We start from the raw sequence: 57,671 nt of genomic DNA on the forward strand, positions 1-57,671 counted from the left end.
AGCGGTAAGTCGGTGATCATGTTGGCTATGATGGAAATGTTTTCCGGTTTTGCCCAAAAGATCGGTTTTTTTCGCCCTATTATTCATGCCGGAGAGGAAAAAGACGACTTGATTGAGCTAGTAACCTATCGTTATCAACTCGAATGGCCGTACGAAGCGATGTACGGATGCACCGATGAGGATGCACGGCGCCTGTTGGCTCATGATCGTTATGACGATTTAATCAAACTGATTCTCGCGAAATACCGAAGCTTAAAAATTCAATCGGATTATGTCATTTGTGTCGGTTCCGACTATAAAAGCGGCGAGTCGATTTTTGAGTTCGATTTTAATGCCGATGTTGCAAATAATCTGGATTGCCTTTTGATGCCGATCGTTCAAGGCGGTAACCGATCCAATGATCAAATAATCGATACTTTGGCCGGGCTTAGACATGATGTTCAGGGAAAAAATGCAGCCCTGTTGGCAACGGTGATCAACAGTGTTCCGGCGGCTCAGGTTGGCGAACTTAGAGACCAATTCGGACACGATCCGCAATCCAACTTTCCTGTTTATGTCGTGCCCTCCGAACCGTCGCTGGAAAAGCCCAGTATGGGCGATATCGCCAGATCATTGAATGCAAAGTTTTTATCGCATGATTTCGAAACACTCAATCTTGAAGTTTATAACTACAAAGTAGCGGCGATGTTGGTTTCGGATTTTCTCGACTACATTGAAAAAGGCGATTTGATTATTACTCCCGGGGATCGTTCGGATATCATTCTGGCCTGTTTGATGGCTTATCATTCGAAAAGTTATCCGCAAATTGCCGGTTTACTGTTGACTGGGGAGCAAGAGCCCGCGCCGCAGGTGCAATATTTAATCGAAGGATTGGGTGCTTTGCCGTTTGCCGTTTTAGGTGTTGCCACCGACACCTTCACGACGGCAATGAATGTTACTCGAGTACATGCGCGTTTAAATTCCAATAACGAACGCAAGATAGCCACGGCCTTGAGTTTGGTCGAAGATAATATCAACATGCAGGAGCTGCAGCAGCGCCTGTTTACGAGTAAAACGCCGCGCGTGACGCCGATCATGTTCGAATATGAAATCTTACAGCGCGCCAAAGCCAATCCGCAGCACATTGTATTGCCGGAAGGCGGGGAGGAACGCATTTTAAGAGCGGCCGAAATTCTTTTCCTCAGGGGCGCCGTCAAGTTGACGCTGCTAGGTAATGAAGAAACGATCAGGCAAAAAATCGCTGCGATGGCTTTGCAATTGGACGACATCGATATTATCGACCCGATGACTTCCGAACTGCGTCAGAAATTTGCCGAAACTTATTTCGAGTTACGCAAGCACAAGGGCGTTCATTACGAATTGGCGTTTGATCTCATGACCGATGTCAGTTTTTTCGGGACGATGATGGTACATCATAATCTTGCCGACGGCATGGTTTCCGGATCGATACATACGACCCAGCATACGATCAGGCCGGCCTTTGAAATCATCAAAACCAAACCGGGAACATCGATCGTCTCTAGCGTTTTTTTCATGTGTTTGGAAGACCGGGTGCTGGTTTATGGGGATTGCGCGGTCAATCCGAATCCTAATTCCAGGCAATTGGCCGATATTGCGATCAGTTCCGCGCAAACCGCCGCTATGTTCAATATCTCGCCGCGTGTCGCGATGCTGTCTTATTCAACCGGCGCGTCCGGAAAAGGGGAGGCGGTCGACAAGGTTAGGTCGGCAGTGGAACTGGCTAAACGATTGAAGCCGAAGCTGAAACTGGAAGGACCGATTCAATACGATGCGGCGATCGATAGCAGTGTGGCCAAAACTAAAATGCCGGATAGCGAGGTTGCGGGGCGAGCAAATGTATTTATTTTTCCCGATCTGAATACCGGCAACAATACTTATAAAGCAGTTCAGCGTTCGTCCGGTGCGATTGCCATCGGGCCTATTTTGCAAGGCTTGAATAAACCGGTCAACGACTTAAGTCGAGGCTGTACCGTAAACGATATCGTCAATACTGTTGTGATCACGGCGATACAGGCCCAAGAAACCGGTCGAAAACCGGTGGCTTAGGATTACTGCCATTAAACTAGGCTATGCTCGCGTTAGCAGTTGAAACGGTTCTCTTCCCTATTAAATAAACCATTTAGGAAATAGTCAATGATTGCTTTCCAATACACTGAGCGTGGAAGAGGGTACGATTACTCGCTTGACAGGACGCCGTAAATACGTCCGTGTAGGCTTGACGGCGGCTTTCCCTGCCGCCGACACCTGTCAATCGAGCAACCGTACCCTCCTTTCAACCATTAGCGCGATTTTGAAAAAATGAAAGTTATTCAGAGTTGTTTTCTTGGGTTTCAAGTTGGCTTTAAGTTCAAATGTATCAACTATTAACGCAAACATAGCCTTAAATAAAGGGCTTTTCCATAGCAGAGCAGGCGCGTAGGGTACGCTACGATTTGTTTATAACGATGGGTGCTTTGTGGGAGCGATTGAAAACCGAACTGAAGGACCTATTCAATAGTTTGTGGATATCGATAGCAGTGCGGCTAAGCCTAAAATGCCGTAGCCGCTTTTTTCAATCGGTCGTTGATTGCATGCCATTCATTGGATTCTGGCGGTTGTTCGACCAGGATGATGTCCAATCTTTGGCGATCCAGTTCGCGCAGCGCTGCGTACAAACCTTGTGCATAAGCGTCGGCAGTTTCAGGTAAATGAACGATAGTCACCGATGAATTCGGTTTCGATTCGAAGCGATAAGCCAGTAAGCCTATTTTTTTTCCTTGTTCGGCCAATTGCTTTATCGTGTCGTTAAGTTGTTCGGATGGGCACAAACGGGTCAGAGTCGATGGCGCGTAATGCACGGCCATTTGTCCGGGCGCACGGGGCGTATCGTTGTTCGCAGTGCTTATTTCGATCAATTCGCATTGCAGAACCTGTTCGATTTCGGCCTTAGTGATGCTGCCTGGCCTTAACAGCAAGGGGCTTGCACCGCTTAAATCGATGATGGTCGATTCGACTCCGACTCGGCAAGGTCCGCCGTCCAAAATCAAATCGATCAACCCGTCAAGTTCTTCGGCCACATGCGAGGCTTGAGTCGGGCTGACACGCTTGAATCGATTGGCTGAAGGTGCGGCAATGCCGCCGCCGAATGCTCGCAAGAGTCGCAAGGCAACCGGGTTATCGGGAATTCTCAGGCCGACCGTATCTTGTCCGCCGGTGACTTCATTCGGTACTTCGGGACGTTTCTTTAAAATTAAGGTTAGCGGTCCCGGCCAGAAGCGTTTTGCCAAGCGTTGAGCAGTATCCGTGACCTGGATCGCCCAATCCGATAACTGGGCGGGGCTTGCGATATGGACGATCAGAGGGTGATCGACCGGACGGCCTTTGGCCTTGAATATCCGGGTTACGGCCTCGGCATCGCCGGCGTCGGCGCCAAGACCGTAAACTGTTTCGGTCGGGAAGGCAACTAAACGGCCTTGATTCAACAATTCAACCGCTTTAGCGACTGCGGCATCGTCGGCAAAAACCGTTTCGGTCATGTTCTTATGCGGCCTCGATTTCCACCAACACTTCATCCGGATTGGCCGGTTCGCCTTTGACGACATGCACGGCTTTTACGGTACCCGAAATCGGTGCAGTGATTTCCGTTTCCATCTTCATTGCCTCAGTGATCAAAACAGCTTGGCCGGCTGTAACTGATTGGCCGACTTTAACCAAGACTTCGAGAATGTTGCACGGCATACTGACTGTGACATCTCCTTCCGAAGATGGGCGGCGACGTTTACTCGAAATTGTGCTTTTTACCGCACCATGAGTGCCGCCGTCCAGGACGATTTCGTCGAGTGTTTCCACGACGATTTCTTCCGGTACGCCGTCGACCATGAAATAGAAGTGGCGAAGACTTTGATTTTTAGGTCCGGCACCGGTCACTTTGACATGATATGACTCGCCGTGCAGCGCGACATTGAATTCGGTCGCCGCTTTTTGTACGGCGTCGGTTGCTTGAGTTTCAATTTCCAACGGTTCGGGAACCAAGTTATCGTTCGAGCGCTGCTCGAGAAATTGTTTGCCGACTTCCGGGAACATCGCATAGCTGAGTACGTCTTCGTCACTCAACGCCAAATGGCCGATTTCCGAGCGTAAATGTTCGAACTCGGGCTTGAGTAGATCGGCCGGGCGGCAGTCGATCGGCTCTTCCTTGCCGATGGCTCTATTTTGTAGACTCTCGTTGACCGGAGCCGGGGCCTTGCCGTAGCCGCCTTGCAGGTAACGCTTGACCTCGTTGGTGATCGTTTCATAACGTTTGCCGGTCAATACATTCAATACGGCTTGCGTGCCGACAATTTGCGATGTCGGCGTGACCAGCGGCGGATAGCCCAAATCTTTGCGAACTTCGGGAATTTCTTTGTAAACTTCCTCGATGCGATCCAATGCATTGCGTTCGCGCAATTGGTTCGCGAGATTCGAAATCATGCCGCCCGGCACCTGAAAGACATGCACGCGCGTGTCGATGCCGGTGAATTCGCTCTCAAAGCGGCGGTATTTCTTGCGCACTTCGGCGAAGTAGTTGTTGACGGTTTGCAGTTTATCGAGGTCGAGACCGGTGTCGTAATCAGTGCCTTTCAAAGCCGTGACGAGGCTTTCGGTCGGCGGATGGCTCGTTCCGCCGGACCAGGACGACAATGCTGTATCAATGTGCTCACAGCCGGCTTCGACTGCTTTGATTTGACACATTTCGGCGAGTCCGGAAGTGGCGTGTGTGTGTAGATGCAACGGCAAATCAATCGTATCTTTCAGTGCCTTGACCAGTTCCGAAGCCGCGTAGGGCGTTAGCAAGCCGGCCATATCCTTGATCGCGATCGAGTCGCAGCCCATCGAGGACAGATCTTTGGCTAATGTCACGAAACTGTTCACATCATGCGCGGGACTAGTCGTGTAGCATAGCGTCCCCTGTGCATGTTTACCGGTCGCCTTGGTGGCTTCTATAGCGGTTTGCAGATTGCGTACGTCGTTTAACGCATCGAAAATGCGAAAGACGTCCATTCCGTTCGCGGCGGCTCTTTCGATGAAGGTCTTGACGACATCGTCCGAATAATGGCGGTAACCGAGCAGGTTTTGCCCCCTTAGCAGCATTTGCAGGCGCGTGTTCGGTAATGCGGCTTTCAGTTTGCTAAGACGTTCCCACGGATCTTCTTTAAGGAATCTCAGGCATGCGTCGAAAGTCGCACCGCCCCAACATTCAAGAGACCAGTAGCCGATATTGTCGAGCATTTCACATGCTGGGAGCATGTCTTCGGTACGCAGTCGCGTTGCGATCAGCGATTGGTGGGCGTCACGCAATATCACATCGGTAATTTGAACTTTTGGCATTTTGTATCCTATTGAATCTTGTCGGCAGTCAGTTTATTGAATCAGGAAATCACAAGCCGGTATGTGAAGCCATCGCAGCGGCGATGACACTTGCGAGCACTTCCGGGCGAGGCTTATTCGAATAATTAATTAATTCACTATGTTTTTCGACAAAGCCGGTATTGAAACAGGCCGTGCGGAATTCGGGATGTTTCAGGATTTGTAGATAATACGGAATCGTCGTTTTGATGCCGAACAAGCCCATGTCTTTGAGCGCACGTTCGCCGCGTTGAATGGCATCTTCCCAGGTTAATGCATTGACGATGACCTTCGCGACCATCGAATCATAAAACGGCGGAATTTCGTAGCCGGTGTAAATTGCGGTGTCGGTGCGTACGCCCGGTCCGCCCGGCGCGTAATAACGCGTAATTTTGCCGAAGCTCGGTAGAAAACTGTTCTTCGGGTCTTCGGCATTGACACGAAATTGGATGGCATAACCGCGACGAACGATTTCATGTTGTTTAAAACGCAAAGGCAAACCGGCGGCGATACGGATTTGCTCCTCGACGATATCGACGCCGGTCACGGTTTCGGTGATCGTGTGTTCGACCTGAACGCGAGTATTCATTTCCATAAAATAGAATCGGTCGTTATCGTCGAGTAGAAATTCGACGGTGCCGGCATTGGAATAGCCGACCGATTTTGCCGCGATCACGGCTAAGCCGCCGATGTATTGGCGCTGCGCTTCATCGAGTTGAGGGGAAGGCGCAATTTCGATCAGTTTTTGATTGCGGCGCTGAATCGAGCAGTCGCGTTCGTAGAGGTGAATCGCATTGCCGTGGTGATCGGCAAGAACTTGTACTTCGATATGTTTCGGGTTAACGATGCATTTTTCAAGAAACACATCCGCGCTGCCGAAGGCTTTGGTCGCTTCCGAGATTACGCGGCTGTAATTGCGTTGTAATTCGTCGGCATTGTCGCAGCGGCGAATGCCGCGGCCCCCGCCCCCGGAAGTCGCTTTTAGCATGACCGGGTAACCGATTGCCTCGGCCACATCCAAGGCTTCTTCAACCGATTCGAGATTGCCTTCCGAGCCAGGGGTGACCGGAATGCCGGCTGCAACCATCGCTTTGCGCGCTTCGGTTTTATCGCCCATACGATGTATGACTTCCGCATCGGAACCGATGAAGATCAAGCCTCGTTCCTTGCAGGCTTTCGCGAATAAGGCATTTTCGGACAAAAAACCGTAGCCGGGGTGAATGGCATCGCAGCCGGTCGCTGCAGCCAGATTGACCAAAGCATAAATATTGAGATAACCGGACATCGGTTCGCTACCGATACAATAGGATTCGTCGGCTTTTTTAACGTGAAGGGCGAAACGGTCGGCTTCCGAATAGATCGCGACGGAGCGAATGCCCATTTCAGCGCAGGCGCGAATGATGCGCACGGCGATTTCGCCGCGGTTGGCAATCAGTATTTTACGTAACATAGGTTAGACGTACCCCGAAATTAGGATGGGAATTGAGGGCTGGAATTGGATTTTACAGATATATGCAGGCTTATATCTTAAAGAAAATTATCGAAATATTTAAGTATTAATTATATCAGGTTGGAAAATGCAATAAAGTCATACTTCTCGGACATTAAATTTCGGTACCTCCAAATGTTAGTGCCGAATTTTAATCTACGATAGGTAATTTAATTTGCCGATAATTCAAAAGCGGTGCGAATATTATTCGAGTCTGCCTGGCTTGCGTGTCTCCAAGAAAAAGTGGTGCCGAGTCCGGAAAGCAGCATTAGATCGGTCAGAAATTGAATCGTCCATCGACGAAGACGGGTACAGAGAATGGTTTGATTGCAGCCACGAGTCATACAGTGAGGAGTGTGGTGATGAGGTATAAAGCTAGGAATTATCGACTTTAAAGCAAGGCAGGCGCTTGCGTTGGATTTGCTTCGGATAGGATTGCGTTGGATGAGGGGAGGGGAATTGGCTCAGTATGCGGCAATTTTCTATTTGAGGGAAAAAAGGGGTGTGGAGCATGCTTGGCGAGGATATCGGCGTGAATGCATATTTTTGCTCTATGCAAAATCTGCATTCACGCCATCCCTGTAATTCAGCAATTGCCGAGGAGCAAACGAAACCTCCATAAATTAGGGAAGTTATTTACGACCAAACCCTAATACTCCATTAAATCAATACCGTAAATTGACATACGAAAGGTATATCTCAATGCTTGAACGGCTGGTTTATTTTCCCCAGGTGTCTCGCAACGTGACGGTGCGGTTGAAGACTGGTTTGCCGGGGGTGCTGTCCGCCGCATCAAGGCAAAAATAACCCATGCGCTCGAATTGAAAACGGCTTTCCGGAGGCGCATCGGCAAGGCTTGATTCGACACGCGATTCAGTAAGGATTTCCAGCGAATCCGGATTCAATGCGTCCAGAAAGTTATCGAGCGAATCGGGATTCGGCTGGCTGAATAGTCTATCGTATAAGCGTATTTCGGCAGGTAAAGAATGGCGTTCACTGACCCAATGAATCACTCCCTTGACTTTACGGCCTTCCGGGTTTTTACCTAATGTGTCCGGATCGTAACTGCAATGCAGTTCTATGATTGAGCCGTTTTCTTCTTTGACGATGCGGTCGCATCGGATCACGTAGGCGCCGCGTAAACGGACTTCGCCGCCTTCGATGAGGCGTTTGTATTTAGGCGGTGGATTCTCGGCAAAATCGTCCTGTTCGATATACAAGACCTTGCTGAATTCGACTTTACGGGTACCGAATTCCGGTCTTTGCGGATGATTGCCGAGTTCGAGTGCTTCGACTTTGTCGTCCGGATAGTTATCGATGATCAATTTCAGCGGTCTTAGAACCGCCATCGCGCGCGGGGCGTTTTCATTCAAGTCTTCGCGGATGCAGTTTTCCAGAACGGCCATTTCAATCCACGAATCTTTTTTAGTGATGCCGATGCGTTCGCAAAAGTCACGGATCGCGGCCGGCGTCACGCCCGCGCGGCGCAGGCCGGCGAGCGTCGGCATACGCGGGTCATCCCATCCGCTGACGTACTTTTCAGTCACCAATTGATTCAGTTTTCGTTTACTGACGATGCTGTATTCGAGTTGCAGTCGCGCGAATTCGATTTGCTGCGGATGGCAAGGAATCGTGATGTTGTCGAGCACCCAGTCATAGAGCGGTCGATGGTCTTCGAATTCGAGCGTGCACAACGAGTGCGTGATGCCTTCGATTGCGTCGGAAATGCAATGCGTGTAGTCGTACATCGGATAGACGCACCACTTATTGCCGGTGCGATGATGATGCACGCGGCGAATCCGGTAAATGACCGGGTCGCGCATGTTGATATTTGACGAAGCCATATCGATTTTTGCCCGCAATACATATTGACCGTCGGCGAATTCGCCGGCGCGCATGCGCGTGAATAAATCGAGGTTTTCTTCGATGGAACGGCTACGGTCCGGGCTTTCCTTGCCGGGTTCGGTCAGCGTGCCACGGTTTTGGCGCATTTGTTCAGGCGTCGAGCTATCGACATAGGCAAGGCCTTTTTGTATCAACTCGACTGCGTAATCGTAGAGTTGTTCGAAATAATCGGAGGCATGGCGCAGTTCGTGCCATTGAAATCCCAGCCAGCTTACGTCGCGTTCGATCGCTTCCATGAATTCGACGCTTTCTTTTTCGGGATTCGTATCGTCGAAACGCAGGTTGCAAGTGCCCTGGTATTCAGCCGCGATACCGAAATTCAAGCAAATTGATTTGGCATGGCCGATGTGCAAATAACCGTTTGGTTCCGGAGGGAAGCGTGTGGCGACTTTGCCGTTATTTTTGTTTTGTTTCAGATCGTTATTGATGATCTGGCGAATGAAATTGGAAGGCAGCGTTTCGTTTGATGACATGAGCGGTCAAATTAAGTGATGAGTAATGGTAATGCCGGGTTCGGATTTGAAAATATCGCGTTTAGGATTTCGTGATAAATAACATCCTGGAGCTATGAGCTTTGTTAAGGGTTCGGTAACTCGCTTGACAGGCCCAGCGCCTAATTATCCAAGTTAATTAACCATGGCTAAAGGGCTATGGAATTTAGGTGCTGGGTGAATGCAGATTTTGCAGGAGCAAAAATCTGCCCTGTCGCCGACAACTGCCAATCGAGCGACCGAACCCTCCAAAAAAATAGGGAAGTTATTTTCGACCAAATCTTTAATGGCCAATCTACTTATTTCGAACTGAAAATCGATTTGCTTCGTTTAAGGTTCGGGTCCTATCTGTCGAGAAATCCGGCTTCTAAATCAGCAAAATGCAATCCGAAAGACGGGTGGGATTTAGGGCGTATGGATAACTCGATCCGTAAAGGCTTTATCCTAGTAAAAACAATTCACCATGAAGATCATTAAGTTAATTCAATAGCTTGTTATATGTTTGCATAGAATTTTCGTTCACCAAAAAGGTTAGCAAGAATTTTTAGGTAATTTGTTGAAATACTTAATAAACTTCATGTGTTTCATGGTTAAACTGCCGAATTTAGGTTTATGATAGCTCCTTGCGGCGGATATTCTTACCAAATAAACCATATACTTCTAAATTATAGGAGTATTAACGAAATAAATAGGCACAAAATGACGGGCAATACTACTGCAATTCCCGGTTTTCGTAAAGCGAGCTGATCAACCGCTGCAATTTCCAGTTTGAAAAATTTCGCCTTATTCAGGATGTGGGGCATGCGTGTCGAGGAGCGTCGTAAACCCAGCGTCTGTAACTATTCAGTCCCCCGGCAATTATCGTTCCCACGCTCTGCACTCATCGTTATACATAAGTCAAAAATTACCGTTTTGCAATCTTAGCTATTGAGTCCTCGATACTATTTTTTTGTCGCCCAACGTTCCCGACTTCGAAATCGCGATCTGGGGATCGCTCCCACAGAGCATCCGACCCCTTGTGGGAGCGACGCCTTCGTCGTCCCTCACCTAACGCTAGGTGAGGGAAAGCCACTGATGTTCAATATTCGCAGATTTATTAAACAGCACCGTTTCCAGGTATACGATGACCTCTGTTTAGTAAGTTTACCGATACCTGTGTATAACGGCGAGCGCTCTGCGAGGGATTACCTGAGTACCGCTCCAGCGGTACGGGACGTCAGAGCGTCTCGGTCTTCATTCCCACGCCGGAGCGTGGGAACGATAGGGGGTGTGAATAATTACATGGAATTTACTCTGAAAGTTCGCTAATTTGGATTCTTTATCTAATTTTTCGACAAACAAAAGCTTAACAACGAAAATGCCGGTTCCGAAGAGGGGGCGGTTGCTCGATCGACAGGCTCTATGCCAGCTCCATGCTGGCAAAGCCTTTACCGAGCACCCCGAGGCCTGATTCGGCACTGCCGAAAATTGAAGTACGAAGGGTATAGATCTTTGCTTTTCTCGCTGCGACAAGCTGTCGCGCGTCAATTAGTCACATTTCCAAGGGTATTTGCGCTCTTTATAATTTGTGCAACTCTTGATTGATTGCGAAACGCAAGCTTTCCTCCTAAAGGATTTTAAGAGTTTCTCAAGCGGACAGTATCTGTCCGCTTTTTTTTGCCCGTCATAATGCAATGTTGACTAAAGTTGCATTATTCGGTCAGCGACTGCAAGCTATTCGACCTTTCCTAGGCTATTGGTTATTCTGACGTTCCTTACGGATGGCCTGCAAAATATTCAGTCCTTTTTTGCGTTGAATCCTGATGATTTCCAATTCGGTTTGATACAACTTCGTCAGTTCCTGGTCGGTGGCTTGTTCGAGCGCTTCGGTCAATTCGCGTTCCTTTTTTTTCAGTTTGCGGAGAACGGTTTTTAGTTCCTTTGTGTAGTGTTTGGTTTTTTTATGTTCAGGATCGAAGAAATGTTCCAATTGGGTTAAGAATTTTGCATTCATGATCCGGTGCCTTTAACTTATGGGTTGACTATTTCCACGACCGTTTTGATTTCCGTATCGTTCAAAGCCAGACTAGGTTCGGGTCCAAGATGTTGTATGTTGTGCAAAAACACGGTTTCGACGGCTTTGACCAGATTGGTTTTGATGCTAAACATGTAAGCGCTGTCATTGATCAGCGATGAGCCGGTTTCGGCGGTGATTTTATTTTTGCGGATCAGTGTCTCGATGCTGCGAGTGATCTGTTGGTCGTCTTCCTCGATCTTGGCCTTGAGGGCATCGAGCGAAACAAAAGGCAATTCGTCGGCCTCGACATTTTCCATGAATTGATCGATTTGCTTGATTAGTAGTGCGATTTGATAAGCGATTTTGTGATACTCATCGCGGGCGTAGCGATAACGCGAAGTGGCGAAATGGAGCCAATTGGTTTGCAGATGCTTGGTGTTTTTGATTGCCTCGACGATATGCCGGTTCGCGTCGCGCAGCCAATAAAGTTTTGCAGTGGGTTTATGTTCCGGCGAAAAAGAAGCGCGGCTGATGAAGGCGATAATGGCACTGTAAATTCCTTTAATGCGTTTTTCGTAGGCATTTTCTATATCGTATTCGGCCGGATTTTCTTGATTCGTCAATGTTTGCAGTAACTGTTCATTGTCTTGAAGATCCCGGCGGCTCAATCCGAAAGTTCTTAGGATGACATAAACGGCATTGTCGTATAGATGCAGCGTCTCCAGTCGTATCGATTCGTTCATGGTTTCAGGAAATTCGACCGCCGAGCTATTTAAGTATTTCGGCATGAAAAGACTGATTTTTCTTTCCTTGATGAAGCGTTGTAAAAACACGACCATGTATCCGATAAACGGGAATAATAGCGCGATTCCCGCAAAATTGAATAAGGTGTGAAAGACGGCGAGTTTTAATGTGTAGTCGCTGGGGATTATTCCGATCTTGTCGCTAAGCCAATCCACGGTCACGACAAAATAAGGAATAAACATAAGTGTGACGATGCCGGTCAAAAAATTGAAAATTAAATGCGCCCAGGCTAAACGTTTGCCGTCGATATTGGCGCCTAATGCGCCGATAATGGCCGTGATTGTCGTGCCGATGTTCGAGCCGACCGCCAATGCTAAGGCATTCTCGTAAGTGATTTGTTGTGCCGCTAGCGCCGTGATGATCAAGACCATCGTGGCATGGCTCGATTGCATGACGACTGTGGCGGCGACGCCCACTGCCGTATAAACTAACAATCCCTTGATGCCCGGCATCGCGAATTCGACGAGATCGATGGTTTCTTTGATGCGCTCGAAATTATCCTTCATATAATCGATGCCCAGAAACAGAAAGCCTAGTCCGGTCAGAATAAAACCTATGCCTTTGACTTTTTTCCGGGCTTGAAAAATAAATAATATACCGAAAACCAGTATAGGCAGCGCGTATGCGGCGATATCGACTTTAAGCCCGAAACCGGCAATTAGCCAGGCGCCGGTCGAAGTGCCGAGGTTTGCACCGAAGATTATTCCGATACCCGTGGCCAAATCGAGCAAACCTGCGCTTAGAAAGGATATCGTGATGATCGAAACCAGCGAGCTCGATTGCATCAAGGTTGTGGCGACGATGCCGAAGGTCAAGCTTTTAAGTCGCGTATCGGTGGTTTTTTGCAGAATGCGTTCTAGCGTGCCGCCGGTAAATGCCTTGAAGCCTTGTTCGAGCGACATCATGCCGAACAAAAAAATAGCAATGCCGGCCGCGATGCCTTTAAATTCTTCGCTAAGCCAAAAGCCGATACTCAATAAGGGAATACCCAGGATCAGAAATAATTTTTGCATGGATTTGGCCGAAGGTTATGCGATGTCTGCATATGCAGCGATACTCCGGTATTTTAACCCAGCTTTAACAATTTTCGGTAACTTCTCAATAAGTCATGGCACCTATTAAATCAAAGAGTTACAAAGCCAGAATTGAGCCTTTGAGACGTTTTTTGGAGTGTCGACACCAAAAAATCAATGCCTTGCAGACCATGATCACGCCACGGCCCAATAAAAAGTCATTTTATTTGGGCCGTAAGCCATTGTTTTTAAATGCGCCATGAGTTATTGAGAAGTTACAATTTTCGCCATTAAGGCATTGAAAACAATGCAAAAATATTATGGTGCTACCTTTGTTAAGGCTGGGTTAAAGTTGGTCGAGCGGAGGTTGTTTAGGGCCGGTGGAAAGGATCGCGACCGAATCGCCGATGTGTAATACTCCTGTATTGTCATGCAAGGCGTTTTGTCCGAAATACACTTTTTGGTTCCATTTGCGGATTCTGCTTAATGTGAGCAGCGGCTCTGGTCCGGATTCTGCCGTTTCCGGATCGATGGTCGGTACCGAGCAGCGCGCGCAGGGTTTTGGTAATCTGAAGTTGATGTCGCCGATGCTTATTGTTCGCCAGCTGTCTTCGGCGTAGCTATCGCAGCCTGAAAGGACCAAATTAGGTCTGAAACGGGCCATTGGATAATTCAGATTCATGGCGCGGTTGAGTGAGGCCAGAGTGTTTTCCGAGAGTATCAAGAATGGAAAGCCGTCCGAAAAATAAACTTTATCGTCGGGCCGGGCGTAATTCGGATCGACCGGGCGAATTGTTTCTTCCGCTTGGTAAACCAGTTTACAATCGATATGTAAAAAATCACTGAGCCATCGGTTTGCTTGCTTTGAAACCTCGTGCGCTAGGCAGCGGTCATGCCAGATTTCGCATTCCAGCGTTTCATCGTTTGTTGCCTCCAGTGGTAGCGCCAAATTGTCCAAACCCGGCGCCGATAGAGTCAAACAGCTTTCGCTCAAAGCGGTGCGAATCAATGCCATTTTAGGCAGGCACCGTTGGGATAAAAATTTTCTTTTTTTATCAACCAACATCCATTGCCTATCATAGCGCAGACCTTTTTCGGTCACAGGCCAGCGGTCGACCGCGATACCCGCCAATGATTTAACCGGATAGATATAAATTCCGCTTAAAAAAGGCGAAGGCATCATTTAACCGAGCAGTCCTTTTACGGCGCTCGATGTCAGATTGCTTTGAGCGGCTAGGCTTTCCGCTGGGAATTGATTAATCAAGTCGGCGGTTTGCCTGACAATCTCGTTGGCCTGTTCCGGTTCGGTGACCGATGAGGTTGTATTTACATTTTGCGCTTCACGGTTACGAAACGATTCGGAAAGTTGCAGCGCGTTATCCGATAATTCGAGGTTTTGCTCGTCGCTGACAATAGGCGCTCTTGGTGCGGGGACGTCTTGATTTAGCTCTTCAGTCAGTCTGCGATTTTGCTCCGTCTGAACGGGTACATTCGGTACGCTATTATCGATGCGTGGTGTTATGGCTTGGATTTCCATTTTGGACTCCTCATTCGAAAAGATTCCTGACTAACAAAGTGTTCATTGGTATCGATATGGCATCAAATTACCGGTATCGGGTTGCTCAATATGTAAAGGTTTCCGGCAATAAACGCCAGTTTAAGGAAAAGCGGGTCATCCAGCCACGGATTGGTAGAATCCAGTGCCAGGAATGACAATGCCTAGCTGATAATTAGGCAATAATTTCCTTGGATCGTTCATTTAAACAGTAAATCCGTTTGAGTTTCAAGTAAATGATCGCCCAGATCGTTTTGCCGTTCTTCGAACTTGATACCATATTCAAGCTCATTGCTGCTGGATTGGCGGACGACTTTGGCTTTCATAGTAAATCGTCTGCCGTCTTTGAATTTAAGCGCCACAGTAATTTTTTTATTAATGCCCAGTTTTTCTTCGGGGCTCACGCGTAAGCCTTTACTGCTGATGTCTTGAAGTTGAGCTTGTATCTTTTTATCGATTCCAAGTAAGTTTTTAGTAATCAACGCGACTTTAATATCGCTTCTGACATAGCGAACCGATCTACGGCCATTATCTTGAATCGTATCATCGGTATCTAAATCGAAAATATCGCGATGATTTTCTGAAGGAGGATTGATGTCGGCCATGGAGATTACGAAATCAGAGGTAATGTTGGGTTATCGAATAATGTGGCGCTAATTTAAATTATAGTGTGTTTTTGCTTGTAATAGTGGTCAGTTTATTATCGGCAGTGTCGATGCATAAGGAAACCCTGCGCAGTTATGTTTATAATGCTCGATTGAGCAAGACTCAAGTGCTAGGAAATTGTTAACCCAGCCTTAATAAACGTAGTGAATACGGTCTATGCTGTTGAATTATAAGAAATAAAAGGAGATCTAAAATAGATTTGTAGTGCCGTAAAATAACTTCTATCTTAATATTCAACAGTTTATGTTCGGTAAATGTTAAAGCTGGGTTAAGTTAAACAGAGAATGTTGAATGGATTGGTTCTGTATAGTCTTCATTTTGCTTTCTTTATTTTTATCTCAGCCATAGCAAATGAATGGAGTAGGAAAAATGATCGTCCGATCTTTATTGTTAGGTATTAGTATGCTGTCATTGACTGTTTTTGTTGCGCAAGCGGAACAAAAACAGGAAATCGAAATTGTTTACTTTACCCAAGAAAAAATAGCCCCGCCGGCCCTGTCGAATCTTGATCCGTTTATTAAAGACAAGGGCGAACTCGGCGCCGAACTAGCGATCGACGATAACAACACTACCGGACAGTTTACCGGACAATTGTATAAATTGAACAAAGTTATCGTGCCGGTCGACGGCGATGTCGCCCAGGAATTTAACGACAAAGTAGCCGGGAAATTCTCCTTTGTTGTCGCCAATTTGCCTGTCAATGATTTGCTGAAAATTATCGATACGAATCAACCGGAGCAAACCTTGATTTTCGATGCGGGAACGACGGACGACAGTCTACGGCAGCGTTGCGGTAGCGATGTGCTGCATATCTTGCCGAGCCGCGCGATGCGTGCCGATGCCTTGGCTCAATATCTGTTGAAAAAGCGCTGGACGAAGTGGTTTTTGGTAACCGGCGCGAGCGATGAAGATAAATTATTTGCCGCCGCGATCAAGCGATCGGCGAAGCGTTTCGGCATGAAAATCGTCGCCGAGAAAGCCTGGGACCATACCTATGACGCACGACGAACCGCTCAATCGGATGTGCCGGTGTTCACGCAAGGCGTCGACTACGATATATTGGTCGTTGCCGACGAACAAGGCTTGTTTGGCGAATATCTGGATTACCGGACCTGGATTCCCAGACCGGTTGTCGGAACGCAAGGCTTGATCGCGACTTCATGGCATCGCACGCATGAACAATGGGGTGCGGTGCAAATTCAAAACCGTTTCAAAGAACAAAAGGGCCGCTGGATGGAAGAGGCCGATTACGGCGCTTATCTGGCGATTCGCGCCATTGGCGAGGCCGCGACTCGGACCCAATCGAGCCAACTGAACGATATCAAGCCTTATTTGTTAAGCGACAAACTCGCTTTGCAAGGCTATAAAGGCAGGCCATTGTCGTTCCGGACTTGGAACGGTCAGTTGAGACAACCGCTGTTACTCGCGGCGCCACGTTCCTTGGTCGCGGTCGCCCCGATCGAAGGTTTTTTACACCCGAAAACCGAATTGGATACGCTGGGTTACGATCAACCCGAAACCAAATGTAAGTAAAAGGTAGATACTATGAAATATGCTTTATTGACTGTCGCGCTATGCTCAGCCGTTACGGCACGCGCCGAAACGGTTTATGTCACACTGGAAAAAGACAATGCCTTGGCCGTCGTCGACCCGATTGCCGGTTCGTTAAGCAAAACGGTACCGGTCGGACAAAGACCTCGCGGTATTGCAATCAGCCCCGATAACAAATTCCTATACGTAGCGACCAGCGACGACGATACGATTAAAGTCATCGATGCCGAAACCCTTGAGGAAGTCGGACGATTGCCGTCCGGCGAGGACCCCGAAACCTTTGCGGTCAGTCCCGACGGCAGCCGGATGTTCGTATCGAACGAGGACGACAGTCAAGTCACCGTGATCGATGTGCAAGAACGCAAAGCGATCAAGGAAATCAAGGTCGGCGTAGAGCCGGAAGGCATTGCCGCGAGTCCCGACGGGCGTTGGGTTATCAGTGCTTCCGAAACGACCAATATGCTGCACTGGATCGATACCGAGAGCCTTGCTATCGTCGATAACACGCTGGTCGATCCGCGCCCGCGGGCTTTGAGTTTTACCGCCGACAGCAAATTCGTTTGGGCGACATCCGAAATGGCCGGGACTTTGACGATACTCGATGCCGAGACGCGGCAAATCATCAAGAATATTAAACTGGAAGTTCCGGGTGTGACTTTCGACAAGATTCAGCCGGTCGGTGTCGCGATCGACAAGGACAATCGCTGGGGCTATGTCGCATTGGGCCCGGCAAATCGAGTAGCGGTGATCAACGCCAAGACTTACGAGATCGAAAAATTTCTGCTGGTCGGCGAAAGAGTCTGGAATTTGGCGTTCTCTCCCGATCAAAAGCGGCTTTATACGACCAACGGAGTCAGCAACGATATTTCGATCATCGACTTGGCTAGCCATAAAGTCACCAAATCGGTCGGAGTAGGGCGTTATCCCTGGGGAGTGGTTGCGAAGCCATGAATTCGATCGCGTTGTCCGTCGAAGATTTAAGTTTTTCCTACAGCGGCAAGAAAGCGCTGGATAAGGTCGGCTTTTCGATAAATCCCGGTGAATGTACGATTCTGCTCGGACCGAACGGCGCCGGAAAAAGCACCTTGTTTGCGTTAATTACAAGGCTTTACGATACGCGTTCCGGGCGTATCGAATTGTCCGGCTTCGATGTCAAGAAACAAACGCGCAAGGCCTTGGCGATGTTGGGCGTGGTTTTTCAGCAAACCACGCTCGATATGGACCTGACGGTGATGCAGAATTTGCGTTACCACACAGCCCTGCATGGCATGAGGCGTAAAGTGGCGAAACAGCGTATACAGGAAGAACTGGAGCGATTCGATATGTACGAGCGCCGTTTCGAAAAAATACGCCAACTTAACGGCGGGCACCGGCGGCGTGTCGAAATTGCGCGGGCGCTGTTGCATAAGCCGTCGCTGCTGTTGCTCGACGAACCGACGGTCGGACTCGATGTGCCGAGCCGCAAGGCGATCGTCGAGCACGTTCATCAATTGGTCAAGGACGGGCAATTATCAGTGTTGTGGGCGACGCATCTCATCGACGAAATTTATCCGGACGATCATTTGGTTGTGTTGCATCAAGGCCAGGTCAAGGCGAACGGCGCGATTCCCAAGGTTTTACAGCAGACCGGCAAAGAGTCGATCGACGAGGCGTTTTTTGCACTGACTCAAGGAGGGCGAACATGAGACTATTGCATTATTGGCGGGCGATGTGGGGCATTATCGGCCGCGAATTGCTGCGCTTCGTCAAGCAGCGCGAACGTTTTATTTCCGCATTGGTTCGGCCCTTGCTTTGGCTGTTTGTGTTCGCGGCGGGATTTCGCGCGGCGCTCGGCATCGCTATTGCGCCTCCCTACGAAACCTATATTCTTTACGAGGTTTATATCACGCCGGGTCTTATCGGCATGATTCAATTGTTCAACGGCATGCAAAGTTCGTTGTCGATGGTTTACGACCGCGAAATGGGCAGCATGCGGATTCTGATGGTTGCGCCGCTGCCACGCTGGTTTTTGCTGTTTTGTAAGCTGATTGCCGGAACCGCCGTGTCGGTCTTACAAGTCTATGTCTTTCTCGGCATAGCTTGGCTGTATGAGATCGAGGCGCCGCTTGAAGGGTATCTCTGGGTACTGCCGGCCTTATTGTTGTCCGGGATGATGCTCGGTGCGTTGGGCTTGTTGCTGTCGTCGTTCATCAAGCAGTTGGAAAATTTTGCCGGTGTGATGAATTTCGTTATTTTTCCGATGTTTTTCATGTCGACTGCGCTATATCCGCTTTGGAAAATCAAGGAGTCCAGCGAATTGCTGCATGATATCGCTCGGTACAATCCGTTTTCGCAAGCAGTGGAATTGATTCGTTTTGCGTTGTATAACCAATTCAATCAAGAAGCTTTTATCTACACACTATCGGCCTTTGTCATCTTCATGACGGCGGCCATACTCGGTTATAACCCATCGAAAGGCATGATGACTCGAAAAGGAGGGGGCGCCTAATGCAACACAAAACAATTTTGGTAACCGGCGGCGCCGGTTTCATCGGCGGCAATTTCGTCCGCCGCTTAGTGGGAAAAGGCGGTAGTAAAGTCATCAATCTGGATGCTTTGACCTACGCCGGTAATTTGGAAACCCTGGCGGATTTGGACGGTAACGACAATCACCGTTTCGTGCTCGGGTCGATCGGCGACAAAAGCCTGGTCGATTATTTATTGGCGCGTTATCAACCCGATGCGATTGTCAATTTCGCGGCCGAAAGCCATGTCGACCGGTCGATCGACAGCCCCGGTGCGTTTATTCAGACCAATGTGGTCGGCACATACGGATTGCTCGAGTCAGCGAAGGCTTTTTGGCGGCAACTCGATAGCGAAGAGCGGCAAAATTTTCGATTTCTCCATGTCTCGACCGATGAAGTCTACGGGTCGCTAGGCGCGGAAGGAAAATTTACCGAGCAAACGCCTTATCAACCGAATTCGCCGTATTCGGCGTCGAAGGCTGCGTCCGACCACTTGGTCAGAGCCTATCATCACACATACGATTTTCCGGTGTTGACGACCAATTGCTCGAACAACTACGGACCTTATCAATTTCCGGAAAAGTTGATTCCGCTAATGATTTTAAATGCGCTTAGCGGAAAGTCCTTGCCGATTTACGGGGCCGGATTGAATGTGCGCGACTGGCTGTATGTCGAGGATCATTGCCGCGCGATCGAGACCGTGCTCGAAAAAGGCCGTATCGGAGAGGTATATAATATCGGCGGCAACAATGAAAAAACCAACCTGGAAGTCGTCGAAACGATTTGCGCCGTACTCGACGAATTAATGCCGGATTCTAATTTCAGGCCGCATAGAAATTTGATGCAATTCGTTCAGGATCGTCCCGGACATGATCTGCGTTATGCGATCGATGCCGGTAAAATCAAACGCGAATTGGGCTGGGAGCCGCAAGAAACCTTCGAAACCGGTCTGCGAAAAACCATACAATGGTATCTCGATAATAAATCTTGGTGGTCCAATGTCTTGGACGGCAGTTACCGGGGCGAGAGACTGGGGCTGCAGAATCTTTGATTTTGCAAAAGATTAATTCTAGATTTGACAGTTTAACCATGAAGCACATGAACCTAAAAAGTGCAGTTTGAGGTTTCACCAAGCCGGTGTAAGTGTTGTAGACCCTTCATGCTTCGACTGGGCTCAGCACGAACGGTCTACAACACTTGCCAACTACTCTTACTGTGAAAGTACAATGCCGGCACCGAAGAGGGTGCGGTTGCTCGATCGACAGGCGTCGGCGGCAGGGAAAGCCGCCGTCGAGCCTACATGGACGTATTCACGGCGTCCTGTCGGGCGAGTGACCGCATCCTCCGCCACGCCTCGAACTTTCATTTGCCGGGGCGATGGCTAGGCCTTTATGAACGTTAGGTTAAATAATCCTCCCCAGCAGAAAAACGAATACGCATATTTTTAAGCTCGGAGTATTCCGGAGCTACCTACTTTACGAAACGACTTAATTTTTTCCAAACATGAAGTATGACCGAGGAAATAGACATGGCTGAACGATTGCCCTCTGTCAACGTACGGCGCAATCTCTCTTCCCCTTTTTTGTCATCGACAAGCATGGTCGGGCGCGGATTGGAGGCCATACGGAAAGCCCCGGCCACTGTGCCGGCAGTCAATATGGACGAGCGTTACCGGTTAGCCCGCGGCAGTTATAATCGTATTACCGATGACGGCAATGAAATCCGATTTAACTGCGATGCGACGGCTAAAGTCATACACAGCAACGAAAGTGAAGCACTGCGGCCCTTGTTTTCGATGAGACAGCAGCTGAAACAAGATTTCTCGACGTTTCAAGAATTAGCCGATCAAGGTTACGGCAAGGCCTATTTCCCGCTTGCGAGAATGTATTTGGGCGGACAAGGGATTCCTCGAAATGCCGATAAAGCCGAATATTATATGCGTATGGCGTTCAACTGGTGTACGGTTCATCAAGCGCTTGCCGATCCGGAAATTTGGATGGATTTGGCCGAGATGTACGGCAACGGGTTCGGCATTCAACAGAATCCGGTTCAGGCATTGTCATGGTGCCGCAAGGCTGCCGAAGCAGGCCTGGCCAGCGCTCAATATAATCTGGGTTTAAAAATCGAATACGGATTAGGTGTCAAGCAGGATGCAATTCAGGCCGTTTTTTGGTACCGCAAGGCGGCCGATCAAGGCTATGCCGGAGCGCAATGCAACCTTGGTTTGAATTACGAATGCGGTTACGGGGTCGAGCAAGACCCAGTGCAAGCCGCATTCTGGTACCGTCGCGCCGCCGAGCAAGGCTACGCTTATGCGCAAATCGAACTGGGGGCGCTTTACGAGTTCGGTGTCGGTGTGGCGCAAGACGGCGAGCAAGCAGCGTTTTGGTATCGAAAAGCGGCCGAACAAGGTCATCCTTATGCGCAAGATTTTTTAGGTGAATTGTATTGGTCCGGCTTTGGCGTGGCGCAAGATTATGAAAAAGCCGTGTTTTGGTATCGGCAAGCCGCCGAACAGGGCGCGCCGAGGGCTCAAGATATGCTGCATCGAGTTTATCCGAACGGTCCGGCGGTTGAAGCCGTCGATCAGCAAGCCTTGTATTGGTATCGCAAGATTGCCGGTCGCGGGCATGTGAAAACGCAAGAGTTTCTGTCGAGATTCGGCATCAATTGGAAAAATCGATAATGCTACCGGAAGAACAAGAACTTAAACGCTTGGAGACCGAAGAAGCCGAGCTCGAAGAGCAGGTCGCAACCGCTGAGATGGCGCTGGAAACGTTAAAAACCGAAATGTCGCAGTTTCATTACCGCTACTACCGGCTGGTGGGTTATTTGTATGTCGAAATAGATGAGTTGGATGCTCGAATTGTATCGGAAGAGGCCGAGCGCTATCCCAACAATATCGAGTTGCAAAAGCAGGCACATGACGCCGAGCAGCAGGCGCGGCGATCGGCTGAAGAAGCTGGTTTAACCGAAAGTCAAGTGCCGCCCGCCGAAATCACGCCGGAAATTAAACAAGCTTACCGTAAAGCGACTAAGCTGATGCACCCCGACCGCGCCACTAACGAGATCGAGCGAGAACGTCGCACAATCATGATGGCCTATGTCAATCGTGCCTACGAGGCCGGCGATTTGGCGGCAATCGAACAATTGATTATCGATTTCGGCGAAGATTCGGAAGCCGTCGAAGGTAGCGATACCGGCGCGCGCTTGGTTAAAGTGATTCGCCGTATCGCACAATTGCGCCGTCGTTTGTCCGAGGCCGAACAAGAACTCAGCAAACAAAAGCAAACGGAATTATACGAATTGATGAGCACGGTCGGCGAGGCCGAAGCGAGCGGCGAAGACCCGCTCGGCGACTTGGCCAGGCAATTGACCCAGCACATCAGCGAGCGCAAGGTTCGCTTGGAATTGCTTTGCCAACCGGCGAGTTAAGCGCTAAGTTGAAGGAGGGACGGTCATGATCGACTGGAGTCAAACTCACGCCGCCATTTGGCGGCGGCGGAAAGAATGTTTGCGACCGGTCAAGCAACTGGATACGATTCGGCTCGACGATTTACTTGGAATCGACCGGCAAAAACAATGCTTGATCGATAATACCGAGCGCTTTTTGGCCGGAAAACCAGCCAATAACGTCTTGCTTTGGGGTTCGCGCGGTACCGGCAAATCGTCGTTGATTAAGGCCTTGCTTAATGAGTACAAGGATCGCGGTCTGCGCGTCATTGAAGTGGACAAACAAGATTTGATCGATTTGCCCGAAATCGTCGACGACATTCGCGAACAAGAGCAGCGCTTCATCGCCTATTGCGACGACCTTTCCTTCGAAGCCGATAACGGCTTGTATACGGCGCTGAAGAGCGTCATGGAAGGTTCCATCGAATTGCCGCCGGAAAATGTATTACTCTATGCCACATCGAACCGGCGCCATTTGATGCCGGAACAAATGCGCGACAATCTCGACACCCGCTTAGTCGACGGCGAGGTTCATTATTCCGATGCGGTCGAACAAAAAATATCGCTCTCAGACCGCTTCGGTTTGTGGCTGTCCTTTTACCCGCCGCATACCGAAACCTTTCTGGAAATCGTCGATAGTTTGTTTACCGGTTATGACGGCGACCGCGAACAATTGCATCAAGAAGCCCTAGAGTTTGCCAAGCTCAGGGCATCGAAAAGCGGCCGAACCGCAAAGCAGTTTTACAATGCCTATAGCAAATGAAACGGCATTCGCCTTAGTTTTCCCGCTTCACGTTCAAACAGCGATACAAAGCTTGTTTTTATACTGATATAAAGCAATCCTAAGTAAAAATTCAGTCTCCCTCTTTCAAAAAGACGACTGCATGGATACTGATTAATATTGGAGGGGTATCCATGGTGCGCACGGCGTACATTTCGGAGTTCCAACGATTACGTAATTTTCGCGCAGGATGAATAACAGAGTATCTCAAAGAAATGCGTATAACAGCGAGAGCAGGAGCTTGGGAAATTTAGTTGCTCGGAGATCGGGCCTTAAATTTGATATCTATTCCTCCCTTTTTTAATAACCGCAAATGTCAAACAACTCATGAGGAAAAAAAATGGCTAGAACTTCTGTATTACCTTATGCTCAGGCTATTGATTGGGAAATTGATATGCCGTTTAAACATCAACGAATTCATGCTGTTGCACTAACTCATGGCGGCGCATGTACCAAGAAATTCAGTCAGGGAAGCGATGAAAAAAACAAAGGTGTAGGGTCGATTTACCATCTGCGGATGAAATCACCGGGCGTAAAATGGAGCGGTGTCTGTAAGGCTCTATGTATGTTTTGGATTGCGTTCCATGCTAATGACGAGGACTTTTGGGGATGGCTATTTGGCCCAAATGGTGATGTCGATGTTGAGGTTGCCGGATTTATTTGTGATCTACATGGTTCTTATAGCAGTAGAGCCGACCACGGTGATGTCCCTACTCGAGAGATTTCAGGGCTATCCAAAGTTGAATTTATGCGAAAGCAATTGGCTAAGGCAGGTGTAATTCCACGTACTACTGCGACAGGCGGAAGTCTTTCAATCAACCAGCAAGCATTAACCAGTGGTACAAGTCTTGGTCGTGGACGAGAAATTGCTGCCGTGTTGGCTCCTGATTACAAGATGGGCGGCGCGATGTATAAGCAGTTAAGTTTTTCCAGTGCAGGTGGGGCTCATGCAACAGCTGCCTGGGTTGCCCAAGACGTATGTTTTTTTGACCCTAATTATGGTGAATACTGGTTTGAAACGGTAGTCGATTTCCGTAGGTGGTTTGAGCTATTCTGGGTTTATAGCGGATACGGTAGCAAGTATGACAAAAACTTTACGATTCATTGTTTCGGTACAAAAGCATAAAAGGTCTTGGTTAGAAGAAACGAGGGCTTTAATTTACAATCATTAAATTGAAAACCGGAACAGGTGTTTATTTGTTTAGATAATTGGGGTAAATGAAAAAAATGCCTAACCGATCCTCCGTAACAGGCGAGTCCTTACTTTTATGCCTATGGTAGATCAAGATTCGCCACCGGGGTGCCCGTCAAAGGACGATATGAACCCAGTCCTAAATTATCCAAGACAATTAACCTAGAAAAAGCATTTCACCATGAAGATCATGAAGAATAGGAAGTTAATTCAATAGCTTATTACGCGTTTGTATAGAACTTTCGCTCACCAAAAAGGTTAGCGAGAAGGATTTGGTAAGTTCTTGGAATCCTTCATGAACTTCATGTGCTTCATGGTTAAACTGCCGAATTCAGGATTAAGCATGGCAATGGGCTATGGAATTTAGTTGTTGGGTGAATACATCTATGTAGGCTCCATGTCGATCGCTTACCTAGCGTTAGGTGAGCGACCGAGCACTCCGGCGCCTTCTAAAGCTTCGCCGAAATTGGAAGTGCGAAAGGTATATAATGAATGAAATTTTTTAGGTAAGTAGCTATGACCGATGATGAATTGCGGGAAATTGTTGCTAATTTAGCGCTGTCCCAAGCCAAAACGGATGCACAGTTGGCTAAGACGGATGCACAGTTGGCTAAGACGGATGCACAGTTGGCTAAGACAGATGCGCTGTTGGCAAAAACAGATGCTAAATTGAGCAAACTGGCCGATATGTATGGGGGAGTCGGCAATAATCAAGGCAAAGTTGCCGAAGAGTTTTATTATAATTCGCTAAAGCACAAGCTGGAACTCAACGGTATTCAGTTTGATTTTATTGAGAAGAATGTCACGCGAAGCAAAGGCGATATTGAAGAAGAATACGACTTATTGCTGGTCAATGGTAAAGACGTATTTATTGTGGAAGTTAAATATCGCTTACATCCTAAAGATATAGCGTGTTTATTAGGCCGTAAACGAGCTAATTTTATAAAATTATTTCCTGAATACCGGGACTACAAAATTCATTTAGCATTAGCGAGTTTTGCCGTGGAAGAAGATGTTAAGCGAATGGCTTTAGAACAAGGCATTACCGTATTACAGCGTCGGGGTAATATCGTAGAAACATTGGCAGCATAAAAGCAGGAAGCGCTGCTGGGGCAATGTTGTTGACCAAGTATTAAACGGCCCCTTTCTTTATTGCTAAGTCATTTTTATGCGGTTACCCAAGCTCCAGCTTGAGTAAGGAATATGCACAAAATAACTTCTACAATTAGTAGAGTTTGCGGTGGTTCGGTGACTCGCTTGACAGGACGCCGTGAACCCAGCACCTAAATTCCATAGGTCTTTGGCAATGATTCAAAATCATGGCTTATTTAGGTGCTGGGTTCATTACATCCATGTAACTCAGCAATTGCCGAGGAGCGACAATCTGCCCTACCGCCGACACCTGTCAATCGAGCCACCGCCCCCCCTTCCAACAGTTGTCTAAGTTATTTCATGCTCGTTCCTAACCTGTTCAGCAGGCTCTAACTTCCCGGCAATCAATAAAAATCGGACAAGCGAGTCAGGGTCTGAGGTATCCCCACGAAATAGCCAGATAAAACAATTTGCTATGGCTGATAATTGATAGATATATTGATTTTTTTCATCGCTCCTTCGCTCTGCGCTCATCGTTATACACAAATATCGGTACACTTGCTAGACAGAGGTCATCTGTATACCTGGGCGGTGTTGTTTGATAAATCTGCGGATATTGAACATCAGTGGCTTCGAAATCGCGATCTGGGGATCGCTCCCACAGAGCATTCGGCCCCCCTTGTGGGAGCGACGCCTTCGTCGTCCCTCACCTAACGCTAGGTGAGGGAAAGCCGGGTACGTTAATCAACAATATAAGGTATCGAAGTCACATTCGCCAAGCCGGCAAGACGGTATCTACAACTTATGTATAACGGCGAGAGATGGGGCTTGGGAAAGAGCGACTATTAACGCGAAGATAGCCTTTAGAAATCGCTATTTCTCATGCCCGTGCGCAAACCCAAACATCGACTCGAACCGCACCGGCTTTTTTTAGCGCTCGCGCCAGTTCGGAAACGGTCGTGCCGGTGGTCATCACGTCATCGACGATCGCAATATGATCGAATCTTAAAGGTCCCTTGACGGTAAATGCGTTTTTCATGTTTTTACGCCGTTCTTTGGCCGGCAAGTCGATTTGGTGTGGCGTGTTGCGGTTGCGAATGCAACAGTCGATATCAATCGGTATCGCTAGTTCACGGCTTAGCGTGCGAGCAATTTCTATCGACTGATTAAAGCCGCGTTCCCGGTAACGGCGGGGGTGCAACGGTACCGGTACCAGGCAGTCCGGTATTTCAGCGGATATTTTCAAGTAATCCGCCATCAACAATCCTAGCAGCCGCGCATTTTTGAATTGGCGGCGGAATTTCAATCCTGAGATTAAAAAACGGATAACGCTTTGATGTTTAAAAGGCGCATGCGTTTCGTCGAAGCCGGGCATGCGTTTTTGACAATCGCCGCACAATACCGGCCCGGTTGGCGCGTGTTCGAAAGGAATGCCGCAGCGGTAACAGCAATATGGGTTAGTGACCAGTAATTCCATGCAAGGCCCGCAAATATCCCTCGAAGCCTGTCCCTGATTGCCGCATAAAATGCAGGTGGGCGGCAATAAGTAATTCTGTATAATATCGAGCCAGTTGTTTACCATTTTAAAGTGGTCAGGTTGACAAGCGGTGCGTCATTGAAAAAGATCGGTACCGGGTGCAGCTCGAATCCGACAAAAGCCTGATCGATATCGCTCAATTTTTATAATCCGGAGATTAACAGAATGTCAGTAAACCCAGCAATAAGCACGATTCGCCACGACTGGCGCACTGAGGAGGTTCAAGCCTTATTCGCGTTGCCTTTCAACGATTTGATATTTCGTGCCCAATCGATTCATCGCGAACATTTCGACCCGAACGAGATTCAGATTAGTAGCTTATTGAGCATTAAAACCGGATCGTGTTCGGAAGATTGCGCTTATTGCCCGCAAAGCGCGCGTTATGATGCGGATTTGCAACCGGAAGCCTTGATGCCGGTCGATGACGTGTTAAAGGCAGCGCGGCGCGCGAAAGACGAAGGCGCTTCTCGGTTCTGCATGGGCGCGGCCTGGCGACAACCGAAAGACAAAGATGTCGCGCGCGTCGTCGAAATGATTCAAGGCGTTAAAGCGTTAGGCATGGAAACCTGTGTGACCCTGGGTATGTTGACCGACACTCAAACCGCGACGCTCAAGGAAGCCGGTCTCGATTATTACAATCATAATCTGGATACTTCGGAAGATTATTATTCGGAAATCATCACGACCCGTACCTATCAAGACCGTCTCGATACCTTAGCGAGGGTTCGGGATGCCGGTATCAATGTCTGTTGCGGCGGCATTGTCGGCATGGGCGAGAGCGAACAAGACAGAGCGAAACTGTTGATCGAATTGGCTAATTTACCGAAGCATCCGGAAAGTGTGCCGATCAACATGCTGGTTCAGGTCGAGGGTACGCCGCTGAACGGTACCGAAAAATTGGATCCTATCGTATTTGTTAGAACGATTGCGGTCGCGCGTATCCTAATGCCGACTTCCCGCGTGCGTTTGTCGGCCGGCCGTAATGCTATGAGCGACGAAATGCAGGCTCTATGTTTTCTCGCCGGCGCCAATTCGATTTTCTACGGTGAAAAATTGTTGACGACCGACAATCCGATGACCAATCAAGATCTAGCGTTATTCGAACGCTTAGGCGTGCGTTCCGGCGGGTCTTGTCACGTTCAATGATCGGTATCGAATCCGGGCTGGATGCCGAGCTCGAGCGCTTGGCGCGCGAAGATTTGTACCGGACGCGCCGAGTCGTCGAATCCGCTCAAGGCGTCGAATTACAGTGCGGCGGGCGAAAGCTGATTAATTTTTGCAGCAACGATTATCTCGGCTTGGCCAATCATCCTGCGGTCGTCAAGGCCTTTCAAGACGGCGCGGCTCGTTACGGCGTCGGCAGCGGCTCCGCGCATTTGATTTGCGGTCACGGCCGCGCGCATCATGCCTTGGAAGAAGAACTTGCGGAGTTCACCGGCCGCGACCGTGCACTACTGTTTTCGACCGGTTACATGGCCAATATCGGCGTCATTTCGGCGCTGACGGGTAGGGGAGATACGGTTTTCGAAGACCGGTTGAATCATGCCTCTTTATTGGATGGCGGTTTGTTATCGGGCGCGCGCTTTAAGCGTTACCGCCATGCCGACGCGGAAGGTTTGCTCGACAGTTTGAGCCGTACCGAAGGGCGGGCGATGATCGTGACCGACGGCGTGTTCAGCATGGATGGAGATTTGGCGCCGCTCGACGTCCTGTCGCAAATCGCGAAAGAACAGGACGCCTGGTTGATGGTCGACGATGCGCACGGTTTGGGCGTGATTGGCGACAAAGGGCGGGGAATCGTCGAATATTTCGGCTTGACGCAACAACAGGTGCCGATTTTGGTCGGAACGCTCGGCAAGGCTTTCGGTACCTTTGGAGCCTTTGTCGCCGGCTCCGAGACGCTGATCGAGACTTTGATTCAAAAGGCTCGAACCTATATCTACACGACCGCATTGCCGCCCGCCGTCGCCGAAGCAACCCGTGCTGCTTTGAATATTCTTATCGAAGATCAGTGGCGCAGGGAAAATTTAAACGATTTGGTGCGGCGTTTTCGCCGAGGCGCCGAACAGCTCGGTTTTCCGTTGATGCCCTCGAATTCGGCGATCCAGCCTATCCTGATCGGCGATAGTCGAAGGGCGGTCGAAATCGGCAAGCGTTTGCTCGATGACGGGTTTTGGGTTGGTGCAATTCGGCCGCCCACCGTTCCGCAAGGCAGCGCTCGGCTGCGCGTGACTTTTTCGGCGCTACACGAAGAGCAACAAGTCGATCGTTTGCTCGAATCCTTGGCAAAATCTATATCGCAATGACTATTCATTATCAAGTTTACGGCGATGGGGAGCCTGTCGTCTTGGTCCATGGTTGGGCGATGCATTCGGGCATTTGGCGCAATTTTGCCGAGCAATTGGCGCAAACCCGCCGCGTCGTTTGCGTCGATTTGCCGGGGCATGGCTTAAGCGCCGAAATACCCGAGTTCACGCTCGAGTCGGTATGCGAGCAGTTGAGCAAAATTGTCGATAGTAAAGCTTGCTGGATCGGTTGGTCGTTGGGCGGGTCGGTGGCCTTGGCAATGGCTAGGTTGTTTCCGGAAGCCGTCTCGTCGGTCGTTTTGCTGGCCAGCAATCCTTGTTTTGTCGAAAATGCGGATTGGCCGGGTATGCCGGAAAATCAGCTCGATCTATTCGCCGAGAATCTCAGCGCCGATTGCGAATCGACGCTATTGCGTTTCTTGTCATTGCAAATCAATGGTTTGCCAGAGTTTAGGAAATTGTCTAAAAAACTCGCGGCCGTGCTTCGCGAATCCCGCATGCCGACGGAAAAAACGCTGCAGGGCGGCTTAGCTGTTTTAAAGCAGACCGATTTAAGGTCGGCGCTTGCCGATCTTCGCGTACCGGTCGCGGCGATGTTGGGCGAAAAAGATACCTTGGTTCCGGTTGGCATCGGCGAAGCAATGCGGGTAATCAATCCGGACCTGCATTTGAGCGTGATTAAAAATGCCGGGCATGCGCCGTTTTTATCGCATCGACCTGAATTGATCGAGAGTCTTATCGATTTTTGGGAGTCGAGGTGAGCGCGGTATTTGAACTGGATAAGACCAAGCTCAGAGAATCGTTCGGTTCGGCGAGTCTGTCTTATGATCGTGTTGCCGGTTTGCAAAGAACGGTTGGTTTAAATCTATTGCAAAGAGTAGCACCGGCACAATTGACGGGCACCGTTGTCGATTTGGGCTGCGGCACAGGATTTTTGACTAAATCCTTGCTCGATGCCGAAAATGTCGAGCGAATTGTTGCGCTTGACATTGCCTTGCCGATGCTGCATGCGGCAAGGCAAAAGCTCGGCGATACCAGTCGTTTGCATTATGTTTGCGGCGATGCGGAAAGCCCGCCGTTAAATACGAACTCGGTCGATACGGTGGTTTCCAATCTGGCCTTGCAATGGTGCCGCGATTTAACGGCGGTTTTCTGTGGTCTGCATCGTATTCTCAAGGCGGACGGCGAATTGGTATTTTCGACCTTCGGTCCGCATACGCTCTGCGAGTTAAAACAGGCTTGGGCCGCAGTCGACGACTATCATCATGTCAACGAGTTTTACCGCGAAACGGAAATAAGGCGTTGCCTGGCCGATGCCGGATTTAAGGAAATAGCGGTGCAATCCGAAATTTATCGGCCGGTTTACGGTTCCGTATTGGCTTTAATGAAAGAGCTTAAATCGATGGGGGCACATAATGTGTCTTCCGGACGTAATAAAAGGCTAACGACAAAACAGGAAATGACAAGCATGATCGAGGCTTATCCGCTTAATGATGCCAATATTGGGGCGACATTTGAGGTTTTTATCGTTTCGGCGAGAGTAGAAAACAATGACTAAAGGGCTATTTATAACCGGCACAGATACGGGTGTCGGAAAAACCTGGGCGACGGTCGCGTTGATGCGTCATTTCAAAAATCAAGGGCATACGGTTATCGGCATGAAGCCGGTCGCCTCGGGTTGTCTCGAAATCGACGGCAAACTGAGAAACGAAGATGCGCTGCTATTACAGCAAAACGCCTCGATACCGGTGCAATACGAATGGGTTAACCCTTACGCCTATCGCATGCCGGTTTCGCCGCATTTGGCTGGAGCAGAGCATCCGCCGGTTTTGGATGATATATGTTCGATTTTTCAAACACTGCAACAAAATGCCGATATCGTTTTGGTCGAAGGCGTCGGCGGTTGGCGGGTTCCGTTGAATGCCGACTCCGATGTCTCCGATTTGGCGCGCGTACTGGGCTTGCCGGTCGTCATCGTGGTGGCGATAAGACTGGGTTGTATCAATCATGCAAGATTAACTTATGAGTCGATTGTGCAGTCCGGACAAGCTTGCGCCGGTTGGATAGCCGTTTGCTCCGATAACAACATGCTGCTGCGCGAGGAAAATATCGCCACGATTAAGGCAATGATCGACGCACCGTTGCTAGGAGTATTTCCTTTTATGCCCGAATCCGACTTCGATGAGCTGTCGGCGGCATTCGAGAAAACCCTATAAAAAATATTGAAATTAAGTTCCAAATAAACCATAATTCTTTTGCGGTTATTTCGGCATGCAAAACAGTTTGCAATGCAAGGGGAGGGCGAATGCGCCGCATTCTCATAATTCAAAGCCTTGACGAGTGAAAAGGCTCAAACAAGGCAATTAATCAACACAGGAGAGGAAATTATGGCTTTAATCACTTGGACGGCAGATCAATTCGGCACCAATGTCGGTTTTGCCGACGATGAACATAAAGTTTTGTTCGACAAACTCAATAAACTTTACGATTTGGCGACAGGCGGGGCGGAAAGATCCGCAATCGGCGCGCAACTCGATGATTTGATTGCCTATGTCGTAGGGCATTTCGCGCATGAAGAAAAAGAAATGGAAGCGGCCGGTTTTGTCGGTTTGGCGGCACATAAAGCCGAACACGAGGCCTTAGTGGGAACTTGCGCCGATCTACAAAAAAAATTCCATGCCGGCGAAGCCGATGTAACCGATGAAGTGGGGCAAATGGTTAAGAGTTGGTTGGAAAGTCACATTCCGACTTTCGATAGAGGCTATGCTGCCGTTTTGAGTTAATTGATCACGCTCTTTCCCAAGCTCCAGCTTGGGAAAGACACCCCGGAAGCTCCAGCTTCCTGAGACCGACACAACCTCCGCACATTCTCAATCAACCCCGACTCGCTCGTTCAATCTTTCTTGATTGTCGGGAAGCTAGAGCTTCCTGAACAGGTTGGAGCTTGGGTAACAGCATATTTTAGTTTTTGCGACTACGGCTGGCCCCTGCTCGGACACTTGGCTTCGGCAAGCTGAAGCATCTTGCTAATCAGGAATGGTTAAGAGTTGGTTGGAAAGTCACATTCCGACTTTCGATAGAGGCTATGCTGCCGTTTTGAGTTAATTGATGAAAAAATGAATTGAGGATTTTTCAACAAAGAGTCGGCATTTTTTCCAAGGTTTTCGGTACGGTTGTGGTTTAAATTGACGGTTGAAGTCACTGTCGATGAAGACTGTCAGTTCGGGGCGATTAGTGAAAATGCAGACCATCGAAGCCCGTGAAGGAGGAGTCACGGGCTTTTTTGTGCGCGTTAGTTTTAAGGCATCGGCAAACCACTTCTGGCTTACCGTCGCATCATGGGTTAAAATTCTCGTTTTTTAAAATAGCTATTATAAAAACAGGGAAATTAGTGAATGTTGATTTGCTTTGAACCCCGGCTAAGAGTAGCTGATCAGCGAGAGAAACTTTTTCTCTATTTCATTGACTTAGGATAGGGTGCTTGCCGTTAGAAAGCCAAACTGAACAAGTCTTGATTTTAAAACAGACTGGCGCTGATGACGTTACTAAAAATTTATCAATTGCATACAAGAGTTTCTAACTACCACCGGGAGGCTGCTCCGTGAAGAAAACCAAGCAACTGTTCGCAAGCCTGTTCTTGATGTCCTTGGGACTAGGGACTGCACAGGCCGAATATACCCTGAATCTGAGGCAAGGCGTAACTCAGATCAGTCAAGAAGTCTACGATTTGCATATGTTGATTTTATGGATATGCGTGTTAATCGGTATTGCTGTCTTCGGCACAATGTTCTACTCGATTTATCACCATCGCAAATCGAAAGGGCATGTCGCATCTCAATTTCATGAGAGCACCAAAGTCGAAATTATCTGGACGATTATTCCGACTTTGATTTTAATCGGTATGGCGATTCCGGCCACAAAAACGATGCTCGATTTGGATGATGTTCAAGATGCGGATATGTCGATCAAAGTCACCGGTTGGCAATGGAAATGGGAATATGAATACCTGGATAACGGCATTCACTTTTTCAGTACCTTGGACGAAGCCAGTAATAGAGCGCGTCAGCTGGGTTCGGGTATCGACCCAAGGTCCGTGCCTCATTACTTGCTTAATGTCGATCATCCGCTGGTTGTTCCGGTCAATACGAAAATCCGCTTTTTATTCACAGCGGCCGATGTGCTGCATTCCTGGTGGGTACCAGATTTAGGGTGGAAAAAAGATACGGTCCCCGGCTTTATAAATGAAGCCTGGACTTATGTCGAAAAACCAGGAACCTACCGCGGACAGTGCGCCGAACTTTGCGGAAAGGATCATGGTTTCATGCCGATCGTCGTGATCGCGATGGAGCAGGACGACTACAATGCATGGGTAGAATCTCAAAAGGCAGGCGCCGAAGTCGAGAAACAACAGGCGGATAAGGAATGGACCACAGACGAGTTGATGGCCAAGGGTGAAAGCGTTTATACCAATAACTGCGCTTCCTGTCATATGGCCGACGGCGCGGGCATGGAAGGCACATTTCCGGCTTTGACCGGTAGTTCTGTCGTCACGGGCGATATCGATGCTCAAATCGAGCTAATGTATAACGGGAAAGGAATGATGCCGGCATTTGGACAAATGCTGAGCGAAACCGAATTTGCCGCAGTCGTCACCTATACCCGCAATGCCTTAGGTAACTCGGTGGGCGATTCGGTTCAACCCGCTGCGATAAAGTCATTAAAATCATCCGCACCGACGGATGAAGAGGAAGATGAGGATGATGAAGAGTAATGCTTAACTTTATTCAAATTCTAATCTTTTTAAAATTTATAGAGGTAACAATATGTCTGCGGTAGTAGCTGAACATGACGATCATCACGATCATCACGACCATGGTCCGGAAAAGGGGCTGTTAAGATGGATCATTACCACAAATCACAAGGACATCGGTACATTGTACTTGGTGTTTGCTTTAGCGATGTTTTTTCTAGGCGGTGCGATGGCTTTAGTCATTCGTGCCGAATTGTTCGAGCCGGGGTTGCAGTTCGTTGAGCCTCAGTTCTTCAATTCAATGACGACAATGCATGCGTTGATCATGGTATTCGGCGCGGTCATGCCTGCATTTGTTGGATTAGCCAACTGGATGATCCCATTAATGATCGGTGCGCCCGATATGGCGTTACCACGTATGAACAACATGAGTTTCTGGCTACTCGTGGCCGGTGCATTGATGCTCGCGAGCACTTTGTTCATGGAAGGCGGTGCCCCAGCCTCGGGTTGGACCTTGTATCCCCCATTGGTGTTGCAAACCGGCGCCGCGCTACCGTTCGCGATCTTCTCTGTGCATTTGCTCGGTATTTCATCGATCATGGGCGCGATCAACATCATCGCGACGATCTTCAATATGCGCGCACCCGGCATGACGCTAATGAAAATGCCGTTGTTCGTTTGGACTTGGCTGATTACTGCGTTTTTATTGATTGCGATCATGCCGGTTTTCGCCGGTGCGGTGACTATGTTGTTGACCGATCGTTTTTTCGATACCAGTTTTTTCGATGCAGCCGGCGGCGGCGATCCTGTCCTTTATCAACACATTTTCTGGTTCTTCGGTCATCCGGAAGTTTATGTAATGATTCTGCCGACTTTCGGTGTTGCTTCGACGATCATTCCGGTTTTCGCGCGTAAGCCGCTGTTCGGTTATAGCTCGATGGTCTATGCGACCGCATCGATTGCATTTTTATCGTTTATCGTTTGGGCTCACCACATGTTTACGGTCGGTATGCCGGTCGCCGGAGAGCTTTATTTCATGTATGCAACGATGCTGATTGCGATTCCGACCGGCGTCAAAGTTTTCAACTGGACCGCGACCATGTGGAAAGGATCGATGACCTTCGAAACACCGATGCTTTTTTCGATTGCATTCGTCGTGCTGTTCACGATGGGCGGTTTCACCGGCTTGATGATGTCAGTCGCGCCTTCGGATTTCCAATATCACGACACCTATTTCATTGTCGCGCATTTTCATTACACGCTGGTACCTGCGTCTATTTTTATCTTGATGGCGGCGGGTTATTTCTGGCTGCCGAAATGGACCGGCAATATGTATGACGAAAAATTGGGACAACTGCATTTCTGGTTGTCGGCGATTTCGGTCAACGTATTGTTCTTCCCTCAGCATTTCTTAGGCTTGGCAGGCATGCCGCGTCGTATCCCTGACTATGCGGTGCAATTCGCCGATTGGAACATGGTATCGAGTATCGGTGCCTTCGTATTCGGTTTCAGCCAGTTGTTGTTCCTGTATATCGTGATCAAAACGATCAGAGGCGGCACCGGCGAAGAAGTGACCGGCGAAGTCTGGGAAGATGCGTCTAAACACAGCTTGGAATGGACTTTACCTTCCCCGCTTCCTTACCATACGTTCACGACGCCGCCGAAAGAAATTCCAACCGAACATTTCTAATCGGACAGCGCTGTAATCGTTTTTGTACAAGGATTGACTTTTCTCAGAAACTTTACCCGTCTGACGGCGGGTAAAGTGGTGATGTTATGAATACGAAAACAAAGAATATTTTGACAGCTGTGGTGCTGGTTGCTGTCGCGATTGCGATATACGTATTTGCGGTTTTAAGAGCTATTTCGCAATGAATGATGATACGAAGCAAAAAAACAGAAAGTTGGTCCGCAATTTAGTATTGATTGCGGTGGGCATGTTCGGTTTCGGTTATGTGCTGGTACCGATTTACGATGTATTTTGCGACATAACGGGTCTGAACGGCAAAACGGCCTCGGTTGCGGCAGCAGAAACGGCACGCGAAGTCGATGAAAGCCGTGAAGTGACTGTTGAATTTGTCACTTCGTTGAACCAAGCCGCGCCGATGGCATTTCGTGCCGAGACGTATAAAATGAAGGTGCATCCCGGACAATATTATACGGTTAACTTTTATGCCGAAAACCTTACCGATAAGCCGATGATTGCCCGGGCGATACCCAGTATTACGCCGGGTCAGGCTGCGGAATTTTTCACAAAGACGCAATGTTTTTGTTTTGACGAACAAAGTTTCGAAGCCCATGAATCTAAAACGATGCCGGTTCGTTTCGTCGTAGATCCGAAACTGCCTGAAAAGTACAAAACAATCACGCTTGCATACACATTTTTCGATAACACTGAATTAACAGCAAAAAAGCAAAAATAGGGGAAGGTTATGTCTACAAACGCTTATTACATTCCTCATAAGGCGACCTGGCCGATTATCGGTACGGTTGGTCTTATGATGACTCTGGCAGGATTTGCCAATTTGTTAAATGGCTCCTCGATCGGCCCTGCGATGATGATTATGGGTTTCGTCGTGTTTATTATCATGCTGGCCGGCTGGTTTACGCTTCAGTCCGTTGAAAGCGAATCGGGAATGTACAGCACTCAAGTCGGTATTTCCTACCGTATGGGCATGATGTGGTTCATTTTTTCGGAAGTCATGTTCTTTGCCGTATTCTTCGGAACCTTATGGTATACGCGAAACCTTTCAGTGCCTTGGCTTGGCGGTTTCGGCGACGGTCCCGGACGTGCGACTCATGAAACCTTGTGGCCGGCATTCGAAGCGATGTGGCCGACTAACGGACCGGGTGAAATCGGCGGCGAATACGAACCGATGGGGGCTTGGGGTTTGCCGTTTTTAAACACATTAATTCTGTTGACAAGCGGTGTTACTTGTACTTGGGCGCATCATGGTTTACTGGCAAAAAACCGCGATCAACTTATTAAAGGTCTGATTGCAACGGTTGCGTTGGGTTTTCTGTTCGTCGGTTTTCAAGCAATAGAATATCACGAAGCTTATACCGAAATGGGCTTGACCTTAGGTTCAGGTATTTACGGGTCGACATTCTTTATGCTAACCGGCTTCCATGGGTTCCACGTTTGTGTCGGTGCGATTATTCTTTCTGTGGTATTGTTCCGCAGCTGGAAAGGTCATTTTAAACCGGAGAATCATTTCGCATTCGAAGCGGCCGCCTGGTACTGGCATTTTGTCGACGTCGTTTGGTTGGGATTATTTGTCTTCGTTTACATGATGTAAGTCGATAACAGGGCATCAAATTAAAGCGCTGCCTGCCAGGTAGCGCTTTTTTTTTGTCGTTTGATTTGACGGAAAGGCGGGCTGGATTGGCTTTGCGGGACGGGTTATTTAACCATCCCTAGTGTTTCGAATTGGTTTTGCTACGGTCGAAACGCTTAGGACAGGCTTACAAACCCCGTCCTGCTTGAGAGATGGGTTTTATTGGCTTTGTTCCGCTTGGGGCGGTTTTTTTGCATGAATGGCCGAGCCGATACCGTGAGGTTTTAATAAGCCGAAGGCCATCGCTAGAAACAATAAAATGAATAACACGATTGATAATGAAATTCGGACTGTTAATGCTTTGACGGCTTTATCCGACCGGTCTTCCGGTTTTCGGACAACGATATGATAAAGTGCGGAGCCCAGGCTGATAAGGATTGCAGCAAACGCAATAATGAAGATAGTTTTAATAAGCATAAAAAGTCTAAAAGCGATCGGTGATAATCGGGTATTCTCAACGATTAATCGACGCTTGCCAATAGGACAATCCAAAAACCATGACGATCAAAATCGGTCTTTGTAATCTTAGACTCACATTAATTCCATCAATCGCCTATGTGTTATTGATGGTACTACTGATTTCGCTAGGAAATTGGCAATTATCCAGATCTTCGGAAAAAGCCGAATATCTGGCCGAACAGGAGAAACAAAGCCAATTACCTCCGTTGTCGTTAACATCGGAGTTGCCGGCCGATGCCGCGAGTATTCGTTATCGAACTGTCGAATTAACCGGGCGTTACGATACCGAGCGTCAATTTTTGCTGGATAATCAAATTAGACACGGAAAAGCCGGTTATTTCGTGATGACGCCGCTGTTGCCGGAAAACTCCAATACGGCAGTCTTAGTTAATCGGGGATGGATTGAAGCGGGTCGCGATCGACAAACGCTGCCTGATATTACCTTGCAAGAAAGCAAGGTTACCATCCAAGGACGAATCAATACTTTTCCTGATGTCGGTTATCATCTGGAAGGCGCGGAGATTCCGACCGATACTTGGCCGTCTCTCGTGCAACTGATCGACAGCAACGTTATTGCTGAGAAACTGGGTTATCCGTTGGCCGATTATCAAATTGAACTACACCCAGCCGAGGATCAAGGTTATTTGCGGGAATGGCATATCGCGACTGTCATACCGCCTGAAAAGCATGTGGCCTATGCGGTGCAATGGTATGGCTTGGCTTTAACTTTAACGGCTTTATTTATATGGTACGCGTGCAAAACAAAACATGAATAATCAACAGAAAAAAAATCGCAACCTAATTCTGATTATTTTCGGAATGTCGATCATCCCGTTTCTTTTTGCGTGGTATTTAAAAGAACATCCCAATCTACTTAAAGGCGCAACCAATCATGGCGAATTGATTATTCCGCCGTTACTGACCGAGCGCCTCGATCTAATCGGTATCGATTCATTCTCGGCCGAAAATATTGACGAATTAAAAGGCCGCTGGGTTTTAATCAATGTGGTGCCTGATGCGGATTGCGATCAAACCTGCCTTGATGCCGTTTATAAATCCAAACAACTCTTATTGATGATGGGCAAGGAGTTAACTCGTATCCGTAGAACAGTGATATTGCTGAATCCCGATGCCGAACAGCATATAAAGACGTGGTGGCAGGACGACGACCGGCTGTTAAAGACTCGCCCCAGTTCGGACTTGCAGAAGCAAATGACTAAGCTCAACGGAACCGGGATCGCGAACGGTATGCTGTTGATCATGGATCCATTGGGCAATATCATGATGCGTTATCAGCCCGGATTTAACCCTTATGATGTAAAGAGCGATCTCAGAAAATTACTTAGTGTTTCGCAAATCGGATAAACCATGTTTAGAAAAATTACCTTTGTTTCCGCCTTTTTGGCTTTATTGCTTATCGTAGCCGGTTCCGTCGTCAAGTTGACCGGAGCAGATTTGGCATGCCCGGACTGGCCTGAATGCTACGGTCAATGGTTTATCGCCGATAGTGCCGAGTTTAAAGCTTCGGCCGAACAGCTTTATCCGGGAAAAGCGGTCGATGTAGGTAAAGCTTGGCAAGAAATGGCGCGACGCTATGTATTCGGCTTATCGATGTTGACCGTCGTGCTGTTGGCATTGATCGCATGGCGCCAGAAGTATCAACGTTCCGTGGCGACAACTGGCGCGGTGGCGCTGCTTATCGTGGCGGCTGCGCAAGTATGCACGGCCGTCAAAGCGGTCGAATTGAATGCGATGCCGATTATAGTCATTGCTCAGGCATTGCTTGGCTTTATCCAGTTCTGGCTATTGAGTTGGCTATTTTTACGATTAAATCCTGCCTTAAATAAACTGGATCGAATAAGCGGTCCCATCTGGCTAGCCGGGTTCGCCGGCTTGTTGGTGTTGGTGCAAACCCTATCCGGTTTATGGGTTAACGCCAATCATGCGGGACAAGTCTGCAGCGGTTTTCCCCAGTGTAACGGGCAATGGTGGCCGCAAGCCGATTACCGTGCCGCGTTGAATATATTCAATGGTCTTGTCACCGGTTATCAAGGGATTTTATCCTACGACGCACAGGTGGCTGCCCATTGGTTGCATAGAGTCTTTGCCCTGCCGATTTTTGTTGTTTTAACTTGGCTGGTGCTGCGAGCCACTTCGGTTAACTGCGCCAAACCGGTCAGAAAAGCCGGCATGATGCTAAGTATTTTATTATTCGTGCAAATCGGCTTTAGCGTTATTGCGGCAAAATACGGACTACCGGCATGGTCGGCCATTGTGCATAATTTTGTTTCGGCAATATTGATGCTGCCGTTGCTCGCGATCGCCGTTTATAGCCGTTACGGATATGCGGGCGAAGTGTTGGCCGGCGAAACGGTCGAGCGTCCTGTCGCCGAGTTTGAAGCTGCCGAAGCAGTAATCGAAGTCGGCTATGTCGAGCCGGAACCGGAATCGCTGGCGCGCCGCCTTAAATCGCAGCTGCAAAAAACTCGGTCCGGCCTTAGCGGATTGATGGCAACGATTCCCATTGGTCAAAAAGCCATCGACGACGATTTACTGGAGGAAATCGAAGCCAGATTATTGATGGCCGATATCGGTTTCGAAGCGACGACAGCAATCATTCGGCGATTGACCGATAGTCTCGAACGGCATCAATTAAACGACGGGGAAGCATTGGAAAATGCGCTGAAACAAGAATTATTGGCTATTCTTAAGCCTTGTAACCACCCCCTACAGATTCCCGAACAAGATAAGCCGTTCGTGATTTTGGTAGTCGGCGTCAACGGTGCCGGCAAAACTACGACGATCGGTAAAATGGCCAAGCGCTTTCAATCTCAAGGCCATAGCGTGATGCTGGCTGCGGGCGACACCTTCAGGGCAGCGGCAGTCGAACAGTTGCAAACCTGGGGCGAGCGTAACAACATTCATGTCGTCGCGCAGCACACCGGCGCCGACTCTGCCTCGGTGATTTATGACGGTGTGCAATCGGCACAGGCCAAAGGTGTCGACGTGTTGATTGCCGATACCGCAGGACGTTTACACACCAAATCCAATCTGATGGATGAACTAAAAAAGGTTAAGCGCATTATCGGAAAGCTCGATGAAACCGCGCCGCACGAGGTTTTGTTGGTTTTAGACGCGGGAACCGGTCAGAACGCGTTGTCTCAGGCGAAACAATTTAACGAAACTGTGGCATTGACCGGTATCGCATTAACCAAGTTGGACGGCACAGCGAAGGGCGGGGTTATTTTTGCATTAGCCAAGCAATTCAGCGTGCCGATTCGTTTTATCGGTATCGGTGAAGGAATCGACGATTTGCAGGATTTCGATGCGAAACAGTTTGTCGACGCCTTATTTGTTAAAGATCAATAGGTTTATGCTCAAATTCGATCATGTCAGTAAACGTTATCCCGATGCCGGCGATGCATTGCTGGATGTCACATTTCATCTACAGCGCGGCGAATTCGCTTTTTTGACCGGCCATTCCGGAGCCGGTAAAAGCACTTTGTTGAAATTGATCGCGGTCATGGAAAGATGTTCGCGCGGTCAAGTTTTGTTGGACGGGCAAAATCTGAACAAGGCGTCCGCTCGACAAATACCCTATATACGAAGGAAGCTGGGCTTAATATTTCAGGATTATAAATTGCTGCAAGATAGAACCGTTTTCGACAATGTCGCATTGCCGTTGGTGGTGGCGGGTTACAGTCATTTTGATATCGGTCGGCGCGTTCGAGCAGCGCTCGATAAGGTCGGCTTGCTGGGTAAGGAAAAAAAACTTCCCCAGACTTTGTCCGGCGGCGAACAGCAGCGCGTCGGTATTGCCCGCGCCGTTATAAACAAACCGCCGTTGATTCTCGCCGACGAGCCGACCGGTAATTTGGATCCGGAATTGTCGTCCGAGATTATGAAATTATTTGAGGATTTTCAACAAGTCGGCGTAACGGTGTTGATTGCCACACATGATATCGCTTTGGTTGAGCGAATGGGACATCGTGTATTGCAATTGGATCATGGCCGCTTGGTCGCAAGTTAACAGATGAAAAAGCCGAATATCAACCACAGAAGACCGCAACCCCGACAGAAAAAGGAAGTCCGACGAAAAGTTGTTTCCGGTAGGCTAAGCGCTATGCTACAGACTTACCTGGATATTCATGCGCAAGCCTTGTTTTCCAGTTTAGGTCGTTTGGCGCGCGCACCTGTGACATCGTTGATGACCGTCAGCGTATTGTCCATTGCAATTTCGTTGGCCGCCGGATTCTATCTGTTGGTCGCCAATATTCAACAATTAACCGGCGGACTCGAAGATAGCAATCAAATTTCGTTGTTTTTAAAAGATCACGTCACCGATGATGCCGGCGTAAAGTTAGCCGAGAAAATTAAAAAATTCGATCATATACAGGCAGTCAAGGTTATTACGAAAACCCAAGGGCTCGCCGAATTTCGCGAATATAGCGGTTTCGGCGATGCACTGAAGGCGTTGGATAAAAACCCCTTGCCGACAGTCATTCAGGTTATGCCGGAACATAGCCTCGAAGAAGGACCGCAACTAGACGAATTGTTTAAAAAATTAACGGATTTACAAGAAGTCGATTTTGCACAATTGGATATGCAATGGATCAAACGCTTGTATTCGATCATGGAGCTGGCGGATCGCGGCGTTACGCTGCTCAGTTTTATATTGGCCCTAGCCGTATTATTCATTACCGGCAATACGATAAGACTGGAATTACACAATCGGCGTGATGAAGTGATCATCGCTAAACTGGTGGGCGCGACCCATCGTTTTATTCAAAGGCCGTTTTTGTATACCGGTTTTTGGTTGGGTTTTTGTTCCGGCATTTTGGCTTGGATTACTGTGACGGTCATGTTGTTTATTCTGCAGCAGCCGATCGATCGACTGTCCGGACTTTATGACGGCGTATTTTCGATGCGTTATTTGAGTTTCGGCGAAATGATGTCGTTAATTGCGATTTCTTCACTGCTTGGAGTAGCCGCTGCCTGGGGGGTGCTTTGCTATCAATTAAGACTGACCAAGCCCGAATAAACCGAAAGCCAGTTTGAGTCCTTGACTCCAAGAAGGTATTTATAGCGAGATCCCCAATCAATCAGAATCGTCCCGAGCCCTATCGATTATGAATTCACTCACAAAATAATGCGGAACTTATAAAAATTTTAGCACTCATAACGCGAGAGTGCTAAAATCGGGCAAACTTAAAAACAAGGGGAAATCATGAGTAACGCATTAGCCTTTGCCTTACCAACTAATCTTTCCGTAGGAACATTCGACGCTTATTTGAATGCGGTCGCGCAAACGCCGACTTTGTCTCACGAACAAGAGCGCAAATTGGCGCTTCGCTATCGCGATGAAGGCGACTTGGAAGCAGCGAAGGAGCTAGTTATGTCGAATCTTCGTTTTGTCGTTCATGTCGCGCGTGGATACAGCGGTTACGGACTGCCGTTGCCCGACATCATTCAAGAAGGCAACGTCGGCTTAATGAAAGCCGTCAAACGCTTCGATCCCGATGTCGGGGTTCGCTTAGTGACCTTTGCCGTGCATTGGATCAGAGCGGAAATACATGAATACGTCATCAAAAACTGGCGTATCGTCAAAATCGCTACAACCAAAGCTCAGCGTAAACTGTTTTTCAATTTACGCAAATCGAAAAACAACCTAGGCTGGTTGTCGCACGACGAGGCGAAAGCTGTCGCCAACGATTTAGGCGTTGATCTCAAAACCGTTTATGAAATGGAAAAACGTATGGACGGTTCGGATATGGCTTTCGACATGCCGCATGACGAGCCTTCCGACGAAAGCACTTACGCCTCGCCGGTCAGTTACTTAGAACAACATAACTCGGACCCTGCGGATTTGCTGGAAAACGAGCAATGGCAAGGTTATGAAGAGAACATGCTAAGCGAAGCAATGGCGGAGCTTGATGAGCGTAGTCTCGATATTCTCAATAGCCGCTGGCTAAGCGAAGAAAAAGCGACGTTGCATGATTTAGCCGAACGCTACAACGTTTCAGCCGAGCGCATCCGGCAGTTGGAAAAAAACGCCATGAACAAGCTGAAAGCCGCATTCGTGCTGGAAGCATAATACGTCGAACACTTCACGCGGGGCGGGTTATTTAACCCGCCCCGAACGTTTTCCGGTTCCCATAGTCCTCCGTGAGAATCCATATTTTGGCAGGACTTTGACAGGACGGGGTTTTATAACCCCGTCCTGCTAAGGTAAACATAATCACCTTCTCGTAACCGGAAGTCTATCAATCCGAAATCCGCGCAATTTCCCCATAACGGAAACAATCGACAGTATGATCGTTAACCATGCCGACCGCCTGCATGAACGCATAACAAATCGTCGAACCGACGAATTTAAAACCTCGTCTTTTCAATTCTTTACTGAGCCGATCCGATAAAGGCGTATTCGCCGGCAACTCGGCGTGCGTCCGCCACGCGTTCCGGACTGGCCGTCCGTCGACAAAATCCCATAGAAACGCATCGAAACTCCCGGTTTCTTCTTTGACATTCAAAAAAGCGCGTGCATTAGTCACAGCGGCATTCACTTTGAGCCGGTTGCGTATGATGCCCGGATTCTCCAGCAACTCCGCGATTTTTGCCTCATCATAGCCGGCCACCGATACCGGATCGAAATTATCGAACGCCGCCCTGAAATGATCGCGTTTTTTTAAAATCGTCGACCAACTCAAGCCCGCTTGAGCGCCCTCCAAAACCAAAAACTCGAACAACAGGCGGTCGTCATGCACCGGTACGCCCCATTCGCGGTCGTGATAGTCCTCTTCAAGCGGGCTGGACAAAGCCCATCGGCATTTATTCATGTAAATTGAAAAATCTGCTTAGGTTTTAAGGAGGGATACCGAGCATTAAAAAAAGATAAAATCCTTGATCTCATCGCGATTCAAAAGCACGATTTGCTGCTCCATCGCTTCCCGATGCAGATCGTCCTTGCCGATTCGCATACTCAAAAGAAAATACGACAACAAGGCAGCCCGAATTTGAGTGACGCATTTACCGTCGACCATCCCGAAATCGCGCTCGATCACGCTTTTTTGCGCTTTGTTCAATCCCGGATGCGGACCGATTTCGATAGTCAACCACTTGTTCCACAAAGTGTCTGTGAAAGGAGGTTCGTCAGCCTTACCCAAAATAGAGACGCTATGAATACGTGCAAGAACGAAATCGCGGTAGTCGTTGTGAGTTACGCTGAAAGACCGAACGTGCCAACGCAAACCGTCGAACACCAAAGTATGAGGGTTGATTTGCAAAGTCTTAGGCTTAGGACTGGACAACGATTGATATGAAATCTCCAGCTCGAATTTAAAACGCACTGCCTGCACAACGCCGCGCAAAACTCGCGCATCAATTTGCCGTGCCAATGGATTGACGATTTCAACGGTTGGAAGATTGCCGACTAATGCGATCAAGGTTTCGTAACCGTTTTGTTGCTGTAATTTTAAAACCTGTAACAGCTCGCCGGTCGTTCCATCCATGAAACCGGGTTTGAACGAATCGTCGACCACATAGCGTTTCAAATACTTATCGTAACGAATATTTCCCGGGCACAGCGATTGATAAAGCGTCAAATCCTTCGAAGCCTGTACCCGACTGATGCCGAAATAATTAATCAACGTACCGGTCGAAATTTCGCCGCTCCAAAACACCGTTGCTTCCAGCAAAGTTAATCGATGACGCTGTTCCCATTTTAAATTCGGTTGCAAGAGATTACTCATGGTGTTAGAGTCATGAAAACTAAATTTATATATTAATTGGGGAATGGTTAAGAACTCTATCAGTAGCTTAGCAGGTATCAAGCGTAAGGGCAGGGCAGATGAAAAAATATTTTGCGCATAGTGGGAATGATTTCGGGAGTTGGCATTTGTTGAAAGAGCATTTGGAATCGGTCTCGAAATTAGCACATTCCTATACCGGAGGCTGGCGGGGTGAAGAGGAGGCAGCTCTAGCCGGATTGCTGCATGATTTAGGCAAATATGGCGATAGATTTCAAAATCGTTTACAAGGGCACGACCAGGGGCTTGATCACTGGTCGCAAGGCGCCTTTTTGGCATTGAAAAAATACGGATCGATAGCTGCCTCGATTGCAATACAAGGCCATCATATCGGCTTGCAAAGCCTTCAAAAAGAAGACTTGAAAAAATTAATTCCAGACAACTTGGCGAAATATCATCCGCAAAATTTACAGTTGAGCGATTCAGACATCGAACGATTACAAAACCGGCTGCATCAAGATGGCTTAGCCGCAAATAAACCAGTATCGCGATTATTTCCTCATGGGGTTGGTGAGTCGCAGGCGAGAATCGATAGCATGCTGGATGTTCGGCGGGTTTTTTCGGCATTGGTCGATGCGGATTTCATCGATACCGAAGCGCATTTTAACGGCGATGCAAATGGGAAAGCCCACCGTAAACCGGGACTCAAACTCAATGATGATGGTATAGCGCCTGCGGCATTGAAAAAGCTTTGCGACTCTATTGACGCTAAATCAGCCTTAGCCGATCAGGCTTCGGCGTTGCAGCAAGTCCGCCGACAATTATTGAATTCTTGCTTAACTAATGCTCGGCAATCAACAAGCATATTTACATTAACGGCGCCGACCGGCAGCGGTAAAACATTGAGCATGTTGAGCTTTGCTCTACAACATGCAATCCATAACAATCTGGAAAGAATCATTCTGGTGATTCCCTATTTGAGTATCATCGAGCAGACAGCTCAAATATATCGGGAAATCTTTGCCGAATTCGGCCCCGATTTCGTCCTGGAGCATCACAGCATGAGCGGTCTCGGCGAGGAAACTGCCGAATCCGACGCCGAAGGTTGCGAAGAGCGAGAACGCCAACTCAGACGGCAGCGCTTGTTGTCGGAAAACTGGGATGCCCCGATTGTCGTTACGACCAGCGTCCAGTTTTTGGAATCGTTATTTTCGAATAGGCCTTCCGCCTGCCGCAAAATCCATCGCATTGCCAACTCAGTGATATTATTCGACGAAGTGCAAACCCTACCGACTGATCTGGCGATTCCGACTCTGGCGGCGCTCAGTCATATCGGACATAGTTGGCAAAGCAGTGTCGTATTTGCCACTGCGACACAACCGGCTTTCGACCATCTCCACGCTGCGGTTCAAAAACAGTGCTCGTTTGGTTGGCAACCGACCATGCTCGTTAACGAGCATGGCGCTATGTCGAATGCCTTACGTCGTGTTGACTATGACTGGTTAGACGAAAAGCCGACCTGGAATGAGTTGGCGGCAATGTTGAATGAGCAAACGCAAGTTCTATGCATTGTCAATCTCAAGCGACATGCACAAATGCTTTGGGAAGCATTCGAGACGACGGACGAACTGTTTCATCTTTCCACGAATCTTTGCCCATTACATAGACAACAAGTTTTGAATGAAGTCAGGCAACGGTTGAAGGATGACCGGCCATGCCGCTTGATTGCGACACAGTGTATCGAAGCGGGTGTCGATGTCGATTTTCCTTTGGTATATCGCGCCTTTGCGCCGTTGGATGCCATCATTCAAGCGGCAGGGCGTTGTAATAGGGAAGGAAAATTGAACAAGGGGAAAACTATTGTCTTCACTCCCTGTTGCGACGGGAGGCTATATCCCGGCAAAACCTATGAGCAAGCATCCTCAGTAACGGCTAGCTTGAAACATGACTATGGCGAAGCTTTCGATCCTTATGACCCGAAGATTATTGAGCAGTATTACCGGCGGCTTTATACAGTGGCCGCACCGGAACAGCTCGGCAGACGGTTGAACGAAGCCGTTCAAGATTTAAATTTTGTCGATGTCGCAAAGCATTACAAGCTAATCAACAACGATACGATCAATCTGGTCGTACCTTACGATAGAGAGCTTTACGAGCAATTACGGGAACAGGCCGCAACAGAAGGGCTGACTTCGAAATGGGTCAAACAAGCGCGCTGTTTGAGTATCAGCTTGTATCGCCCCAAACCGGATGATGTGATTTGGGATAGCCTGGTGCCTGTGCAAGTTTTCAGAAACGGTCGGCACAGCCGAAAAGAAGATTGGTTTATCGTCAATCAAATTGAAGATTACGATGCGAATTTAGGCTATATCAAGCCCGATCACCTTAATCTGTATATTGCTTGAGTCTGCACAGATGGCTGAGGTCATTTATACCTGTCGGAGATCAAAATTCGGCACCGGGATGCCCGTCAAAGGACGCCGTGAATACGTCCATGTAGGCTCTATGCCAGCTCCATGCTGGCAAAGCCTTTGCCGAGCACCCCGGTGCCTCCTAAGGCACTGCCGAAATTTGAAGTGCGAAAGGTATATAAAGTTCGCATTTAATCATGCAATCGTTGCGAAATACCCGTTTTATTCATGAGGAGCGTATGTGAAAAATAAAGTTCATTGTTTAGAAGTATGGGGCGATTTGGCCTGTTTCAGTCGACCGGAAATGAAAGTCGAGCGTTATAGCTATCCAATCATCACGCCTTCAGCGGCGCGCGGTATTTTCGATGCGATTTATTTCAAAAAGGAATATGACTTTTATTGGCAAATCGAAAGTATCGAATTGCTTAAGCCGCCTAAGTACATTGCGTTGCGGCGTAATGAAGTCAAAGACAAAATATCGGCGTCGGAAGTGCAAAAGTGGATGAAGGGAACCAAGGCAATCACGCCGCTATGGGCAGACGGAACGCGGGACGAGTTGGGTACCGATCAAAAAGGTCGGACACAACGTCAAACGATGGCCTTGAAAAATGTCAGGTATCGAATTCATGCCCGTATACATAGTAGGGATGCCAAGGCAAATCTGAATGCCATGAACGCCCAGTTCGAGCGTAGAGCCTCTCAAGGCAAATGTTTCTATCAGCCGTATTTCGGCTGTCGGGAATTTCCGGCATTTTTCGAATTGGTCCAAGACGATTCTGAAACAATGCCTGTCGATATCGACTTGGACTTAGGCTGGATGCTTTATGACGTTTTCGATCTAAGCCGAGCCAACGACGCTCAAGCCAAGCCGGCGATCAGCGTTTTTCATGCGCAACTGAAAAGCGGCGTGATGCAGGTTCCCGATTACGAGAGCGAGGCTGTGCGCAAAACGGAGAATGACAATGTTGAATGAGGTATTGGCTCATGCCGAACGAGCCGGCATCAAAACCGAGCCGGGTTTCAGTGTCAAATCCGCGAAATGGGCGATTGTGATAGGCAAACAAGCCGAAATTACCGGATTGATATCGCTGGGTGACGGCCAAAACGGCCTTGAATTCGGATGTTGTCCCGATCTTTCACCAAGTGAAATGATTGCCGGCAGCCTGACGCGAAGCCAGTTTTTGATAGAGTCGCTGGCCGTTGTAGCCTTTTATTACAAGGAAAAAGCCGACGAGAAGGAAATTGAAAAATATCGAATCAAGCATGACTATTTTATCGGTCTTTTAGCACAAGCAGCTTCCGATTGCCCTGAATTGGCAAGAGCCGCTGCGGCGCTGAATAGTTCTGAAGAGTTGCAAAAGCTGGCAAATTTCATCAATAACAATCAACCTAAACCCAAACCGACCGATTCGGTGACCCTATTGATCGAAGATAGCTTTCCCTTGCACTCGACAACTTGGCATGACTGGTGGCGAAATCACCGAGCGGGCGGAAACGGCAACGATGTCGATAAAACCCAAAACAAGGACTTGATGCGTTGTGTGCTGACCGGCAACACGATAGTGCCGGTCGATACGCATCCGAAAATCAAAGGGTTGTCCTCGGTCGGCGGGTTGGGGATGGGCGATGTCTTCATCGGTTTCGACAAGGAGGCATTCCAATCATATGGCCTCGACAAATCGGCCAATGCCGCGACCGATGAAGTCACGGCAAAAATTTACGCGGAAACCTTTAACCAACTGATCAATCGGCAAAGTATTCGCTTGATCAATGGCTTGGCTGTTTATTGGTTCGGTCGTGAATTGGCGAATCCGGACGACGATTTATTCGCCGAATTGGAAAGCCCTACCGAACCACCTGCCGGGCAGTCAACTAGACCCAAAGCAATGCTGAATGCTATAAACGACGGACAACGTCCCGATTTACTGGAAAATTATTACTATGTCATGACTGTGTCGGGGCAATCCGGGCGTGTCATGGTCCGCGATTGGCAGCAAGGCCGGCTGACCGAATTACTGGAAAACGTCAATGCCTGGTTCGATGATTTACAAATCATTGCCCGCGACGGCGGACAGTTAGCGCCACCCTCCAAATTTTTGGCCGTGGTCGGCAGCTTGGTTCGAGACCTGAAAGATGTACCCGCGCCGCTGATCAACGATCTTTGGCGCACCGCACTCAACAAAAACAAGCCGGTATCGAATTCGGCATTTGCCCAAGCCTTGATGGCAACGCGCAAAGCCGTCATCAACGAAGAAGCCCAAAATCATGCCCGTATGGGTTTGCTGAAAGCCTACCACATCCGAAATAAAGGAGATTGCTACATGAATACTCAACTCAATCCGGGACATCCGAGCCCGGCCTATCAATGCGGGCGTTTGCTTGCAGTGTTGGCCGATTTGCAATATGCCGCACTCGGCGATGTCGGCGCGGGCGTCGTGCAGCGCTACTACACGGCAACCAGTCAAGCGCCCGCGTTACGCATCGGTCAACTGATGAGCAACGCCAAAAACCATCTGAACAAAGTCGGCGGCGGTTTGGCCTTCGAATTCGAAAATCGTATCGGCGAAATCATGAGCGCCATGACGCAAATTCCTAAAACCCTCGATTTGGAACAACAAAGCTTGTTCGCATTGGGTTATTACCAACAACTAGCCGACAACAGAGCGCGCATGGCTGAAAACAAGGCTAAAAAACAAGCAAAACAAAATCAAGCAGACGGAGAAAAATAATGAGCATAGAAAACCGTTACGAATTCTTATTCTTATTCGATTGTGAAAACGGAAATCCGAACGGCGACCCCGATGCCGGCAACGCACCGCGTATCGATCCGGAAGATATGTACGGTCTGGTATCCGACGTCGCGTTGAAGCGGCGAGTTAGAAATTATGTGCAAATCGCAAGAAATAACCTGCGCCCCCATGCGATTTTTATCGAGCATGCGACCAATCTGAATCGGCCGATAGCCGAGTCTCATTTAGAAGCCAACAGCGAAATACCCGAAAAAGGAAAAGCCTCAAAGGACAAAGTCCGCCTGGCAAAAGAATGGATGTGTAAGAATTTTTACGATGTCAGAACTTTCGGCGCCGTAATGTCGACAGGCGCCAATGCCGGACAGGTTCGCGGCCCGGTTCAGTTCTCGTTTGCCCGGTCGTTGGATAAAGTGTTGCCTTTGGATATTTCCGTGACACGAATGGCGGTAACCGAGGATGTCAAGGGCGCCAAGGATATAGCAAGTTATAAAGCTTGGGAAGATGCACAACCTGAAGATCAGTTACGCACGATGGGACGTAAGAGTTTGATACCTTACGGCCTCTATGCCGCTAAAGGTTTTATTAGCGCAAATTTAGCGCAAGAAACCGGGTTCAGCGAAACGGATTTGGAGTTGCTATGGGACGCCCTTCTCAACATGTATGACCACGACCGCTCGGCCAGCAAGGGAATGATGTCCTGTCGCGGCTTGTACATATTCAAGCATATCGGTACCGATAGCGATCTGGAACAACGGAAGAAACAAGCGATATTGGGCTGTGCTCCGGCTCATAAACTGCTCGATTTGGGCGGTATCATTGACATTAAAAAACGAGAAGGGGTTGAGACGCCGCGCAAATTCACCGATTACGAGGTAACGGTCAATAAAGATCGTTTGCCGGTTGGTATCGAGCTCATTGCCAAATAATCGTGATGAGAATATCTCCCGGCGCGAAGGCCGGGAGTGGATTGAAACCACTGACGCACTGGCCGATTAGAAAGATGACGTCTTTAACCGCTTCACAATATGACTAATAGCCTAGCCGATTTGATTGAAAAAATACCGCTTTCCGCGTTGAATCAATACGTTTATTGCCCAAGGCGCTGTTATTTGATACACGCGGAAAGCGAGTTTACAGACAATGTTCATACCGAAAGCGGAAGCCGCGAACATGAACGCGTTGATACTTTGCTTCATGAGGTCAAACAAGATGTGCGCATCGAGTTCGCACTACCGGTTTGGTCGGACCGATTGGGTTTGACCGGGCGATGCGATGTCGTGGAATTTCGTCCGGACGGCATCGTTTATCCGGTTGAATACAAGCATGGTAAGCGAAAAAGATGGCTTAATGACGATCTGCAATTGACTGCTCAAGCCTTTTGCTTGGAGGAAATGTTGAATGTCTCGGTATCGTTCGGAGCGATCTACCATGTTCAGTCTCGACGGCGCCGTGAAGTCGATATCGACGACGAATTGCGGAAAACGACCGAGAGTATGATCGCTGAAATCAGGTTACTACTCGAGCAACCCCAATGCCCGCCGCCGATCGCCGATACAAAACGTTGTCCGGAATGCTCATTGAACAGCCTTTGCCAACCGGAACTTATCCACGAGACTCGGCGAATAAAGTATTGGTCCGACCAGTTATTCGACGTTTCCGAAGAAGAATGGGATTTTCAATGAAACAAGCGCTTAATACTCTCTATGTGACAACCCCGGAAGCTTATTTGCGGTTGGAAGGCGAAACCGTATGCGTAATGATCGAAAAACAAAAAAAGATGCAAGTACCGCTGCATCATCTCGGAGCTTTTGTCTTATTCGATAATGTCATGTTGAGCCCCGCGTTGTTAGGGCGTTGCGCCGAGGATGGCCGCAGTGTTGTTTGGCTGAATCGATCCGGGCGCTTTCGAGCCCGATTGGAAGGCCCGGTAAACGGCAACGTATTGTTGCGACAAGCCCAATATCGTGCCGCCGACGATCGAGATAAAAGTCTAATGCTTGCGAAGCGTTTTATCGCCGGAAAAATACGGAATAGTCGGCAGTTGTTGATGCGCGGCGCGCGCGACAATAAATCCGAAGCGGAAAAATCTAATCTTGTCCAAGCTTCGCGGTTATTGGCAAGTAACCTGAAAAAATTACCGACTGTGCAAACACATGATGAATTGCGCGGAGTTGAAGGCGACTCGGCCAGAATATACTTTGATGCGTTACCGCAAGTCATCAAGCCATCGGCAAGAGAAACTTTCAACTTTACGACCCGTAACAGGCGCCCGCCAAGGGACCCTTTCAATGCTTTGGTTTCATTTCTTTATGCATTAGTGTTGAGTGATTGTAGATCGGCTTTGGAAACCGTCGGTTTGGATCCGCAGTTGGGTTTTTTGCATGCGGCACGACCGGGCAGACAATCGCTTGCGTTAGATCTTTTGGAAGAATTTCGAGCGCCTCTGTGCGATCGGTTGGCATTGACGTTGATCAATCGTGAGCAATTGAACGCGAAGGATTTTGATAAGAGGGACGGCGGCAGCGTGCTTCTGAACGATAAGGGGCGAAAAACCGTAATCGGTGCATTTCAGACACGCAAGCAGGAAGAACTGAGCCATCCCGTCTTGGATCAGACTATGCCGATCGGTTTGCTTGCGCAAATCCAGGCGCGTTTGTTGGCGCGCTACCTTCGAGACGATGTTGAGGATTATGTGCCGTATCTACAGCGTTAAAGGGGAACTTCATCATGCTGATATTGATCACCTACGATGTTTCGACCGAAACCAGTGAGGGCAGACGCAGGTTGAGGCGAGTAGCCAAAACATGTTTGAATTACGGGCAACGGGTACAAAAATCAGTTTTCGAATGCCAGGTCAGTACGATGGAAATGGCGAGGTTGAAAGATCAGTTGTTGGACATCATCGACCTTGATGAGGATAGTTTGCGCATTTATCGGATAATCGAACCCCTTGATAAAAACCGGGAAGAATTCGGTAATAGTAAAGCGACCGATTTTGAAAATACGTTGATTGTTTGAATTCCGCGAACCTTGAGTAATGGAAAAAACCAGTAGGTTTCGCGGCTATTCTAAGGTAATGAAGAATAATGAAAATGTGCAACGAAGAGATTTTCTGGAGATGAGATTCCAATTAAAAAAAAGTCATTTCGCGCGATCGAATCAAATTAGCTATAATCTTCATGGCCTTATACAAAGGCCGTATCTCCCGGCCAAACAGCCGGGAGCGGATTGAAACCTTATTTTGTATTCTTTCTGCTCTTTCTTAACATAGTATCTCCCGGCCAAACAGCCGGGAGCGGATTGAAACATTTCATGATGTGCTTCTCGATCATAGCGCAGGTGGTATCTCCCGGCCAAACAGCCGGGAGCGGATTGAAACATCCCGAAAATGAAAGTGTAAACAACCGACCTGAGTATCTCCCGGCCAAACAGCCGGGAGCGGATTGAAACTCATAGCGTGTTTTCCTGATGTTCAGTCGCAGTTGTATCTCCCGGCCAAACAGCCGGGAGCGGATTGAAACACTCAGAACGCCGGCGCCCCGGTCGAGACCAAGCAGGTATCTCCCGGCCAAACAGCCGGGAGCGGATTGAAACTGTCGTGACTGGTCCGCGCGGATTGGCTGATGTCGGTATCTCCCGGCCAAACAGCCGGGAGCGGATTGAAACAATAAGATTTTAATCATTAATTTTTACCGGTCATGGTATCTCCCGGCCAAACAGCCGGGAGCGGATTGAAACAGTACCCAGCGCGTAAACTCGCCGGACCCGTCGGTGTATCTCCCGGCCAAACAGCCGGGAGCGGATTGAAACCCGACACCTGCGCTATGATCGAGAAGCACATCGTGTATCTCCCGGCCAAACAGCCGGGAGCGGATTGAAACATTAATAACAGTTATTTCACCATCACAACCGATGTGTATCTCCCGGCCAAACAGCCGGGAGCGGATTGAAACTTAATAATGAAAGGCTATATAATTCAAGATGATGTATCTCCCGGCCAAACAGCCGGGAGCGGATTGAAACAATGGACAAATAGAAAGATGCGTAATGACTGCATGTATCTCCCGGCCAAACAGCCGGGAGCGGATTGAAACTGAAAAATATTTCGCTTTCGATGAGACACTTATGTATCTCCCGGCCAAACAGCCGGGAGCGGATTGAAACATCAGGACCGCGATGCCAATGACGCCGGCGACAACGTATCTCCCGGCCAAACAGCCGGGAGCGGATTGAAACTTACACCACCTACAGCAACATGCACTAATGGCCAGTATCTCCCGGCCAAACAGCCGGGAGCGGATTGAAACATCTTCTGAGACGACTACCCGCGTGACTTCCTCGGTATCTCCCGGCCAAACAGCCGGGAGCGGATTGAAACATCGAGCAAGCGTTTAAAAATCTCGGTGTAACCTGTATCTCCCGGCCAAACAGCCGGGAGCGGATTGAAACGGCGAACCGCGCGCATTTGCTTTAGCTCATCAATCGTATCTCCCGGCCAAACAGCCGGGAGCGGATTGAAACTCTCCAGTACCGTCGATAAATCCGCATCCAGCCGCTGTATCTCCCGGCCAAACAGCCGGGAGCGGATTGAAACGCTGTAGAACTCGGCCCATTGCGCCAGGTTGTATGTATCTCCCGGCCAAACAGCCGGGAGCGGATTGAAACATTGACGGTAGTCGAGCGGGGCTATGCGCTGGGGTGTATCTCCCGGCCAAACAGCCGGGAGCGGATTGAAACATCCAAGTCTAAATCCCCCCCTTTTGATTCTGGGTGTATCTCCCGGCCAAACAGCCGGGAGCGGATTGAAACATCGATCCACCAAGACGCTTTGGTTTGGTCTTTGGTATCTCCCGGCCAAACAGCCGGGAGCGGATTGAAACACAAAATGGCACGCTGGTTTCACTGGGCTCCCATAGGTATCTCCCGGCCAAACAGCCGGGAGCGGATTGAAACTTCAGCGTATCCCATTGCGCACGGCTAAAACGGTGTATCTCCCGGCCAAACAGCCGGGAGCGGATTGAAACACTGCGAAAACAGACCCTGACACAACAGGCAAAAAGTATCTCCCGGCCAAACAGCCGGGAGCGGATTGAAACATACACCGCGTCAGGTGTCCTTGGTGCTCAACGGGTATCTCCCGGCCAAACAGCCGGGAGCGGATTGAAACCCAGCACTAACGGCAGCGCTACAACTTCACAATCGTATCTCCCGGCCAAACAGCCGGGAGCGGATTGAAACATAAATATGCTGTAAATCCAGGTGGGTCCTGTATGTATCTCCCGGCCAAACAGCCGGGAGCGGATTGAAACAAAACGCCCGGTTAACCGCGGAACTCCGCGCCATGGGTATCTCCCGGCCAAACAGCCGGGAGCGGATTGAAACATTATGGGAACTAAAGTTCTCTTAGTCAAGCCATGTATCTCCCGGCCAAACAGCCGGGAGCGGATTGAAACTCAACTCCGCCAGCATGGCGGGGTCGTAGTCGTGCGTATCTCCCGGCCAAACAGCCGGGAGCGGATTGAAACACCAAATACCGGCAGCCCGAGCTGCCGTTTGATGGTATCTCCCGGCCAAACAGCCGGGAGCGGATTGAAACATGCAGCGGCTATGGCCGGAATATTACGCAAAATGTATCTCCCGGCCAAACAGCCGGGAGCGGATTGAAACGCCGAACAGCTCGTTCAAGCGCTGTTTGCCGAGCGTATCTCCCGGCCAAACAGCCGGGAGCGGATTGAAACGAAAAACCATAGCGGGCAGCGATCCGGAACCGCCGTATCTCCCGGCCAAACAGCCGGGAGCGGATTGAAACTTAAACGGGTCGGCGCTGGCTGCGCTGCTCATCGGTATCTCCCGGCCAAACAGCCGGGAGCGGATTGAAACGCTGGCCCGAGAACAGTGCCCGGACATCGCCGCGGTATCTCCCGGCCAAACAGCCGGGAGCGGATTGAAACCCGCAACCCGAAGAGTCAAGCGTTATGCGTCATGCGTATCTCCCGGCCAAACAGCCGGGAGCGGATTGAAACGTAGGTCAGAGACCTGCTGTTCGGCGGCCTGTATAGTATCTCCCGGCCAAACAGCCGGGAGCGGATTGAAACTCGGTACGCCTCGTTTGGATCGGTGCCAGGTTCCGTATCTCCCGGCCAAACAGCCGGGAGCGGATTGAAACATAATTTACCCAACGATTTACCCAGGCATAAAAAGTATCTCCCGGCCAAACAGCCGGGAGCGGATTGAAACCTCACGGTCCGTGCGCTTGTGCCCGACAGCAATCGGTATCTCCCGGCCAAACAGCCGGGAGCGGATTGAAACTAAGACGGGTTTTAGTTTGGCATTTTGCAACAAGGTATCTCCCGGCCAAACAGCCGGGAGCGGATTGAAACATCTGGAGGCGATCTATGAATTGTTCGCCATTAACGTATCTCCCGGCCAAACAGCCGGGAGCGGATTGAAACTTTTTAGAGATAACCGCCCATTTTGCAATCACCGGTATCTCCCGGC

Annotated in this window: 47 protein-coding genes and 1 CRISPR repeat array (2 of these 48 running past the window's edge); of the genes, 34 read left to right on the plus strand and 13 right to left on the minus strand. The window is 48.8% G+C overall.

Annotation, left to right across the window (positions count from 1 at the left end; translation table 11 throughout):
* Positions 1-2,067, plus strand: partial view of a phosphate acetyltransferase gene (gene pta / locus WJM45_RS08115; protein WP_341328452.1) — the 3' portion only. 48 nt of this gene lie to the left of the window's left edge; 2,067 of the gene's 2,115 nt are visible here — the last part of the coding sequence; the start codon falls outside the window, past its left edge; its stop codon occupies positions 2,065-2,067.
* A gap of 482 nt (positions 2,068-2,549) precedes the next feature.
* On the opposite strand, the gene WJM45_RS08120 is transcribed toward pta, so the two are convergent.
* The 9 genes from WJM45_RS08120 to WJM45_RS08160 form a co-directional block, all read right to left on the minus strand.
* The gene (locus tag WJM45_RS08120; protein WP_341328453.1) at positions 2,550-3,536 is read right to left on the minus strand and encodes an L-threonylcarbamoyladenylate synthase; all 987 of its coding nucleotides are present in this window, start codon (positions 3,534-3,536) and stop codon (positions 2,550-2,552) included.
* Positions 3,537-3,540: 4 nt separating this feature from the next.
* Positions 3,541-5,367, minus strand: a complete 1,827-nt coding sequence (oadA, locus tag WJM45_RS08125; RefSeq protein WP_341328454.1) for a sodium-extruding oxaloacetate decarboxylase subunit alpha — start codon at positions 5,365-5,367, stop codon at positions 3,541-3,543.
* A 49-nt stretch (positions 5,368-5,416) separates the two neighbouring features.
* The gene (locus tag WJM45_RS08130) at positions 5,417-6,835 is read right to left on the minus strand and encodes an acetyl-CoA carboxylase biotin carboxylase subunit (RefSeq protein WP_341328455.1); all 1,419 of its coding nucleotides are present in this window, start codon (positions 6,833-6,835) and stop codon (positions 5,417-5,419) included.
* 758 nt (positions 6,836-7,593) lie between these two features.
* On the minus strand, positions 7,594-9,252 hold the full coding sequence (locus WJM45_RS08135) for a glutamine--tRNA ligase/YqeY domain fusion protein (protein ID WP_341328456.1): 1,659 nt from the start codon (positions 9,250-9,252) through the stop codon (positions 7,594-7,596).
* Positions 9,253-11,002: 1,750 nt separating this feature from the next.
* Positions 11,003-11,263, minus strand: coding sequence for a hypothetical protein (locus WJM45_RS08140; protein WP_341328457.1), 261 nt, complete (start codon positions 11,261-11,263; stop codon positions 11,003-11,005).
* Between the two features lie 17 nt (positions 11,264-11,280).
* Positions 11,281-13,083, minus strand: coding sequence for a Na/Pi symporter (locus tag WJM45_RS08145; RefSeq protein ID WP_341328458.1), 1,803 nt, complete (start codon positions 13,081-13,083; stop codon positions 11,281-11,283).
* 346 nt (positions 13,084-13,429) lie between these two features.
* On the minus strand, positions 13,430-14,266 hold the full coding sequence (locus WJM45_RS08150) for an MOSC N-terminal beta barrel domain-containing protein (protein ID WP_341328459.1): 837 nt from the start codon (positions 14,264-14,266) through the stop codon (positions 13,430-13,432).
* A complete protein-coding gene (locus tag WJM45_RS08155) occupies positions 14,267-14,620 on the minus strand; it encodes a hypothetical protein (protein WP_341328460.1) in 354 nt (117 codons plus the stop codon).
* Positions 14,621-14,838: 218 nt separating this feature from the next.
* A complete protein-coding gene (locus WJM45_RS08160; protein WP_341328461.1) occupies positions 14,839-15,243 on the minus strand; it encodes a PilZ domain-containing protein in 405 nt (134 codons plus the stop codon).
* A gap of 430 nt (positions 15,244-15,673) precedes the next feature.
* Between WJM45_RS08160 and WJM45_RS08165 the strand changes: the two genes are divergently transcribed.
* The 10 genes from WJM45_RS08165 to WJM45_RS08210 all read left to right on the plus strand — a co-directional run bounded on the left by WJM45_RS08165 (position 15,674) and on the right by WJM45_RS08210 (position 25,877).
* Entirely contained in the window at positions 15,674-16,837 is a 1,164-nt protein-coding gene (locus WJM45_RS08165; protein ID WP_341328462.1) for an ABC transporter substrate-binding protein, read from the plus strand.
* A gap of 12 nt (positions 16,838-16,849) precedes the next feature.
* Positions 16,850-17,806: a PQQ-dependent catabolism-associated beta-propeller protein gene (locus WJM45_RS08170; protein WP_341328463.1), complete on the plus strand. Its 957-nt coding sequence runs from the start codon at positions 16,850-16,852 to the stop codon at positions 17,804-17,806.
* A complete protein-coding gene (locus WJM45_RS08175) occupies positions 17,803-18,540 on the plus strand; it encodes an ABC transporter ATP-binding protein (protein WP_341328464.1) in 738 nt (245 codons plus the stop codon). Before WJM45_RS08170 ends, WJM45_RS08175 begins: the two co-directional genes overlap by 4 nt.
* The gene (locus WJM45_RS08180; RefSeq protein ID WP_341328465.1) at positions 18,537-19,343 is read left to right on the plus strand and encodes an ABC transporter permease; all 807 of its coding nucleotides are present in this window, start codon (positions 18,537-18,539) and stop codon (positions 19,341-19,343) included. The genes WJM45_RS08175 and WJM45_RS08180 overlap by 4 nt, the downstream gene beginning before the upstream one ends.
* A complete protein-coding gene (gene rfbB, locus WJM45_RS08185) occupies positions 19,343-20,410 on the plus strand; it encodes a dTDP-glucose 4,6-dehydratase (RefSeq protein ID WP_341328466.1) in 1,068 nt (355 codons plus the stop codon). The genes WJM45_RS08180 and rfbB overlap by 1 nt, the downstream gene beginning before the upstream one ends.
* Before the next feature lie 477 nt (positions 20,411-20,887).
* Positions 20,888-22,045 carry a hypothetical protein gene (locus WJM45_RS08190; protein ID WP_341328467.1) on the plus strand — a complete coding sequence of 386 codons (1,158 nt, stop codon included), beginning with the start codon at positions 20,888-20,890 and terminating at the stop codon, positions 22,043-22,045.
* Positions 22,045-22,794, plus strand: coding sequence for a J domain-containing protein (locus tag WJM45_RS08195; protein ID WP_341328468.1), 750 nt, complete (start codon positions 22,045-22,047; stop codon positions 22,792-22,794). The genes WJM45_RS08190 and WJM45_RS08195 overlap by 1 nt, the downstream gene beginning before the upstream one ends.
* A gap of 25 nt (positions 22,795-22,819) precedes the next feature.
* Positions 22,820-23,575 carry an ATP-binding protein gene (locus WJM45_RS08200; protein WP_341328469.1) on the plus strand — a complete coding sequence of 252 codons (756 nt, stop codon included), beginning with the start codon at positions 22,820-22,822 and terminating at the stop codon, positions 23,573-23,575.
* 358 nt (positions 23,576-23,933) lie between these two features.
* Positions 23,934-24,719, plus strand: a complete 786-nt coding sequence (locus tag WJM45_RS08205; protein WP_341328470.1) for a YopT-type cysteine protease domain-containing protein — start codon at positions 23,934-23,936, stop codon at positions 24,717-24,719.
* 582 nt (positions 24,720-25,301) lie between these two features.
* Complete coding sequence (locus WJM45_RS08210; RefSeq protein WP_341328471.1) at positions 25,302-25,877, plus strand: hypothetical protein; 576 nt, start codon at positions 25,302-25,304, stop codon at positions 25,875-25,877.
* 880 nt (positions 25,878-26,757) lie between these two features.
* Here the strand turns inward: WJM45_RS08210 and WJM45_RS08215 are convergent.
* Positions 26,758-27,459, minus strand: coding sequence for a ComF family protein (locus WJM45_RS08215; RefSeq protein ID WP_341328472.1), 702 nt, complete (start codon positions 27,457-27,459; stop codon positions 26,758-26,760).
* A gap of 120 nt (positions 27,460-27,579) precedes the next feature.
* Between WJM45_RS08215 and bioB the strand changes: the two genes are divergently transcribed.
* From bioB to WJM45_RS08265, 10 genes are all read left to right on the plus strand, one after another.
* Positions 27,580-28,560, plus strand: a complete 981-nt coding sequence (gene bioB / locus WJM45_RS08220) for a biotin synthase BioB (RefSeq protein ID WP_341328473.1) — start codon at positions 27,580-27,582, stop codon at positions 28,558-28,560.
* Entirely contained in the window at positions 28,557-29,720 is a 1,164-nt protein-coding gene (gene bioF, locus WJM45_RS08225) for an 8-amino-7-oxononanoate synthase (protein ID WP_341328474.1), read from the plus strand. The genes bioB and bioF overlap by 4 nt, the downstream gene beginning before the upstream one ends.
* Positions 29,717-30,481 carry a pimeloyl-ACP methyl ester esterase BioH gene (gene bioH / locus WJM45_RS08230; protein WP_017838875.1) on the plus strand — a complete coding sequence of 255 codons (765 nt, stop codon included), beginning with the start codon at positions 29,717-29,719 and terminating at the stop codon, positions 30,479-30,481. The genes bioF and bioH overlap by 4 nt, the downstream gene beginning before the upstream one ends.
* Complete coding sequence (gene bioC / locus WJM45_RS08235; RefSeq protein ID WP_017838876.1) at positions 30,478-31,278, plus strand: malonyl-ACP O-methyltransferase BioC; 801 nt, start codon at positions 30,478-30,480, stop codon at positions 31,276-31,278. The genes bioH and bioC overlap by 4 nt, the downstream gene beginning before the upstream one ends.
* Positions 31,271-31,936 (plus strand): dethiobiotin synthase, encoded by a 666-nt coding sequence (bioD, locus tag WJM45_RS08240; RefSeq protein WP_341328475.1) that lies wholly within the window; start codon positions 31,271-31,273, stop codon positions 31,934-31,936. Before bioC ends, bioD begins: the two co-directional genes overlap by 8 nt.
* 171 nt (positions 31,937-32,107) lie before the next feature.
* Positions 32,108-32,503, plus strand: coding sequence for a bacteriohemerythrin (locus tag WJM45_RS08245; RefSeq protein WP_341328476.1), 396 nt, complete (start codon positions 32,108-32,110; stop codon positions 32,501-32,503).
* An 818-nt stretch (positions 32,504-33,321) separates the two neighbouring features.
* Complete coding sequence (gene coxB, locus WJM45_RS08250; RefSeq protein ID WP_341328477.1) at positions 33,322-34,491, plus strand: cytochrome c oxidase subunit II; 1,170 nt, start codon at positions 33,322-33,324, stop codon at positions 34,489-34,491.
* A 52-nt stretch (positions 34,492-34,543) separates the two neighbouring features.
* Positions 34,544-36,160: a cytochrome c oxidase subunit I gene (gene ctaD / locus WJM45_RS08255; protein WP_341328478.1), complete on the plus strand. Its 1,617-nt coding sequence runs from the start codon at positions 34,544-34,546 to the stop codon at positions 36,158-36,160.
* Positions 36,161-36,341: 181 nt separating this feature from the next.
* Positions 36,342-36,893, plus strand: coding sequence for a cytochrome c oxidase assembly protein (locus WJM45_RS08260; protein WP_341328479.1), 552 nt, complete (start codon positions 36,342-36,344; stop codon positions 36,891-36,893).
* A 9-nt stretch (positions 36,894-36,902) separates the two neighbouring features.
* The gene (locus tag WJM45_RS08265) at positions 36,903-37,769 is read left to right on the plus strand and encodes a cytochrome c oxidase subunit 3 (protein ID WP_017838881.1); all 867 of its coding nucleotides are present in this window, start codon (positions 36,903-36,905) and stop codon (positions 37,767-37,769) included.
* A 198-nt stretch (positions 37,770-37,967) separates the two neighbouring features.
* Here the strand turns inward: WJM45_RS08265 and WJM45_RS08270 are convergent, their stop codons facing one another.
* On the minus strand, positions 37,968-38,225 hold the full coding sequence (locus tag WJM45_RS08270; protein ID WP_017838882.1) for a twin transmembrane helix small protein: 258 nt from the start codon (positions 38,223-38,225) through the stop codon (positions 37,968-37,970).
* A gap of 80 nt (positions 38,226-38,305) precedes the next feature.
* On the opposite strand from WJM45_RS08270, the gene WJM45_RS08275 reads away from it, so the two are divergent.
* From WJM45_RS08275 to rpoH, 6 genes are all read left to right on the plus strand, one after another.
* Complete coding sequence (locus tag WJM45_RS08275; RefSeq protein ID WP_341328480.1) at positions 38,306-39,043, plus strand: SURF1 family protein; 738 nt, start codon at positions 38,306-38,308, stop codon at positions 39,041-39,043.
* Positions 39,036-39,632, plus strand: a complete 597-nt coding sequence (locus tag WJM45_RS08280; RefSeq protein ID WP_017838884.1) for a hypothetical protein — start codon at positions 39,036-39,038, stop codon at positions 39,630-39,632. Before WJM45_RS08275 ends, WJM45_RS08280 begins: the two co-directional genes overlap by 8 nt.
* Positions 39,633-39,635: 3 nt before the next feature.
* Positions 39,636-41,636, plus strand: a complete 2,001-nt coding sequence (gene ftsY / locus WJM45_RS08285) for a signal recognition particle-docking protein FtsY (RefSeq protein WP_341328481.1) — start codon at positions 39,636-39,638, stop codon at positions 41,634-41,636.
* Between the two features lie 4 nt (positions 41,637-41,640).
* The gene (gene ftsE / locus WJM45_RS08290) at positions 41,641-42,297 is read left to right on the plus strand and encodes a cell division ATP-binding protein FtsE (RefSeq protein ID WP_341328920.1); all 657 of its coding nucleotides are present in this window, start codon (positions 41,641-41,643) and stop codon (positions 42,295-42,297) included.
* Between the two features lie 93 nt (positions 42,298-42,390).
* Entirely contained in the window at positions 42,391-43,308 is a 918-nt protein-coding gene (ftsX, locus tag WJM45_RS08295; RefSeq protein WP_341328482.1) for a permease-like cell division protein FtsX, read from the plus strand.
* Between the two features lie 186 nt (positions 43,309-43,494).
* Entirely contained in the window at positions 43,495-44,361 is an 867-nt protein-coding gene (rpoH, locus tag WJM45_RS08300; protein WP_341328483.1) for an RNA polymerase sigma factor RpoH, read from the plus strand.
* A gap of 169 nt (positions 44,362-44,530) precedes the next feature.
* Here rpoH and WJM45_RS08305 read toward each other — a convergent pair whose 3' ends face one another.
* On the minus strand, positions 44,531-45,103 hold the full coding sequence (locus WJM45_RS08305; RefSeq protein WP_341328484.1) for a DNA-3-methyladenine glycosylase I: 573 nt from the start codon (positions 45,101-45,103) through the stop codon (positions 44,531-44,533).
* Positions 45,104-45,148: 45 nt separating this feature from the next.
* The gene (locus tag WJM45_RS08310) at positions 45,149-46,015 is read right to left on the minus strand and encodes a WYL domain-containing protein (RefSeq protein ID WP_341328485.1); all 867 of its coding nucleotides are present in this window, start codon (positions 46,013-46,015) and stop codon (positions 45,149-45,151) included.
* A 98-nt stretch (positions 46,016-46,113) separates the two neighbouring features.
* Here WJM45_RS08310 and cas3 point away from each other — a divergent pair, with 98 nt between their 5' ends.
* The 7 genes from cas3 (at position 46,114) to cas2 (ending at position 54,191) form a co-directional block, all read left to right on the plus strand.
* Positions 46,114-48,417, plus strand: coding sequence for a CRISPR-associated helicase Cas3' (cas3, locus tag WJM45_RS08315; protein ID WP_341328486.1), 2,304 nt, complete (start codon positions 46,114-46,116; stop codon positions 48,415-48,417).
* A gap of 247 nt (positions 48,418-48,664) precedes the next feature.
* Positions 48,665-49,396 (plus strand): type I-C CRISPR-associated protein Cas5c, encoded by a 732-nt coding sequence (gene cas5c, locus WJM45_RS08320; protein ID WP_341328487.1) that lies wholly within the window; start codon positions 48,665-48,667, stop codon positions 49,394-49,396.
* Positions 49,386-51,152, plus strand: a complete 1,767-nt coding sequence (gene cas8c / locus WJM45_RS08325; protein WP_341328488.1) for a type I-C CRISPR-associated protein Cas8c/Csd1 — start codon at positions 49,386-49,388, stop codon at positions 51,150-51,152. The genes cas5c and cas8c overlap by 11 nt, the downstream gene beginning before the upstream one ends.
* On the plus strand, positions 51,152-52,099 hold the full coding sequence (cas7c, locus tag WJM45_RS08330; RefSeq protein WP_341328489.1) for a type I-C CRISPR-associated protein Cas7/Csd2: 948 nt from the start codon (positions 51,152-51,154) through the stop codon (positions 52,097-52,099). The genes cas8c and cas7c overlap by 1 nt, the downstream gene beginning before the upstream one ends.
* Before the next feature lie 99 nt (positions 52,100-52,198).
* Entirely contained in the window at positions 52,199-52,855 is a 657-nt protein-coding gene (gene cas4 / locus WJM45_RS08335; RefSeq protein WP_341328490.1) for a CRISPR-associated protein Cas4, read from the plus strand.
* Complete coding sequence (cas1c, locus tag WJM45_RS08340; protein ID WP_341328491.1) at positions 52,852-53,886, plus strand: type I-C CRISPR-associated endonuclease Cas1c; 1,035 nt, start codon at positions 52,852-52,854, stop codon at positions 53,884-53,886. The genes cas4 and cas1c overlap by 4 nt, the downstream gene beginning before the upstream one ends.
* 14 nt (positions 53,887-53,900) lie before the next feature.
* Positions 53,901-54,191 carry a CRISPR-associated endonuclease Cas2 gene (gene cas2, locus WJM45_RS08345; protein ID WP_341328492.1) on the plus strand — a complete coding sequence of 97 codons (291 nt, stop codon included), beginning with the start codon at positions 53,901-53,903 and terminating at the stop codon, positions 54,189-54,191.
* 180 nt (positions 54,192-54,371) lie between these two features.
* Positions 54,372-57,671: direct repeats of the CRISPR family, unit length 37 nt; unit sequence GTATCTCCCGGCCAAACAGCCGGGAGCGGATTGAAAC; it runs 10,353 nt beyond the window's last position.

It is taken from the genome of Methylotuvimicrobium sp. KM2 (assembly GCF_038051925.1).
Taxonomy (GTDB): domain Bacteria; phylum Pseudomonadota; class Gammaproteobacteria; order Methylococcales; family Methylomonadaceae; genus Methylotuvimicrobium.

Excerpts from the sequence above, each read along its gene's own strand:
- WJM45_RS08120 (WP_341328453.1), bottom strand. The coding sequence starts at position 3,536 with ATGACCGAAACGGTTTTTGCCGACGATGCCGCAGTCGCTAAAGCGGTT.
- oadA (WP_341328454.1), bottom strand. The coding sequence starts at position 5,367 with ATGCCAAAAGTTCAAATTACCGATGTGATATTGCGTGACGCCCACCAA.
- WJM45_RS08130 (WP_341328455.1), bottom strand. The coding sequence starts at position 6,835 with ATGTTACGTAAAATACTGATTGCCAACCGCGGCGAAATCGCCGTGCGC.
- WJM45_RS08135 (WP_341328456.1), bottom strand. The coding sequence starts at position 9,252 with ATGTCATCAAACGAAACGCTGCCTTCCAATTTCATTCGCCAGATCATC.
- WJM45_RS08140 (WP_341328457.1), bottom strand. The coding sequence starts at position 11,263 with ATGAATGCAAAATTCTTAACCCAATTGGAACATTTCTTCGATCCTGAA.
- WJM45_RS08145 (WP_341328458.1), bottom strand. The coding sequence starts at position 13,083 with ATGCAAAAATTATTTCTGATCCTGGGTATTCCCTTATTGAGTATCGGC.
- WJM45_RS08150 (WP_341328459.1), bottom strand. The coding sequence starts at position 14,266 with ATGATGCCTTCGCCTTTTTTAAGCGGAATTTATATCTATCCGGTTAAA.
- WJM45_RS08155 (WP_341328460.1), bottom strand. The coding sequence starts at position 14,620 with ATGGAAATCCAAGCCATAACACCACGCATCGATAATAGCGTACCGAAT.
- WJM45_RS08160 (WP_341328461.1), bottom strand. The coding sequence starts at position 15,243 with ATGGCCGACATCAATCCTCCTTCAGAAAATCATCGCGATATTTTCGAT.
- WJM45_RS08165 (WP_341328462.1), top strand. The coding sequence starts at position 15,674 with ATGATCGTCCGATCTTTATTGTTAGGTATTAGTATGCTGTCATTGACT.
- WJM45_RS08170 (WP_341328463.1), top strand. The coding sequence starts at position 16,850 with ATGAAATATGCTTTATTGACTGTCGCGCTATGCTCAGCCGTTACGGCA.
- WJM45_RS08175 (WP_341328464.1), top strand. The coding sequence starts at position 17,803 with ATGAATTCGATCGCGTTGTCCGTCGAAGATTTAAGTTTTTCCTACAGC.
- WJM45_RS08180 (WP_341328465.1), top strand. The coding sequence starts at position 18,537 with ATGAGACTATTGCATTATTGGCGGGCGATGTGGGGCATTATCGGCCGC.
- rfbB (WP_341328466.1), top strand. The coding sequence starts at position 19,343 with ATGCAACACAAAACAATTTTGGTAACCGGCGGCGCCGGTTTCATCGGC.
- WJM45_RS08190 (WP_341328467.1), top strand. The coding sequence starts at position 20,888 with ATGGCTGAACGATTGCCCTCTGTCAACGTACGGCGCAATCTCTCTTCC.
- WJM45_RS08195 (WP_341328468.1), top strand. The coding sequence starts at position 22,045 with ATGCTACCGGAAGAACAAGAACTTAAACGCTTGGAGACCGAAGAAGCC.
- WJM45_RS08200 (WP_341328469.1), top strand. The coding sequence starts at position 22,820 with ATGATCGACTGGAGTCAAACTCACGCCGCCATTTGGCGGCGGCGGAAA.
- WJM45_RS08205 (WP_341328470.1), top strand. The coding sequence starts at position 23,934 with ATGGCTAGAACTTCTGTATTACCTTATGCTCAGGCTATTGATTGGGAA.
- WJM45_RS08210 (WP_341328471.1), top strand. The coding sequence starts at position 25,302 with ATGACCGATGATGAATTGCGGGAAATTGTTGCTAATTTAGCGCTGTCC.
- WJM45_RS08215 (WP_341328472.1), bottom strand. The coding sequence starts at position 27,459 with ATGGTAAACAACTGGCTCGATATTATACAGAATTACTTATTGCCGCCC.
- bioB (WP_341328473.1), top strand. The coding sequence starts at position 27,580 with ATGTCAGTAAACCCAGCAATAAGCACGATTCGCCACGACTGGCGCACT.
- bioF (WP_341328474.1), top strand. The coding sequence starts at position 28,557 with ATGATCGGTATCGAATCCGGGCTGGATGCCGAGCTCGAGCGCTTGGCG.
- bioH (WP_017838875.1), top strand. The coding sequence starts at position 29,717 with ATGACTATTCATTATCAAGTTTACGGCGATGGGGAGCCTGTCGTCTTG.
- bioD (WP_341328475.1), top strand. The coding sequence starts at position 31,271 with ATGACTAAAGGGCTATTTATAACCGGCACAGATACGGGTGTCGGAAAA.
- WJM45_RS08245 (WP_341328476.1), top strand. The coding sequence starts at position 32,108 with ATGGCTTTAATCACTTGGACGGCAGATCAATTCGGCACCAATGTCGGT.
- ctaD (WP_341328478.1), top strand. The coding sequence starts at position 34,544 with ATGTCTGCGGTAGTAGCTGAACATGACGATCATCACGATCATCACGAC.
- WJM45_RS08260 (WP_341328479.1), top strand. The coding sequence starts at position 36,342 with ATGAATGATGATACGAAGCAAAAAAACAGAAAGTTGGTCCGCAATTTA.
- WJM45_RS08265 (WP_017838881.1), top strand. The coding sequence starts at position 36,903 with ATGTCTACAAACGCTTATTACATTCCTCATAAGGCGACCTGGCCGATT.
- WJM45_RS08270 (WP_017838882.1), bottom strand. The coding sequence starts at position 38,225 with ATGCTTATTAAAACTATCTTCATTATTGCGTTTGCTGCAATCCTTATC.
- WJM45_RS08275 (WP_341328480.1), top strand. The coding sequence starts at position 38,306 with ATGACGATCAAAATCGGTCTTTGTAATCTTAGACTCACATTAATTCCA.
- WJM45_RS08280 (WP_017838884.1), top strand. The coding sequence starts at position 39,036 with ATGAATAATCAACAGAAAAAAAATCGCAACCTAATTCTGATTATTTTC.
- ftsY (WP_341328481.1), top strand. The coding sequence starts at position 39,636 with ATGTTTAGAAAAATTACCTTTGTTTCCGCCTTTTTGGCTTTATTGCTT.
- ftsE (WP_341328920.1), top strand. The coding sequence starts at position 41,641 with ATGCTCAAATTCGATCATGTCAGTAAACGTTATCCCGATGCCGGCGAT.
- ftsX (WP_341328482.1), top strand. The coding sequence starts at position 42,391 with ATGCTACAGACTTACCTGGATATTCATGCGCAAGCCTTGTTTTCCAGT.
- rpoH (WP_341328483.1), top strand. The coding sequence starts at position 43,495 with ATGAGTAACGCATTAGCCTTTGCCTTACCAACTAATCTTTCCGTAGGA.
- WJM45_RS08305 (WP_341328484.1), bottom strand. The coding sequence starts at position 45,103 with ATGAATAAATGCCGATGGGCTTTGTCCAGCCCGCTTGAAGAGGACTAT.
- WJM45_RS08310 (WP_341328485.1), bottom strand. The coding sequence starts at position 46,015 with ATGAGTAATCTCTTGCAACCGAATTTAAAATGGGAACAGCGTCATCGA.
- cas3 (WP_341328486.1), top strand. The coding sequence starts at position 46,114 with ATGAAAAAATATTTTGCGCATAGTGGGAATGATTTCGGGAGTTGGCAT.
- cas8c (WP_341328488.1), top strand. The coding sequence starts at position 49,386 with ATGTTGAATGAGGTATTGGCTCATGCCGAACGAGCCGGCATCAAAACC.
- cas7c (WP_341328489.1), top strand. The coding sequence starts at position 51,152 with ATGAGCATAGAAAACCGTTACGAATTCTTATTCTTATTCGATTGTGAA.
- cas4 (WP_341328490.1), top strand. The coding sequence starts at position 52,199 with ATGACTAATAGCCTAGCCGATTTGATTGAAAAAATACCGCTTTCCGCG.
- cas1c (WP_341328491.1), top strand. The coding sequence starts at position 52,852 with ATGAAACAAGCGCTTAATACTCTCTATGTGACAACCCCGGAAGCTTAT.
- cas2 (WP_341328492.1), top strand. The coding sequence starts at position 53,901 with ATGCTGATATTGATCACCTACGATGTTTCGACCGAAACCAGTGAGGGC.